The following is a 57,671-nucleotide window of genomic DNA, read 5'->3' on the forward strand; positions in this document are numbered from 1 at the left end:
GGCGAACAGCGGTTCCCGGGGGTCGCGGTCCCGGCGGTACTGCTCCTTCGCGTGTTCCACGTTCTGCCCGGTCAACGGGTTCTTCAGCTCGGCGGTGGCGACCGGGACGCCGTTGACGAACAGCGCCAAGTCGAGTGCCTTGCCTCGGTCCCGGTCGGAGTAGGCGAGCTGGCGGGTGACCGACAGCCGGTTCTGCTCGTACCGGACCAGGGCATCGTCGGCGAGCGTGTGCGCGGGGCGGAAGTAGGCGAGCCTGACCAGGTGCCCCCGGTCCCGCACGCCGTGCCGCAGCACATCGACCGCACCGCGCTTGTCGATCTCCTTGGCGACGTGGCGGGCGAACTGCCGCTGCGCCTCGTCGGGGTCGTCCCCGTAGTGCACCCTCAGCTGCTCCCACACGTCGATCTGCGTGGCCCCGATGAAGGTGAACAACTGGTCGGTGTCCAGGCCGAACTCCCGGTTGTAGCCATCGCGCAGCCCGCGATGCCACCCGGCCGCGATCAGCGACGCCTCGATGGCGTCCTCGAACGCATGCTCTGTGTGGACGGCCATGGGCACCTTTCCTCCGAAGTGGACACTGCTGTGGGCCGTCGGGTCAGACGAGCTGCCCGATGCCGGTTCTGCCGCGTTCATTCGGTGTTCCCTCTCGCCATGACTCAGCGCACGCCCGACCGCGCCGTCGTCACATCCAGTTGGCCGGTGACAGCGGCGGTGATCAACGCTTGGCGGCGCTCGGTCAAAAGGTCGAGGCGTCGTGAAAGGTCCGTCATCTGCCGTTCGGACAGCATCCGGTTGCGTTGGATTTCCGACACGATATCGTGCTGATCCGAAAGGCTGGGGGCGGGCACCCTGAGGCTGCGCACCAGGTCTTGGCTGATGTTCGGCTGACCGCCGCCGGAGGTGAGGTTCAGAATTTCGGGGCGATGCGCGACGAACCAGTTGAAGAGGAATTCCGTGCTCACTGCCGTGGGTTTGTACAGCACGCAACACGCCTGATTTACGCAGGCCCGGAACGTGAGAATGCCGACGCGCCCCACTGTTGCGCCGTACATGGCGACAGCGAGAGATCCGGCTTCGTACATGCGCAAGGACGAGTAGTCTGTCAGTGCGGCGTCGGTGACGGTCTTTCCGGCTTGCTTTACGGAGCCGTCCCGGAGGTCGCCGGTGTTGACCCACGGGTGGTCGCCGTCGAAGTACCTCGGATTGTCCGATTTCGGCGTTGTTCCGCTTCCGGTGTGGAAGACGCGGCCAAGGCGGTGGAGCTGCCAACCGTCCGCCATCGTGGGCATCCATTCCACGCCGGTTCGGGTGGTCTCCTTGGACCGGCCGACGGTGGTCCGGGTGCGCAGGTACTCGGTGAACCTGTAGCGGAGCAAATCGATCTGCCGAGACGTCAGCTTCAGCATTTTTTCGATGTGTGCGGTTTCGCCGTCGAGGAAGTCGGCGATGCGTCGCTGTTCGTCTGTCCCGGGGTGTGCCCACGGCGAGGAGAAGAAAGCGGCGGAGTCCAGGTTCTGAATCCCTGTCGTCTGCTTGATCGCGCTTTGGGTGAGCCCTTGGTTGTAGGCCGCGGCGAAGACGTAGGACAGGTAGCGGGGGTCGATCCCCGGGGCCGGGGTGATGCGTGCGCAGAAGTTCGTGCACACGGCCGGCTCGTCGAGGTCGAACAAAACTGCCGCGCCGACGGGCTGTTTGTCGCCTCCGCCGGATTTTTCCAGGACCAGATCTCCCGGCTTGAGCAGGTGTTGGCGCAGCGTTTGCGGGTCGATGCTGCGGCGAGGCAGGTTCTCCGGGTTCACCCGCTGCGACCTGCGGTCGAAATCGGCGGCCCGCACGCAGGCCACGTCGGACGTGTCACCGGCCGGGTCATCTCCCCATACGCCGTTTGTCGACCTGCCGATCAATGTCTTTATGCGGCCTCGCGTCCAGTGGGCCGGTGCCTCGTCCAGCCATGACGACGCCGAGTTCATTCCGCCACCTCGCCGAGCAGGCGCTGGATCCGGTCTTCGAGTTCCCTCAACTCCGCGTCGATCTCCTCCAACGGCCTGGGTGGCACGTACTTGTAGAAGTGCCGCGTGAACGGGATCTCGTAGCCCACCTTGGTCTTCGTGTGGTCCACCCAGGCGTCCGGCACGTGCGGCAGGACCTCGCGGGCCATGTACTCGTCGACGTCCTCGTCGAGCGGGACGTTCTCGTTGTCGCGCAGGTCCGGGTCGGGCAACGGGTCGCCCTTGCGGTCGGTCTGCAACTCGCCTTCCGGGTCGCTCACCGAGACCACGCCCCACACCGCCTTGTCCACGGTGGCAGGCAGTTTGCCCAGCGAGGCCAGCGTCTCCTTCAACGTTTTCGCGAAGTCCACTTTGCGGAACACCGCCGGCTCGTCGACCAGCCCGCGCAGCGCCTCGATCAGCTTCTCCCGACCTTCGTACTTCGCCAGCGGCTTGACCACCTCCAGCTCCGCCAGTGCTTCCCCGGTCACCTCGAACCGCAGCCTCAACGGCCGCTCCACGGTGATCCTCCGGTAGCCGAAGTCCCTCGGCGTGAAGACCTTCACCTTCTCGTGCATCGGGTGCCCGGCGTCCTCGGCGGCCGTCAGCGCCTCGCCGTACAGCTCGGTGAGCTTGGCGATGTCCTCGTTCGGCAGGTACTTGCGCTTGTCGCCCAACGACTTGCGCATCTTCGCCCAGTGCTCCCGCGCGTCGAGCAGGATCACCTTGCCCCGGTGCGCCTCGTCCTTCCGGTTGGTCAGAATCCAGAAGTACGTGGAGATGCCGGTGTTGTAGAAGAGCTGGTCCGGCAGCGCGACGACGGCCTCCAGCCAGTCGTTCTCCAGAATCCACTGCCGGATCTTCGACTCGCCCGACTCGGCGGCGCCGGTGAACAGCGGCGAGCCGTTGAAGACGATCGCGAGCCGCGAGCCGCCCTGTTCCGGCTTCTTCATGTGGTGGATCATGTGCTGGAGGAACAGCAGCGACCCGTCGTTGATGCGCGGCAGCCCGGCGCCGAACCGGCCGGCGAAGCCGATCTTCGCCTCGACCTCGACATCGTCCTTGACCTTCTTCCACTCCACGCCGAACGGCGGGTTGGCGAGCAGGTAGTCGAACGACTTGCCGTAGTGCTTGTCCTGGCTGAACGAGTTGCCGAGCTTGATGTTCGCCGCGTTCTCGCCCTTGATCATCATGTCGGACTTGCAGATGGCGTAGGACTCGGCGTTGAGCTCCTGGCCGTGCGGCACGACCTTGGCCTGCGGGTTGTGCTGCAGGATGAAGTCCTCGGCGGCGGTGAGCATGCCGCCCGTCCCGCACGCCGGGTCCAGCACGGTCTTCACCACACCGGGCGTCACCAGGTCCTGCTCGTCCGGCGCGAGGAGGAGGTTCACCATCAGCTTGATGACCTCGCGCGGCGTGAAGTGCTCACCGGCGGTCTCGTTCGAGATTTCCGAGAACCGCCGGATCAGCTCCTCGAACGCGTAACCCATCTGGTGGTTGTCCACCGCTTCCGGGCTGAGGTCGATCTCGGCGAACTTGGAGGCCACCTGGTAGGTAAGCCCGGCCCCGTCGAGACGACCCAGTTGGGCGGTGAAGTCGTACGCCTCGAAGATCTCCCGAGCGTTCTCGGAGAACGCCCCGACGTAGGACTTCAGGTTGCTCGCGACGTTGTCCTGGTCGCGCACCGCTGCCCGGAAGTCCAGCTTCGAGGTGTTGTAGAAGCTCAACCCGCCGGTGGCCCGCTTGAGCATGTCGAGGTTCTGCACACCCTGCTCGGCCAGCTTGGCCTTGCGCTCCAACACCTGGCTCTTGGTCGGCGCCAGCACGCAGTCGAGTCGGCGCAACACCGTGAACGGCAGGATCACCTTGCCGTACTCGGACTGCTTGTAGTCGCCGCGCAACAGGTCGGCCACCGACCAGATGAAGCCGGCCAGCCTCGTGTGCGTGCTGCTCACAAAATCTCCCTCAAGGGTTCGGCACAACGCTCATCATGTCGCGGGGGGAAGCAGGAGACGTTTCTACTCGGGTGGCTCCACGGCTCCGTGAGCGAGTCCTCGGTCAACTGGTGAGCCAGGTCCGTGGCCGGCGAGGCGGCGAGGCTCGGCCCCGACTCGAACGCCTCAAGCCGTTTCGGTCGGATAGTGACGTGGGTCACTGCGAAAGGGTCGTGAGTGTCACCGTGTGGCAGCCTGCGGTCACTGCACCAACCTTCCGGGTGGTGTGGTTCTGCTCGTCGAACTCGGCGCGGGCCACTGACGCAAGCGTCGGCTGCTCGCGGAACGGCCCACCGGCACAGGCCGACCCGCATCGAATCCGAGACCCGCTCACCCTGCGATGAGCGCCGATACGCCGACCGGGCCGAATCCTCTCGATCCACACCCGGCCGGTTGTCAGCCTGCCTAGACTTCCCGCCGAACGACACGCCGACACGATCGGGGGAGACAGTGGCCGGAGGCATTCTCGATCCGGACGGCGCCCACGAGCGGCTGGCCGCTTGGAAGGGCCGCATCGACAAGATCGCGGCCGACACCCAGGCGATGAGCAACCGGCTGGGGGAGCTGCGGATCACCGCGCGTGACCCGGGCGGGCTGGTCGAGGTCGTGGTGGACTCCACCGGCACGTTGGTCGACCTGCAACTCACCGACCGAATCCAGCGGGTCACCCCGCCGGTCGTCGCGCGCACCATCCTGGCCACGCTCACCGACGCGCGCAGTCAACTCGCCGACCGCTCGCAGGAGATCATCGCCGAGACGGTCGGCACCGAGTCGGCGGCGGCGCGGGCCATCTCGGACACCGTGGACCGGCAGTTCCGCTCCGGTCCGACGCCCCGACGCCCGCCCGCGTCCAACGACGACGAGGGCTACGAAGGCCACTCCTACCTAGAGGACCGGTGACCGTGAGCGGTGGATACGACGTCGACGTGGAGCAATTGCGCACCCACACCGGCAACATCGACGGCATCAGGGCGCGGTTCGAGTCGGTGAAGGCCGCCAGCGCGCACATCGCCCAGGACGACGAGGCGTACGGGCTGCTGTGCGGCTGGATGTCGGGCATCCTCGAAGGCCGCCACACCAAGCAGGACGAGCTGCTCGCCTACGTGGAGGAGAACCTCAACCTGGTGGTGCAGTCGCTGGTTTCCACCGTGGAGCACTACGAGGCGGTCGAAGACGGCAACACCAGCCTCATCCGCTCCGCCGGGGAGGGCCTGCGATGAACGACAACTCCCTGGTCGCACCGGTCCGGTCGTCCCACGAGGTGTGGACCGGCTCGGGTCTGGCCGACAGCATCGAGGGCCTGGTCGACGCCATCAAGACCGAGGGCTGGGTGGACGACGCGCTGGCCGGCGCGGGCCTCGCCGTCGAGGCCGCGGCCACCGTGATGGACCCGATCAGCGCCCTGCTGGCCAACGGCCTGGGCTGGGCCATGGAGTACTTCGAGCCGCTGCGCGAGGTGCTCGACGACTTGACCGGCAAGCCCGACGTCATCCGCTCGCACGCGGCCACCTGGAACAACATGGCCAAAGAGCTGCACGACATGGCCACCGACCTCCAGGAGCACCTGGCCGCGGACACCCCCGACTGGCGCGGCGCGGCCGCCGACGCCTACCAGGCGACGATGGCCAACAACGTGGAGGCGATCGGCGGCCTGGCCGCGATCTCCGCCGCGATGGCGGCGGCCACCGAAGGCGCGGGCGGCCTGGTCGAGATGACCCGCGAGATCGTCCGCGACCTGATCGCCGACCTCATCGCCCGCGTCATCGTGTGGGCGGCGGAGGCGATCTTCGTCGTGACCATCCCGGTGATCGCGTCCCAGATCATCGCCGCGGTGGTCAAGTGGGCCGGGCGGATCCTCGTCTACACCACCGCCCTGATCACCAGCCTCCAGAACCTCACCAAGCTCCTCAACGGGTAGGCGACCGTGAAGACACTGCTCGTCCTCATCGCCCTCGCCACCCGCTTAGCGCTGCACCGCAGGCCGGGCGGCGGCGGCACCCCCACCGTCCCCGGCGGACGCCGCCCGTCGCAGCAGCACGGCACGGTGGACGCCTCCGCCGGCGTGAGCAGCGCGCAGAACACGACCGGTGAGTTCGCCCAACGTGGGCGGCCCGCGGAGTCCGGTGGTGGCACCAATGGCGACGGCGGCGACGGCACCGGCCGCCCCGAGGGCGAGGGCGAGGACTCCGGGACCGGGTCGAGCCGGCCGGAGTGGCTCGACAACCTGCAAGAGGGCAACGAGTTCAACCGGCGGCGCGAGCCCTACTACGAGGACCAGGGCGGCGCGAACGAGGTCCACGTCGAACCGCGCACCGAGCACAACCAGTACCGGCGGGTCGACTCCTACGTGCCGGGCGAGGAAATCGTCAGCCGCAAGTACACGCAGTTGTCGGAAATCCAGGAGGGCACCGCGGTCGGCTATCTCCGGGAATTCGTCAACCACTACAACAGCGGCACGGTCATCGCCGACACGCCGACCAACCGTCGCGATCTCGGCGACGAACAGATCGGCCAGCCGATGAGCGGTGACCTGATCCTGGAGGTCCCCGTCCAACGCGGCGACCCGCCGGTGCCCAGAGCTATACTCGAAGAGGCCGAACGGCTGAACATCACCATCCGGGACGAAAACGGCAGGATCTATGAACTCCCCGAATAGCGAGACCGGGGCCGGCCGGGATTTCCCCAGGGGTTCCGGCGCGGCCGACTTCCGAATCGTTGAACCTGTCCGTCGTCGCGGAGGGCTGGTCGGCCGGTGAGCGCTACCGAATTGAGGGGCTACAGCTTCCGGTGGAACCACCGCCGCAACCGGCCCGGCACGGAGCTGTCCGAGGAGGAGGCCCGCGCCCGGGACGCCGCGGGCGAGGAGTACACGGCGGTCCTGCCGCCCCGGCCGGGCACCCGATCCCCGGTCCTGGTGACCCCGGTGTGGCAGACCGGCGTGGTCCTGGTGTCCTTCTTGGACGATCCGGGCCGCAAGATCGTCGAGTACGTCTTCACCAAGAAGGACGACTCCCGCATGTTCCTCAGCGGCGTCCACCTGTGGGAGTACCCCGACGACCAGCCGGGCCGGCGGCTGTCCGAGGCCTCCCGTCGCGAGGACATCCGCTACCACGAGGACGGCTACGTCCACCGGACGATCATCGACAAGAACGAGGGGTACCGGGAGACCGTCGAGTACACCGACGTCCCCGTGGCCACCAACTGGGAGCCCGTCCCGGCGTTCGGCGACTACGCCTCGATCGGCCGGTTCGAACGCGGCCGCAGCCCGCTGAACGGCGCCCCGCCTCCGCCGGTGTCGCCCGGCTGATGCACGACGCCTGAGAGGCCGCACGGCGCTGAAGGGTCCGATTCCGGACGAAAGCGGCATGGACTCGTGTCGAGGATCACCGCGGCCGTCGATCCGGAAGAAGATCCGCCTGCCGGGTGTTGGCTCCAGTCATGGAACAGGCCACTCTGCACAGTCCATCCACACCGGACCGTCCAGAGCAGTTGGCAGAGTCGCCGACCGGAGCCGCCAGGATTCGGATCATCCTCGTCCTGGGTGCGCTCATCGCTCTCGGTCCCTTCACGATCGACATGTACCTGCCCGCGTTGCCGGAGCTGGGCGCCGACCTCGGCGCGTCCGAGTCCGCGGTGCAACTGACGCTCACCGGCACGCTCGTCGGCCTCGGGCTGGGGCAACTGGTCATCGGCCCGCTCTCCGACGCGTTCGGCCGGCGGCTGCCGCTGATCGCCGGCACCGCCGTGCACATCGGCGCGTCCGTGTTGTGCCTGGTGGCGCCGAACGTGGCCGTCCTCGGCCTGCTGCGCACCCTGCAAGGGGTCGGCGCGGCCGCCGCGATGGTGGTGGCCATGGCCGTGGTCCGCGACTTGTTCACCGGCCGTGCCGCGGCGACGATCATGTCGCGGCTGATGCTGGTGATGGGTGCGGCGCCGATCCTCGCGCCGTCGGTCGGCGCGGCGGTGTTGGTGACCGGCTCATGGCGTGGTGTGTTCGCCGTGCTGGCGGTGCTCGGCGCGGCGTTGCTGCTGGTCGCGATCTTCCTGCTGAAGGAGACGCTGCCGCCGGAGCGGCGCCGGACGAGCTCGATCCGGCCGGTGCTGCGGACCTACAAGGCGCTGTTGGCCGACCGGCAGTTCGTGGTGCTGGTGCTGGTCGCCGCGCTCGGCATGTCGGCGCTGTTCTCGTACGTCTCGGGCTCGTCGTTCGTGTTGCAGGACACCTACGGGCTGGACCAGCAGGAGTTCGGGCTGGTGTTCGCGATCGGCGCGGTGGCGCTGATCGGGGCGTCGCAGATGAACGTGGTGCTGCTCAACCGCTGGTCGGAGCGGCAGATCGTGTTCGGCGCGCTGGGGGCCGCGTTGGCGTTCGGCGCGGTGCTGATCGCGTTCACGGCGTCCGGTTTCGGCGGGCTGCTCGGTTTCCTCGTGCCGTTGATGTTCCTGCTGGCCGCGGTGGGTCTCGTGCTGCCGAACGCGCCCGCGCTGGCGTTGTCCCGTCACGGTGAGGCGGCCGGCACCGCCGCCGCGCTGCTGGGTGCCGCGCAGTTCGGCATCGGTGCGCTGATCGCGCCGGTCGTCGGCGTGCTGGGCAACGACGGCCCGGCGATGGCGCTGACCATGACCGGCGGTGTGCTGGTCGCCTGGGTGGCGCTGGCGGCGACGATGGTTCGGCGACGGGTGCCGGCGCCCGCCTGAACTGCGGGTTGTGCCCGGGGCGACGCTGCCCAGCGCATCGGCTGACCGAGGCGCTGCGCGGTGTCACTCAGGGGCTGCGGTGCCGGATCTGTCCACTATGGACTGTTCTGCGGGATCGCACACGCCTCAGTCGCCGGGTAGCGGGTGCGCCAGTCGTCGGTGTCCGGGGCGTTGGAGCCGAACTCGGCGGTGGCGTCGTCGGCCAGTCGTTCGATGACGTCGCGCAGTTCGAGCTGTGCCAGCCACGTGGGATCGATGGCGTCCTCGCCGTAAAGGGCGCCGACGATGTTGCCGCACACAGCGCCGGTCGAGTCGCTGTCACCATCGTGGTTCACCGACACCAGCAGCGCCGCGTTCAGCGTGTCGGTCGTCAACGCCGCGTAGACCGCGATCGCCAACGCCGACTCGCCGACCGCGCCGTTGCCGAGCGTGGCGATCTTCTCCGGGCTCGGCGGGCCGTCCAACGCCACGGCGGCGTCGAGGGCGGCCGAGGTCTCGTCGTGGCCGTCCCAGTGGACGAGGTGGGTGCGGGCGGCGTCGAGGGCCGGTCGCAGCGGCACGCCGCGCAGCAGGTGGTGCACCAGCACGGCGAGCACACCGGCCGGGAGGTAGCCGCTCGGGTGGCCGTGGGTGATGGCGGCGGAGGCGGCGGCGACCTCGAACACCACCGCCGGGTCCGACGACCACAGCGCCACCGGGGCCGCCCGCATCACGCCGCCGCACCCCTTGGAGTCGTTGACCGGCTGCGCGATCGTGCCGGCGCGACCCGTGGTCCCGTAGTCCTGGAGGGTGAAGAAGCACGTCGCACCGGGCGCGCGCCGCTTGAACAGCCCGCGCACGCCGATCAGCCACCCATCGGGCGTCTCGGAGGTGTGGCGCGGGCCGCGGGCCTTCACCCACGACGTGCCTTGGGTGTGCAGCCAGCGCTGGTAGGCCATCCGCAGTGCGTGCACGACGTCGGCGTCGCCGAAGCGCCGCTGTCGGGCGTGGGCGCGGATGACCGCTTCCAGGGTGAACAGCGTCATCTGCGTGTCGTCGGTGATCCGCCCGACGCCGTCGTAGGCGGGGATCATGCCCGTCACGCCCAGAGGCCCGGCGAGTTCCCGGATCTGGTCCATCGGCTTGGCCTCGATCGGCGCGCCCAGCGCGTCCGCGACCGCGCCGGCCAGCACGCAGCCCCGCCAGCGCCGCGGGTCCACCCCGGACACCACCGGCCGGAGCGCGTCCGGATCGGCCGGTGCGGGCGCGCGCGTGATGAACTTCCGGCCGGTCTCGTCGATCCCGATGTGCAACTCCACCCGCAGCACGTCGCGCGGTGGCCGTCCCGCCGGCTGTGCGTCGGCGGCGTGCTGCCGGCGCACCAGGTCTGCCAGCACCGCGAGGTCGGCATCGGAGAGGAACTCGCCTGACATGGTCACGTCCTGGGGTATCTCGTCGTCCAGCCGCCCACGTGCTTACCGAACGGCGACGAGCGGTTGAAGTGGCGGAAGGCATCGGTGGCCAGGTTCTCCACCAGGTACCGCAGCTCCAGCCGCTCCAGCCACGCGGCCGGCAGGCCCGGGATGCCGACGCGGGCGCCGAGCAGCGCCCCCGCCAGCGCACCGGTGAACGCGCTGCGCCCGGAGTGGTTGACCGCGCGCAACAGCGCCGCGCCGCCCCGGTTCTCGTAACCGGCGACCGCCGAGAACGCCTGCCGCAGCACGGTCATCGTGTCGCGTCCGGCGCCCATCTCCTCGGGGTTGTAGGCGTCCAGCAGGCCGAACTTGGCGTAGTCCGGCAATGCGGACTCCACGTCCACGCCCGCCACCCGCACGTCGCGGCCCGCCGCCCACAGCGGCGTCGGGTTGACCCCGTTGGCCAGGACGAGCTGGAAGACGCCCGTCAGGTACTCGGCGGCGGCGAGGTCCTCATCGGGCTGGTTGGTCAGCCCGGCGATCACCCGCGCGGCCGTCCGCGCGCCCTGTGCGAGCCCGGTGCCGGGACCGCCTTCGGTGAGGGCGGCCGGCAGTGCGGCGAGCAGGGCCGCCGGACCGGAGCCCGTGCCCGCCCTGCCCAGGGCGAGGTCACGGATGGCGGCCAGCTCGTCGGCGTCGGGCAGCCGGTCGGCGTAGAGGTCGGCGACCCGCACCAGCCACCCGTCCACCTCTCGCGGAACCGTGTCGCCCTGGGTGTGCAGCCAGCGCAGCAGGCCACCCGCGGCGGAGTCGGCGAGCACCTCGTGGTCGGCGGGGTCACCACGGTGGCGGCTGCGGATCACGCCGTCGGTGAGGAACAGCAGGCGTTGGGTGAGCGGGCCGAGTTCGCCGGAGACCAGGTCGCGGATTCCGCGTGGACCGAAGCGGGCCCGGATCTCGTCGAGGCTGAGCGCGTCCACCGCCTGACCCAGCGCCTCGCCCAGCGCGAAACCGACGAACGCCCCCGTCACCCGCCGGTAGCCGTACCGGAAGCCCTTCGATGCCTCTACGCAGTACTTGCCGAACACGTCGACCTGCGGCGTGATCCGGCCGTCGTCGTCGTAGACCGGTTGGAGGCCGTTGCCCGCCAGGTCGGTAGGCCACCGCCCCGGATCACCGGTCTCGTGGACGAGCTGCTCCCAGGACTTCCCGACCACGGTCCGACGGCTCTCGTCGTCGGTCAGCTCGAAGCCGTTCATCCGGGCGTAGCGGGCCTCGTGCACGGGTGTCTGCGCGGGGGAGCGGAGACCCAGCCGTCCCGCCATCTCCCGCGCCAGGCGCGCGGGTTCCGCGCCGACCTCGAACCTCGACTCGACCACGTCGACGGGGGGACGCGACCGCGGGAACCGCCCCAACGCGCCCACCAGGTCGGCCGACGACACCTCGCGCACCGAGTCCGAGCTGTAGAAGGACAGCAGAGTCGGAGCGGGGAGACCGGCCACGAGGGTTGCGAGATCGACCCGCCGCCACTCGGTGGTGTCCGCGGGTAGCTGCTGCGTGGACGTGTACACCGGGTACGAGTACTCGGTCGGCGCAGCCCCCACCCCGTTGACGGCGACGAGGACGTCCGCCTGCGTCAGGCCGGTGAGCAGGCGGTCGTCGTCGAGCCACCCCACGGTGGCGAACAACAGCATCCACTCCAGCGGGTTGACCGGGGGGACGAAGCCCATGCGCAGCGGACCAGTGCGATAGCGGTGGTTGACGCGTGTCCTGCCGGTCCGCGTGCCGTCGGCTTCGACCCACTCCCAGCCGCCGATCGCCATCTCCGGCACACCGAGGTAGCCCAAGCCGGACTCGGCGACCTCGGGGTCGACGAGTTCCGCCCAGTGACCCTCACCCGGTGTCCGGGCGGGGACGCTCAGGTCACCGGGGCGGGGGCCCGCCTCGCGCAACTGCCCGTCCGGCTCGCGCACGATCAGCCGGGGCGGCGGGAAGATCTCCTTGCCCGCGTCGCCCCCGTCGAGGTACGCCACCGAGTTGTACGGCACCGACCAGCCCTCGGGAACGCGGCGCACCTTCTCGTGGTCCACCCGCAGACCCGACACCCGCGGCCCGTGGACCGCGCGCAGCCACTCCTCGACCCTGGCCACCGCCTCCGCGGTCTCCACCCGGCTCAGCCCTTTCCCATCGTCATCACGCCCGCCTGACGGTGAACGTCGGCGGCTCGCCCGCGGCTCGGCGGGCGGCTTCTTCTTCCCACATCTTGAACGTGCGTCGGCGGATCGATCGGATCAACGCCCGTTCCTCAGGGGTGAACGATTTGCGGCCTTCGCGCTCTTTCTGCTCGTACATGGCGTTGATCGTCTCGTAGAGCGCGAAAACCGGACCGTCACCGCGGAGTTGCCCACGTATCTCCTCGGTGGTCCAGATGAACTCCTCCCGGTCCAGGGAGGAGACCTCGCTCGTAGAGGTCGCCAGGAGGATTTCGGCGATGGGGCGGTTGTCCGGTTGGAACTCGCCGGTGTCGGTGTTGAGACGGTAGCCGACCCAGTCGCCCTCGGAATTGGTCTCGAGGACGTATGTCGACTTGTAGTACTCGTAGTACGACGGAGTTCTCACCATCACCGATCACCGTTCCGAACAGTTCCGTGTCCCTGGGCGAAAGCTTCGCCGAACAGGGCCTTTTCTCGAGAGAGGATCGCTCCGACCAGGGCCTGTTCCTCCGCGCTCATCGTACGGTTCTCTTCGTCGGCCAGAGTGGCGAAGTCCCTGCGCACCTCATACAATGCGTGCTCGAAGTCAGCGACGTCGTCGATCGACCTCAGGTGCAGGCGGAGTTCGGCCACGTGGAAGGTCCCGTCCTCGAGTTGCAGGCGGACGTTGAACTGGAGGTCGCGGTAGCCGCTGTCCTGTGGTTTCAGGAAGCGGTCCTTGAACTTCACGATGGTGACCTTGGAGCCATCAGCCTGGATCTTGTCCAACAACACCTCCAGACCCTTGTAAGCGTCGGCCATGGTGCCGTACTGGATCTTCGAGCCGACCAGGTCGGTGAGCTTGTCCGCGTGGTTCTCGTACTCCGCGATCTTGTCGGCTGCTCGAACCCTGCTCTTCTCGGTCTTGCGGGAGAACGCTTCGCCGCCCGTCGCCTTGGCGACCTCGTCGGCCAAAGTGTGCAACTGCTGCTGTTTGGTCGCCCAGTTCCGGTACAGGCCTTCGAGGTACTGCTGCCGGTACCCGGTGTCGTCCTTGTTCGCTCCGATGAAGTCGGGCTGCACGCGGTGCGACGCGGGACTGTCATCTGCGATGTCCTTGGCACGACCGGACAACTCCGCCTGTTCGGGAGTGAGGAGGGCGGGGCCCGGGGCCGGTTCGGCGTCGTACTGGTCCGCCAGGGCTTCCGGGCCGTGCTCGTGGTCGCGGACTTCCTGGACGCAGTCCTCCAGCACCTCGATCGCCTGCGGGTGCCTCAGCAGGTTGGCCAGGGTCTGGGGACGGGCCAGTAGCGAGTTCTCCAGGAACGGGACGTCGCGCAGGAGGGCGGCCATTTCGGGATGGCGCGGCAACAGGGCGGCGATGGCCTCGCCGATGTGCAACTTCTGCCCGTCCACGGTGATCCGGGAGTCCGGGTCGCGGCGGCTGATGGCGTCCGCTACCCGCATGGCGTCCTGGACGCGTGGCTCTTGGAGGTAGCGGCCGATCTCCTCACGGGTCGGTGGCGGGCGTTCGTCTCCTCGTTGCCCCGGCTCCGCCGCGCCGTAGCCGGAGTCGCTCGTGGTCGTCCTGTCCTGAGTGGACGTTTCGGTGTCCGTCCGCGCCGCGTGGCGTTCGGCGACCTCCGCGAGGTCGTAGGGGAGCAGGTCCAGCTTCACCGGCGGGTGGGGCAGGCTCATCAGGGAGTTGGTCTGCGGGTCCACGAACGCGACGCCCTCGCGGGTGTGCACGACTTCCGCCACGTGCCCGTACTCGACCCCGTCCGGCCCGAGGTACTTCACCGCGATCACCGCGCGCGAGTCCAACGGCCGGTCCCGCATCGCGCGGATGACGTCGTCGTAGTCGCCGTGCGACTGCCAGTCGCCGCCCAGCTGGTCCCGGACGTGGTCCAGGGTGCCCATGGACTCCATGTGCTCGGGCCGCAGTGGTCCGGCTTCGGTGTCGATGCCCGCCTGCCGCAGCGCGCTCGCCACGACACCGCGCGTGCAGTTGGTCTGGTAACCCTGCTCGTAGGCGTTCACGTCGTGGAAGCGCGGGTTGACCCCGGCCAGGTGCGGGTGTCGTTCGGCGACGTACTTGGCCGACTGGTTGGCGTTGGCGGTGTCGGCGTGGATCGCGGGTTCGGCGGGCGGGTTGGTGGCCCGGGACAGCGGTGACCAGTCGTGGTCACCGGCGGTGCCGACGGCGATCGGGTCGGCGTCGAGCATCGGGTCCGCGCCCGCGTAGCCGCCGAGCCGGTTCGTGATGACGCTGTCGTCCCGCGCGGCGGGGGTGGCGGGCTTCGGCGGTTCGGGAGTGTCGGACGAGCCACCGCCCAACCGCTCCTCGAACGACTGCTTGAGCAGGTTCTCGAAGACCGTCTTATTGGCGTTGTTGGCGGCACGCCGGTCGGCGATCTCCTGCTCCGCCGCGGCCCGGTCGAGGTAGCGGGGGTCGCCGGGCAGGACCTCCTCGACCCGGATGACCGTCTTCTGCTTGACGACGCCGTTGCGCTCGACCTCGATGGTCTCCTTGGCGTGGGTGTACCACTGGGTGGTCGGCTTGGAGACCGCTTCGCGCTCGGTGTCGTTCTGCGACAGCTCGTGGATGTCGCGGGCCGTCTTGGCGTGGATGTGGATCTCGACGTCCTCGCCGAACTTGGACACGAAGTCCGGCGACTCCTTGACCGAGGCGCTGACGATGGTCGGCTCGACGGTCGTGCGGCCCGGCACGTACTGGTCCGCGATGAGCTTGGCCAGGACCGGGTTGCCCTTGACGTCGATGCCGCGCACCAGCTCGGCTTCCATCGGGTCCAGCTCGTTGATCGCCGAGACGATCGCCCGCATCGGGAGCCGGGCGCGCTGGAACTCCGCGAGTTCGCCCTTGGGGCCCAGGCGCTGTGCGGTGTTGGCCGAGTCGAACAGGTCGTGGCCGGTGTAGGCGTGCAGCGCGACCGCGCCCTCGTCGGACAGACCCGACAACGATTCGGCGGCGTCCCGGCGGGCGAGCGCGTTGGTCCTGATCTCGGCGCGGCGGGCGTCGCCTTCGATCGCGGCGATGAGTGCGACGTTGTCGGCCGCGGTGGCCCGGTGGTCCGGGTCGAACAGGTAGTCCTCGCCGAGGTCGTCCCCGGCGCGGTCCGGCTCGGTGTCGACCACCTGGTCGGCCGATGACTCCGGGTGCGCTTGATCCGGCGTCGGTTCGAGGCCACGCGGCGCTTCCGGCTGCGCGGGCGGAGCCGGCGTCGGCTCCTGACGTGCTGCGGCCGGAGTGGGTTCGGGGGTGCGGGGTGCTTTGGGTGGGGTGGTTGGTTCGGGTGTGTGAGCCGCGTCCGGTTGCTTGGGTGGGCGTGGGTCGGCGGGTGCGGTCGGTTTGCGGGTGTCCGCTGCGGGTGGGGGCTGCCAGCGGGGTGCGTTCGGCGGCGGAGAGGCCGGTGGGGGTGCGGGCCGCCGTGGGGGTGGAGGGCCTTGCGGGTGCGGGCTGTTCGGCGCGTAGCCCTGTGGGGGCATCGGCGCGCGACCGGCGGGTGGGCGGTGCGCCGGCGGCGGACCCATCGGGCGTGCGGGTGGCGGCATCGGTGCCCGTGGCGGCGGCGGTGCGGGCGTGTAAGGCGGCGGTGTGGGACGGCCGGCCGGTGGCATGTCGGCGCGGGGTGGCGGCGAGCCGTGAGGGCCGCGCTGTGGTGGCGGGACCGGACCGCGTTGGGGCGGTGAGCCTTGCGGACCGCGTTGCGGCTGTGGCGGTGTGCCTTGAGGACCGCGCTGTGGCGGCCCCTGGTTGAAGGAGCGCGGGGGTGTGCCGCCGGGCTGGGGTCCGGCCATCGGCGGTGGAATGCTGCCGTGCTGCTGCGGTACGGGCGGGCCGTCGTGGCGTGGCGGAGGCGGGGTGTCGAACCGGGGTGCGAACTGCGCGCCCGTCGTTCCTGCGGCGAAGACGTTGCCGTGCGGCGGACCCTGCGGGCGTCCGGTGTCGGCGGGGTAGCCGCCCGGTTGTGGGCCGAAGCCGCCGGGGGGAGGGGACGCCATGCCGTACCCGCCGCCCGGTGCGGGCGCCCTCCCGTACCCGCCGGAGGACGATCCTTGGCCGGAGCCGGAGCCGGAGCCGGAGTTGGAACTGGTGCCGGTGCCGGTGCCGGAGTTGGAGCCGGAGTTGGAACTGGTGCTGGTGCCGGTGCTCGGCGCGGATGTGGCCTGGCCGGGAACGCCGGTCGGAGCGGGTCCGGGGTGGCCGGTGCCGGCTGCCGGTGACGGGGTGGCTTGGTTGCCGCCGGTCGGCGCGGGTGATCCCTGGCCGGGAGCGGGAGCGGATGAGGGCGTGGATTGGCCCGCGCTGCCCGGTGATGCGGCTGCGGCCGTGTGTTGGGTGGACGTGTGGCCCGCGGGTGTGCCGCCCCCGGATGGTGCCGCGCCACTGGACGGTGCCCCGCCGCTGGACGGTGCCGCGCCGCCGGGTGCCATCGCACCGGTGGAGCCCGCCCCGCCCGGAGGTACCCAGGCCTGCGAGGCCGGTGCGGACGCGGGGGACTGACCGGCTGCTTGAACACCGCCTGCCTGGCTGCCACCGGCTGCGCTTGCGCCGACCTGACCTGCGCCGACCTGACCTGCGCCGACCTGGCTGCCCGGCGCGGTGCTGTCCGTCCGGTCGGCCGCGATGCTCGGTGACAACCCCGAGACCCGCGTGGCCGTCTCGCGGCTCGGCGGGTCGTCCGAACCGCCGCCGGACCGGGGAGCACCCGGGTCGTACCTGCCGCCGGGGTCCGATGTGGACTGTCCGCCCGCACCCGGGTCCAGTGGCGTTGTGGCGGGCCTGTCCCGGTACGTGGCCGGTCCGGCCGGGGAGGCGTCGGCGTCGGCCCTGGTGTCCGGCGTCGCGACGTCCATGTCCCGGATCGCGCCGAGGGAGTCCGTCGCCCCTCCCACACCGCGGTCGACCGCACCGCCGGACGCACCCATCAGCACGTCCTTCGCCGACAGCTTGTCCAGGTCTCCGGTGACCGCTGCCTCGCCGACGGTGGTGACCGCGCCCTCCACCGCGCCGCGGGTCGCGCCGCGCACCGCGCCGTCGAGGACCTCGCCGCCCACGCTGTCGGACAGGCCCCTGGTGGCGCCCTTCGGCACGGCGTTCGACGCCGCGCCGACCACGCCCTCCACCGCGCCACCGACGGCGGCGTCCCCGGTCTTGCCCCAGTCCCACGACTTGCGGTCACCGGTGGCCACCTGGAGGCCCTGGATGCCGGCGTCGAGCGCCACGCCGGTGGCCACGTTCGTCGCGACCTCCCGCAGCACCCGGCGCAGCACCTGTTGCGCGACCTTCTTGAACCCCTGCTGCACGAGTTTCTGCAACAGCTGCCGGAAGATCATCTGCACGGTCATGCGCGTCGCGATCTGCGCGGGCACGATGCCCGCCGTCGACGCGCCGAACGTCACCGCCGCCGAAGCGATCATGGCCGCGATCGAGATGGCGAGCATGATCAGCGACGCGATGATCATGTACTTGGTGTACTCGACATCGAGCGCGGTCGCGTCGCACGAGTCGCCCAGCGCCTGGCACGCTTCGGCGAGCGACTTGAAGTACGCGTCATCGCCCTCGACGTACTTCTTCCACGCCTCCTCGAACGCCTCGGCGCCGTCCCCGGTCCACCCGTCGAGGACTCCCGTCGCGCCGTGCTCGGCGGTCGAGCTGACCTGCGGGATTGCCTCGGCGGCACGGTGCCAGGCGTCACGCAGCGCGCGGAGCTCGTCCTCGTCGCCTTCCGGCCAGCTCTCCCCGACGACGATGGGCAGCAGCCACTTGACCTCGTCGGGTATCTCCATCCCCACTGAGCGTTACCCCCGACATGCCTTGTGCGGCCCCGAACCGGTCTGCATCCCGGCTCAGATCCCGCGCGTGAAGGTGTCGGCGTTGGCGTCCTCGACGGCACGGTAGGTCGCCATCGCGTCCACCACGCTCCCGCGCATCCCGCGCAGCCCTTCGACCAGGGACGTGAACGCCCGCACCGCGCCCTCGGAACCGGGCACGTAGTCCTTGGCGAACTCCTGGCCGGACTCGTCGCCGCCCCAGCACGCGCCGGAGGCGGAGAGGGCGTCGGCGAGTGCCGTGCGTGCGGTCTCCAACTGGTCCGCCGCCGAAGCGAGTTCGGCCGCGGCGCCGGCCGCGGCCTCCGGGTCGATGCCGAAGCCACCCGCGTTCATCAGTAGCTCCCCTTGAGCCAGCTGTCGGGCAGTTCGTCCTCATCGGACGTCCTGCGCGGGCGTGCGGCGGGCGGAGGTGGTGGCGGCGGCGTTGTCCGTGCCTGCTCGGCCCGGTGGGCGAGTGCGCTCCGGTCCTCGAAGGAGTCCTCGTCGGGCGTGACCGGCGGCGGCACGGGCGCGTCGAACCGGGGGAGCAGCGCCGACAGCGACGGCGCGCCCTCGACCAGGTCGGACAGGTCCGGCAGTCCCTCGGTGAGCGGCGACATCAGGTCGTTCACCTGTCGTTTCACCTGGCTCGCACCCTCGCGCGCGAGGTGCAGCACGGACCTGGCCAGCGCCTCCGGCGTGGACCGCTCGAACGCGGACGGCGCGAACTCCAGCTGCGTGAGCACACCGCCGGAGTCGACCGCCGCCCGGACCAACCCGTCCTTGGACGTCAGCGAAGCCGTGGTCTGCGCGGCTGCCGTCTGCGCGTCGCGCAGCATCCCCGCCTGCCGGTTGAAGGTGTCCATCAGGCTGTTGACCTGTTCCTTCATGGCGGCGTTGCGCGCCTCAAGGCGCGCCCGGTCGTCACCCGACATCGCCAGGTCCCCCCTGATCGCACGTGGTGTGAATCCGCACCATATCGCCTCGCCCGACACGGCCGTGGGCGTTCCGGGGATTTCCGCAACTTGTGGTGTGAGGTTCGGTGAGTTGCCCGGCACCTACAATCGTGTTGTGGGCGGGCACGGGGGTGCGGTGGGGGATTTCCTGTTCGTTCCCTATTCCGCACACGGGCACGTGAACCCGATGCTGCCGGTCGTGGCGGAGCTGGTCGCCCGGGGTGGGCGGGTGCGGGTGTTGGTGGGTGCCGAGTTCGCGGCGGTGGTCGCCGGTGTGAGTGCCGAGCCGGTCGCGTTGCCGAAGGAATTCGAGGTCCAGGTTCCCGATTCGTATTCGCCGCTCAGTGCCGTGCGCGGTGCCGTTCGCGGTGTTCGGAAGGTCCTTGCCGGGCGGGCTGCCGCGCGGGTTGTGGCGACGCAGATCGCGGTGTCGCGGCCCAAGCTCGTCGTGGTGGATCCGATGGCGCCGTGGGCCGCGGCCGTCGCGCGCGAGCGGTGTGTTCCGCAGGTGTGGTTCAGCACGACCCGTGTCGTGGGCAATCCGCGCCGGACCCGTGGTCGGCCGTTGGTGGTCAACGCTCTGCCCGAGTTCCAGCCGGGCCCGGCCTCGGATGGGCAGCGGGTCGTGGTGCCGTTGGTCCGCCGGCGGGACAGCGTGCCGGACGTGACGCTGCCGTGGGGCGAGATGCGGCGGCGGCCGGTGCTGCTGGTGTCGCCGGGAACGGTGTTCTCGCGCGGGCCGCGTTTCTTCACGAGCGTGGTGCGGGCGTTCGGTGACACGGAGTGGCTTGTCGTGATGGCCACCGGACGGCTGGATCCGGCCGTGCTGGGAGCGTTGCCGCCGAACGTCATCGCTCGACACCGCGTGCCGCAGTTGGCGGTGTTGGCGCGCAGCGCGGTGTTCCTGACCCACGCGGGGATGAACTCGGTGCTGGAGTCGTTGGCCGCGGGGGTCCCGATGGTGCTGGCACCACGTTCGAGGGAGCAACGGGACAACGCCCGACGGCTGGCCCGACTCGGGCTGGGGGTGCACATCGGGCGGCGAGGGGTCACGCCGGGTGATCTCCGTGCGCTCGTGGAAGCGTTGGCCCACGATCAGGTGACACGCCGTCGGGTGGAAGACATCCGTGACCGGATCTCGTGGTCGAACGCGGCGGCGGAAGTGGCGGACATGTTGTTCCAGCACGCGGACTGCGGCACCGCGACGGCCGATCTTTCGGCCTGAGATCGGCACGACACGCCCGTTCACTTCTCGTCGTGGTGCGATCACGTTCGGCGTCGATCATCGGTATCGTCAGGCCCGGCAGCTACGCGCAGGGGGTGGGCCGGTGAGCATCGGTGCGTCGGGGGAGCGGCCTGTGCCGCAGTTGCTGCCACCGGACACGAGGGTGTTCGTCAACCGGACCGACGAAGTCGCCGAGCTCGTCGCCGCGGTGCGCGCCGCGTGGGACCAGGGGCACATCGGGCTGGTCGTGCTGACCGGGATGCCCGGCGTGGGCAAGACGACGTTGGCCGTGCGGCTGGGCTATCGGCTCGCCGACGACTTCCCGGACGGCAGGCTTTTCTACGACCTCCGCGGATCACGTGCCGAAGGGCCGGTGTCGCCCGCCGCCGTGCTGCGCTACTTCCTGATCCAGCTCGGCGTGGAGCAGGACCGGATTCCGGCCGAGGAGAGTGAGCTGGCGGCGTTCTTCCGGTCCGTGACGTCGGGCAGGCGCATCCTGGTCGTCCTCGACGACGCCGCGACGGCGGCCCAGGTCATCGCGCTGCTCCCGTCCTCGGCCAAGGCGGCGGTGGTGGTGACGAGCCGGCAGTGGCTGGAAGCGCCGGACCTGGCCGGTGTCCGTCAGCTCCTGGTCGAGCCGCTCCGTCCCGAGTTCGCGGTGGAGTTGATCCACCGGTCGGTCGGCGAGCACCGGGTGCGGTCCGAGCCGGCCGCCCTGGAGAGCCTGGTGAAGCTGTGCGCCGGGCTGCCGTTGGCGTTGGCGATCGCGTCGGCGTGGTTGGTGCCGCCACGGCGGACGCTGACGGCGATGGTGGACAAGATCCTCACCGGTCGGTCGCTGGACGCGCTCGGTTCCGACGCCTGGAAGTCGGCCGAAGCGGTGATGGACCTGTCCTACGGGCAACTCACGCCCGCGCAGGCCCGCGCGTATCGGCTGTTGTCGCTCCACCCGGGAGCGGAGTTCGGCCACCCGGCCGCCGCGGCCCTGCTCGGACTACCCGAACAGGCGGCGGTCGAGGTGCTCGAAGGGCTCGCCGACGCCAACCTGCTGTCGCCGAGCGCCGACGAGCGCTACCGGTTCCACCCCCTGGTCGCGCGGCACGCGCGGGACCGCGCGCTCGCCGACGCCTCTCCGGAGGACATGTGGGAGGCACGGACCAGAGTGGCCGACTGGTACGTGGATCGGGCGGTCGTGCTGGCCAAGGTGCTGTCCGACCGCTGGTGGGTCTCGGATCGGCTGCTCAACGCGAAGCCGGCGTTCAGCGGACCGGACGCGGTGCGGCGCGCGCTGGGTGAGCTCAACCTGGAAGACGCGAACCTTTCCGCCACGTTGGCCATGACCGAGGAGTGGGGACTCGACGAGCGGTTCCTGACGCTGTGCGAGGCGTTGTGGCCCTGGTACTACAACACCGACCGCGCCGACGACCTCATGGACACCCGACTGACCGGTCTCGCCGTCGCGCAGCGCAGCGGTGATCAGGAGTCGGAGATGCTGATGCTCAACCAGCTCGGCGCGGCCCACGAGATGCGCGGCGATCTCGACGCCGCGATCGGCCTGGTGGAGAAGTCGCTGGCGCTCGCCGAGTCGTTGCCCCACGTCTTCGGGCAGCAGAGCAATCTGGAGTGGCTCGGGTTGGCGTGGGAGCAGAAGAACGATCCGGCCGCGGGCATCGACTACCTGCGTCGGTCGCTCGCCCTGATCGACCGGGTGGGCAAGCCCGAACAACGCGAACGCGCGATCGCGCTGAACCGGATGCACCTCGGCCGGATGCTGTTCAAGAGCGGTGAGCATGCGCAGGCGATCGCGGAACTGCGGCCGGCGTTGACGTACTTCACCGATCGCGGCGACGTGGTGAACAGGGCGCGGACGCTGTATGTGTTGGGCTGCGCCCATCTTGGTGCTTCGGAGGCCGGTCAGGCCGCCGTTCTGCTCGAACGTGCGGTTGGGTTGTTCGGCGAGATCGGGTTCCGGTCCCAACAGGTTGCGGCCCTCGAAGCCCTTGCCTCGACCGAGGAACTCCTCGGCGACGTCGATGCGGCGGGCAGGCACCGGGCCGAGGCCCAACGGTTGCGCGACGAGCTGGAAAGCTGAGTCAGTCCACGTCGACCAGACGGGCGTGGACCGCCTCGCCGCCCACGATCACGACCCCGGCGAGCCCGCGCAGCGGCTCACCGGCCGACAGCCAGGCGTAGACCACCGAGGCGAACCGGGTGGGGTCGGTGCCGGTCAGCTCGATCGTGTGCCCCTCGCGTGTTCTCACCAGGGCGTGGGCTGATCCGATCACGGCCGCCAGCTGGCACCCGGGATGACGGTCCAGCGTCTCGGCCGCCCACTGCTGCGCCGGCTCGCCCGTCAACTCGTCCTCGACGGCGAACAGGATGTCCGCGGTCGCCCGCAGCGCACGGCCCGGGTGGTCCACGTGGCAGACCAGGTGCGAGCCGGTGATCTCCTGGCGGACGAGGTTGTGCGCCTGGACCTCGGCCGGATATCGGACCAGCGTCGCCCGTCGGTCCGCGATGTCCAGTTCGGTGCTGACGAGCGTGGCGGAGACCGGGGCGGCGGCGGTGCCGGTGGGCAGGCCCGTGACGGGAACCGGCCACAGCTTCGGCTCGTCCGGCGGTTCCGGCAGGTTCAGCACGCGGTAGAACAGCGAGCGCAGCAGCTGCGGCGACTCGTCGGGCACCGACGTCACCAACTCCGCGACCTCGGCGAACGTGTCCGGCCCGTGCCGGCTTATCACCGACTCGACCTGCTCCCGAAGCGAACGTCGCCGGTCCAGCCGTGGCGCCAGTCGTCCCAGGACCTCCACGGCCGAGCCCACCGCCACGTTGTCCTGCGGGAACGCCGCCAGCAGCGTCGGGCGTCCCAACGCGGCTCCGTAACAGGTCGTGGCACCGTTGTCGCCGATCACGCAGTCGGCCGCGATCAGCGCCGCCCGCCAACCCTCGGCGGGTGGCACCAGGACAAGTCCCGCGCGCAGGCAGTCGGCCAACCAGGTCCGCAGCTGCCATGGCCCGTGCCCCGCCCAGGTGTTCGGGTGCGCGATCGCCACGACGCGGTAGTCGTCGATCGGCAGCTCGGCGAGGAGTTGGCGCAACAGATCAGGCCACGAGCCCAGAACGGAGTGCGAGGACCAGGTCGACGACACCACGACGACCTTGCGGTGCTCGTCGGCGCCGAGCAGGTGGCGGTAGTGGCGTCGTCGCCGCAGGCTCGCCCGCATCCGGTCGAAGCACGGGTCTCCGGCGACGACCGCGGTGTGGACGGCCTCCGGTACCGAGGCTTCCATCCGGGCCAGCTGCTCGGGGTGGGACAGCACGAGCGCTTCGGCGATCGGCTGCCCGTCGTACAGCAACCACTGCGGCGACAAGCCGAACGTCTGCCGCCCTCCTGTTTTCCTGTTTTCCTGTTTTCCCGGAGAATATTTAGTGTATCCGATTCCGTGTGAAAGAATTACCAAAGGCGCGTTGAGTTCGGTCAGCCCGCCATGGTGACTGGCGGCGATCGCCAGGTCGAACCGCGTGGTCACCGCCTCGTTCCACGGCACCGTCACGATCCCGAGGTCGGCGAAGAACCCGGTCAGGTCCCGGTGGAACGGGTCGCTGCCGCTCCACGTGACCACCACCTGCACCCGGAAGTCGGAGTCGAACGCGCCGACGACGTCCAGGAGACGCGTGACGGTGGTGACGTTGTGCGCGACCAGGAGCACGGTCCGCTCGGATTCGACCGTGACCCACTGACCGGCGCGAATGCCGACCGGCACCTGGATCGGCGGCATGTCGACCACGAACCCTCCCTTTGTCCGGTACGCACGCTAACCCAGGCGGTGCCGACCTGGAGGCGTCCTGACGTCCGCGCGGGGGGTTGCTACCTTTCCTGCGTGTCGGTGACCCACATCCAGGTTGATCTTGCGGATATCGAGGACGCGGTCGGCAGGGCCACGTTCGGTCGAGGAACCGACTACGCGCGTCGGGGTGCGGTGTTGAGCGTGTCGTGGGACCACGCGGAGACAGCGCTGCACGGGACGGTGCGTGGCGGGGATGTCTACGAGTCGTCCGCGTACTTCGACTTCGTCGATGGGAACGTCGTCGAGTTCGCGCACGGTGAGTGCACTTGTCCCGTGGGGTTGAACTGCAAACACGTGGTGGCGGTGGTGGTCACGGCCACGCAGCGGCCACGTGGTCGTGAGAGGCCGCCGAAACCGACTTGGGACCAGCCGTTCCAGGAGCTGGTCGGAGACGGGCAGGATGTCGGCGCGGACACGCCGTTGGCGGTCGAGTTGACGCTGGCGCCGGGCGGGCAGTACAGCGGGACGGGCTTCGCCGTGCGGGCACGGATCGTGCGGGCGGGCAAGACCGGATGGGTCGCGAGCGGGTTGAGCTGGAACCAGCTCGGCGTGTACCACGTCAGGGACTACCGCGCGTCGCACGTGCGGCTGCTGCGTGAGCTGTACGCGCTGCACCTGGCGGGCACCAATCCCGGCTACCAGTCCTATTACGACACGAAATCGGTCGACCTCGCGTCGTTCGACTCGGCCAAGCTGTGGTCGTTGCTCGACGAGGCGCAGCAGATCGGTCTGAAGTTGGTGCACGCGCGCAAGTCGTGGGGAGAGGTGGCCGCTCCGGGTGTCGCGCGGATCGCGCTGGACGTCACCGGAAACGGGGCGGTCCGCACGGTCAGCCCGGTGATCGGCGTCGACGGGGTCTCGGCGGAGATCGAGCCGGTCTGCTTCGTCGGTTCGGGCGGCCACGGTCTGGTCTACGCGGATCGGGCCGAGACGGAGGCCGACGCCGACTGCCGTGGCTGGCACTTCCGGCTCGCCAGGTTCGCCACGCCCGTCCCACCCCCGCTGCAACGACTGGTGCTGGACAAGCGGCGGCTCACGGTTCCCGAGTCCGGGCGGACCCGGTTTCGGGACGAGTTCTACCCGCGCCTGCGCCGGCTGGCTCCGGTGATCTCCTCCGACGGCGCCTTCACACCCCCGGAGATCTCCGGCCCCACCCTGGTCGTGCGGGCGGAGTTCGGCGCGGGGCACGCGCTCGGCGTCGGCTGGGAATGGGCGTACGAAGTCGGGGACTCCCGGCTGCGCGTGCCGCTGGACGCGCCCGAATCGGAGGGCGGCTACCGCGATCACGATGCGGAGCGCGCCGTGCTGGCGTCGGTCGAGCAGATCGGACCTCGGCCGGACCAGGTCAGCCTGAATGGCATCGACACGATGCGGTTCGTCACCCAGACGTTGCCGCTGCTGGCAGGGCATCCCCGGGTGGTGGTCGAGACCAGCGGTGAGCAGGTCGACTACCGCGAGGCGAGCGACACGGTGTCGATCGGCGTGTCCACGGAGGAACTGGTCGGGGAAACGGACTGGTTCGACCTCGGCATCACGATCAGCGTCGAGGGCACACCGGTTCCGTTCGTCGAGGTGTTCTCGGCGCTGAGCCAAGGCGAGTCGCACATGCTGCTCGCCGACGGCGCGTACTTCTCCCTGCACAAGCCCGAACTGCGGGCGTTGGCCGGGCTGATCGAGGAAGCACGGGCACTCCAGGACGCGCCGGGCGGCCGGCTGCGGATCAGTCGTTTCCAGGCCGGTTTGTGGGAGGAGCTGGCCGGGCTCGGTGTGGTGGAACGCCAGGCGGAGGCGTGGCAACGCCAGGTCGAGGGACTGCTGTCCGGTGAGGCCCTCCGCGCGGCCGAGGTGCCGGCGACCCTCGACGCCCGGCTGCGTCCGTACCAGGTGGACGGTTTCGGCTGGCTCGCCTTCCTCTGGCAAGCCCGACTCGGCGGCATCCTCGCCGACGACATGGGACTCGGCAAGACGGTGCAGGCGCTGGCACTGATCTGCCACGCGAAAAAGGCCACCCCCGACGGGCCGCCGTTCCTCATCGTCGCGCCCACGAGCGTCGTGTCGAACTGGGCCACGGAGTCGGCACGCTTCGCACCGGGCCTGAACGTCGTCGTGGTGCCGGACACGGCGCGGCGGCGCGGTCGGACGCTGGACGAGCTCATCGGGGCGGCGGACGTGGTGGTCACCTCGTACACGGTGTTCCGGATCGACTTCGACGCGTACTCGGCGGCGTCGTGGTCGGGCTTGGTGCTGGACGAAGCCCAGTTCGCCAAGAACCACCAGTCGAAGATCCACCAGTGCGCGCGGATGCTCCCGGCTCCCTTCAAGTTGGCCATCACCGGTACGCCGATGGAGAACAACCTGATGGAGCTCTGGTCGCTGTTGTCGATCACCGCGCCGGGGCTGTTCCCGAGCCCGAACCGGTTCCGCGAGTACTACTCCCTCTCGATCGAGAAGCGCGCGGACGCCGAGCGGCTGGCGCAGTTGCGACGGCGGATCAAGCCACTGGTCAAGCGGCGCACCAAGGAGCAGGTGGTCGCGGACCTGCCCGCGAAGCAGGAGCAGGTGCTTGAGGTGGAACTGCACCCGCGGCACCGGAAGATCTACCAGACCCAGTTGCAGCGGGAACGGCAGAAAGTGCTGGGCCTGATCGACGACGTGAACAAGAACCGGTTCACGATCCTGCGTTCGCTGACGCTGCTGCGCCAGCTCAGCCTGCACGCGGGGCTGGTCGACGACGAGCACCACGACCTGCCGTGCGGCAAGATCGACACGTTGACCGGACAGCTGCACGACGTGATCGACGGAGGGCATCGGGCGCTGGTGTTCAGCCAGTTCACCGGGTTCCTGGACAAGGTGCGCGCCGCGCTCGACACGGCCGGGGTCGAGTACTGCTACCTCGACGGCAAGACCCGTGGCCGGGCCGCCGTGCTGAAGCGGTTCAAGGAAGGGACGGCGCCGGTCTTCCTGATCAGCCTCAAGGCGGGCGGGTTCGGGCTCAACCTGACCGAGGCGGACTACTGCTTCCTGCTCGACCCGTGGTGGAACCCGGCAACCGAAGCGCAGGCGGTGGACCGGACCCACCGCATCGGCCAGACCCGCAACGTCATGGTGTACCGCCTCGTCGCCAAGGACACCATCGAGGAGAAGGTGATGGCCCTGAAGGCGAAGAAGGCCGAGCTGTTCACCAGCGTCATGGACGACGGCAACGTCTTCGACACCAAACTCTCCGCGGACGACATCCGCGACCTGTTCGCACTGTCGTAAGTGGTTCCGCCCTGATTGGGCTGGGGTCGCCGTATTGAGGCGCAGGCCCTTATGCGAGCCCTGGTTGCTGATCGCCGACGCCCGTGACGGCCGTGGTCGGGAACCGGTGCACGACAGCGGCGGTTGCGTTGTCGGTGCTGCCGTGCGTCCTTGCGGCGGTGACTAGTGCGCTTGCGGCCTCCCGGATGGGCGCTTCGGCGAGGATCGTCTTGATCTGCACCAGGCCGAGCGGCTTGTGCACGCCGTCGGTGGTCAGCAGGAGTGTGCCGGGACCGGCACTGATGCGGGCGTGTCCGATATCGGACGCCTTGGCCGTGCGCACGGAGTCGGTCACGATGTGCTCCGCGCGGGGCGCCGGGATCACGCCGCGGGTGAGCCAGAACTGTGCGAGCGTGTGGTCGACGGTGACTTGGTGCAGTACGTGGCCGTTCCACCGGTAGGCGCGGCAGTCGCCGACCCACGCGATGTCCGCGACCTCCTCCGCGCTGTCCACGGGTGGGAGCACGGCGACGACGAGCACCGTATCGGCCCGCTTCTGGCTGAACTGCCGGAGCAGTTCCTCCTGGGCGCACAGCAGGCCGCCGCGCGCGCCGCGCTGGACTGCCGTGGTCACGGCGGTCGTCGCCGCGAGCCGCGCGGCGCGTGCGGCGAGGAGGTGGTCGCCTATGCCGTCGGCGACGGCGAACGCCATGCGCCCCGTTGCCGGGTCGGTATGCGTTGCGACGGCGTCGGCGTTGATATCGCGCGGTCCCCGGTCGCCGGCTGCGTCGAACGTGGTGTGCCCGTCCAAAGGCAGGTGCGTGGTGGTGAGCACAGCCGCTCCTCCTCGGTGGTCCGGCCGATCCCCGTCGATCAGCAGTCACCTGCTCAACGTCCGGGACCGGCCGTGGACTCCAAGAAAATGCTGTGAATACGTCGTTCCCTGCAGGTGACCCCGGTGGTCGTTCGTGTCCGCCGTCGACGTCGCCATTCAGGCAACGGTCAGTCGAGCACCCTGTGCAGGAACGCGGTGAGCTTGGCGGTGGTTCGTTCGACCTTCTCCTCCAGGGTGAGCGACTCGTGGAGCCGCCCGCCGGGGCCGGCGTCCTTCTTCCCGCGCAGGTAGAGCGAACAGGCCAGGTCGGCACAGATGTAGGCCCCCACGGAGTTGCCCTGCTGGCCGCTCCGGCCCGCTTTGCGCGCGGTCATCAGCGAGACGCCGTCGCCCGGATGGGTGGTCAGGCACAACGAGCACATGCCGCGCCGTGGCTGACCGGCTCGCGGTGACGCCAGTCGCAGCGCCACGCCCACCAAACCGTCACCGGATTCGGTGACCAGGTAGGCCCGCTGTGGCGATGCGGGATCGCGCCACCCGAGGAAGTCCAGGTCGTCCCACGGTCGCGTGGAGAGATCGGAAGGCAGGGCTAAGCGCTTCGCCTCGCCCTTGGTGCAGTTGATGAACGACGCGCGGATATCGCGCTCGGTCAGCGGTCCCATGAGCCCAAAGCTACGCCGGTTAGATAGATACAGCAAACTGTTAGGTGGTAGCCTAGGGCCTCTAGCTTTCAGGGAGGGCGACATGGCACGCGCGGGAGTGACGGCCGAACGCCTGGTCCGGGCGGCGGCGGACCTGGCCGACGAGGTCGGCTTCGATAACGTGACCGTCTCGGCACTCGCGCGCGGGTTCGGCGTCAAGGACGCGAGCCTGTACTCGCACATCAGGAACGCGCAGGACCTGAGGGAACGAGTGGCCGTCCTGGCCCTGGCGGAACTCGCCGACCGGGGTGCCACCGCCCTCGCCGGCCGTGCGGGCAAGGACGCCCTGGTCGCCTTCGCCAACGCCTACCGGGACTACGCGAAGGAGCACCCGGGCAGGTACGCCGCGATGCAGATCGACCTGACCCCGGAGATCGCGGCCGCGAGCGCGGCGGGCAGGCACTCGGAGATGACGCGGGCAATCCTGCGCGGCTACGACCTGTCCGAGCCCGACCAGACCGACGCGGTCAGACTCCTGCACAGCACTTTCCACGGGTACGCGACCCTGGAGGCAGCAGGCGGATTCCGCCACACGCCACGCGACACCGAGTCCTCGTGGTCCAGAACCCTGGACGCCCTCGACGTCCTCCTCAACCACTGGCCGCGCACCTGACAAACCGCAGTCGTCGCGGTGAGACCCGCCACTGGGGGAAGGGCCCGGTGTGGGGTGCACACCGGGCCGGACGGTCAGATGATCGGAACGCCGGAGAACGTCCGGCCGTTGAGCGGCTGGACCTGACGGGCGTTGCCCTCGGGGAACTCGGCCTTGAACCGGGCGAGCGTCGCGGACGTCGCGGTCAGCGGCGTCGTCAGGTACCAGGACACGCCCTCGGTGAAGGGGGCAGTGGTCAGGGAACCGTTGTAGTGCAAGGTGTAGTGGGTCGACGGCACCAACCGGTTCAGGTCGATGTCCGGCACCTCGACCGGCTCACCGCACTCCGGCGAAAGCGTGGCGAGGACCTCGTCGACGACCGACTTCGGGCCCGCCTCGATCGGCACGCCGATCACGAGCAGCTTGCCGTCGGCGCTGCGGTGCACCAGGTGCATCTCCAGCGGGAAGGCGTGGCCGGAGAAGCGGTGCTCCGACGGGGTGTGGAAGTGGAACTGCACGAGGTCGTAGCGGACCCCCGCGACGGTGACGTAGCCGGAGCCCGGGACGACCTCGGCCTCCTCCGTCTCCTCGTGGTTGCGCACGGTGCAGCCGCTCGCGCTCGCCGTGTCCTTGCGGATGTACTTCAGCTCCAGTTCGGTGTGCCCGTAGGTCACGTCCAACTTCGGCTGCGAGGGGTCCGACCGGATGGCGCCGGAGGTGACGTTGACAGGGCTCTGGGTCGACGTCTGCGACTGCGCGAAGGTACCCGTGCTGACGATCCCGGCCAGGACCAGCGTCACGAGCACCGGCAGGGTTTTCTTGAGTCTCACAGCCCATACTTTTCACCCATTCGAGTGAAAGGGGAAGAGTCCGTGAGCGCGCTCTCATCTCGATCGGTCGGTGACTTCCCCAATTGGGTCACGGTGTCGCAATTCGGACATTGCCGGGCCTTTACCTTTGATTGGGAAAGTGGGAAAACGGCGAGAGAAAGGTAAGCGGAAGGTAAGGCGTGGCCGGCTGCGGGTTAATCGCAGGCGGACGTCAGGGAACGGTCAAGGGCGGCGCGGTGGGGTGGGTCGAGGTTCCGGGTGTGGGAGACGAACAGCCGCGTGGCCAGGAGGCGGGCGGGGCAGGAGGGACGGGCGCGGGTGTGGTCGGTTGCCTTCAGTTGTTCCAGGAGTTGGCGGGTGATGCGGTCCAACTGGGGGCGGACCTCGGTGGCCAGGTCGGGGCGTTCGGTGGGGGCCAGTTCGGGGTGTGCGGTCCACAGGGCGTAGAGGTGGCGTTGGACCTGTTTGTTCGCTTCGATCTGGTCGCGGAACACCGCGACTGATTCGCTGGGATCGATGCCCATCTCGATCGACAGGGTTAGCACGGTGTCCAGCACGACCTGTTCGCGTGCGGGGTCGTCGATGGGGGCGGGGGTGCCGTACTTCGCTGCGGCGACTTTGTCGGCCAGCAGGACGCGTTCCGCCGAGAGTTCGGTCAACGGGACCAGGGATGCTCTCGGATGGTCGGTGGCGGTCGCACTGTGGATCGGGGCGACGGCAGTCACGAAGAGTGCCGCGAGAACCGTGACGGAAAACCTGCGTACCGACACGCGCATTGCCGGAATCGAGATCACCGGGCGAGACTACCGCCGCCCCCCGCGACGAGTCGGGTCACAACGCCGCGAGATCGAAGGCACGGCGAACGGCAGGCGCACCTGCGGGACACGCTGTCCTACCTGGTGCTCGGCGTGTGCTTGCAGAGCGTTCCTGTGCTGTTGCGCGGCGAGGAGTACCTGTACCGGTACTTCGACGACGCGGCGATCACCGCTCAGTTCCTGCCCAGCGGTGACGACGTGCTGGTCAGCGGACTGGAGGTGGAGCCGCTCGTGCTGCCGTTGCGGCCCTTGGCTGAGGTCCTCGACGCGCTCGCCGCGCCGTCCGCCGACCGGGAGGCGCTCGTGGCCAGGTCCCATGCGCTCCGGCGGGCGATGCGCAACGCCCTGGACCACGCTGTCCGGGAGCGTTTGAAGCGGGACCCTCGGGCGCCGGAGGCCGACCACGCCCCGTCCCCGGGCGGGTTCGGCCTCCGCGAGTAGACGGTGATCCGGGAGTGCGGCGGTGGACTGGATCTCGTCGCACGGGTCCTGCACGCCGAAGGGACAGACCTGGTGACGCGGCTGAAGGTGCTGCGGACCGTATTCGGTCTGTCCCTGGACGAGGCGCGGGCCGTGGACGGGAGTTAGCCCTGGTCAGGCATTGCGGACGAAGTCGATCTCGACCGACGCGAGGAACGGCTCCACCCTGACGCACTGCCAACCGATCGGCTCCACGGCACCGACGATCAGGTCGATCTCCTTGCGGATCTTCGTCATGGACACCCTCGCGCGGGCGTCGATGTCGAACCCGGCGCTGAACGTCGGATCACCCCGGCCGAAGGCGGTCCTGGCGTCCGAGACGAGCTTTTGCATGCGCCACGCGTGTATCAGTCCCATGTTCACCCTTCCTCGAAGTGATTCGGCCCGCGCGCGTCACGGGTGCTGGAGGCGGCCCATGATCAGGGGCACGAAGTGGTCCATGTCGGCCTGGAGGCAGGCCGTCTGGTTGTGCTTGCCCGTGCAGCCCGGCGCCCACGTGGACCCGTCGCCGTAGTCGAGGAAGTCGAACGGGATGCCGGCCGCCCGCAGGTGGTCGGCGGTGACCACGGCGGCCTTCCTGTCCCAGCTCTCCGCCACTGCCTGGATGGGGTCCACGGTCAGGTCGCCGCCGTTGCCGGAGTACATCGCCACGCCCAAGCCGCGCAGTGGCGTGACGTGCTGTGCGGCGCTCTGCGCGTTCCACACGCCGTCCAGCGGCCACATCGGCACGCCGAAGATCGAGTCGATCGGCACGGTGGGTCGGGCTCGACGTCGAACGTGTTCATCGGCCCGCCTCCGGTTGCGTGCTGAGCGTGACGACTTTGCAGCGCCGCGTCCTTGCCGAAGTTCTCTTCCCCTCTCTGGAGAAACACGAAGTCAGTCACCGGCGAGTGGGCGCTGATGGTGTCGAGGCGGTCGGCGAGTTCGCCCAGTCCCGCCCCGGCCAGTTCGGCGGCGTCGCCCTCCCAACCGGCCCGCAGAGCGGCCTGCTGGTCCCGCAGTTCGGTCGCCTGGCCGGCCAGTTCGGCGCTGTGTCGCCGCCACTCCTCCGCGACCGTGCCGACGTCGGCGACATCGGCTTCCCGCCAGAGCATGTCGTGCAGTTCTTCATGGGTGTACGCGTCCCAGTTCACGCCACCCATCGGCACCGGCGCGGCGAAGTGCTCCGCCCAGACGTCCCCCGGACCGCACGCCGCGTCCGTCGACTCCCCGAAAGTCACCCCGGTTCCCCCTTCCCCTCCTGGCCGGCCCGAGCCGGTCACCGAAGAGTGGGGGTCACCCGGTCAGGCAGACCAGGCCAGTCACAGGCCATTGCCGGCCTGCTGGTCCTACCAGGGGAAATGGATCACCGATCGGTGTTGGACCGGCTCAGGTGGTCTTCCAGCCGGGCGTGCCGGAACTGGTAAACAGCCCCCGCCCGGCGCAGCACGCCACGCCGGTAGGCGTCGTCCAGGAAGGCGGTCAGCGCCCACGGCAGCCGTCCGGTGAGCGGCAGCCACACGCGCGCGAACACCACCCAGTGCCCCCACGCCGTCAGGCTCAGCGCGTACCCGAGTCCGCCCCCGATACCGCCGATCAGCCCGATCAAGAGGCCGGACAGCGGATCCCAGAAGAACGAGAGCCCGAACACGGAACCAGCGGGCAGCGTCTGCAAGCCGAAGACCGCGAGCCACCCGGTGAGCGGCGCGACGAGCGCGAGCGCGGGTCCGAACACGAACACCTGGACCAGCCAGGACCGGCTGCCAGGCGGGCCCGGTCCGGCCGGTCTTGCGGGTGGTGCGGGGCAGGTAACCGGCCAGGTCGGCGGTGGTGAGGTCGGTCAGCTCGACACCGGCGGCGGCGGTCAGCACGTCGATGCCGGCCACCGCGGCGGCGTACTCGTCGGGACGGCTGGTCAGCAGCAGCGGCAGGCCGGTGCCGTTGAGCGCGTCGAGTGCGGCCAGGTGCAGGCCGGCGGCGATCTCGTCGAACCCGTCCAGGACCGGCAGCACGTGGCCGGACTCGACCAGCGCGGCGGCCAACGTCGAGCTGCCGGGCCCCGGCACGGCGAGGTCCGGGTGGTCGCGCACCACCTGTTCGGTGATCCAGTCCCGCAGGTCGGTGGTGGTGGGGTTCCACGAGCCGAGGCCGAAGATCACCGGCACCGGTTCGGTCGCGGCCCGGTTCTTCAGCATGTCCAGCACGAACCGCAGGGCCAGGATCGTCTTGCCGGAGCCGGCCCGGCCGAGCACCACCAGCCGGCCGGACGGGATGCGTCGGTAGACGTCCACGATCCGGTCGAGCTGACCGGTCAGGTCCAGCGGCGCGGCGGTGTCCCCGGCACGCACGCGGCGGATGTTGGCCCAGGAGTCGGTCAGCTCCGCGGCCACGGGGCGCCACCGGACGGGCAGCGGGAGCGGGTCGTGGACCTGGCGGTGTTCCTCCTCCCGCTGCCAGCGGGTGCGGACCGAGTACGCGAGCCGGCCGGCGGCTTCGACGAGCCGGTCGTCGACCGGCGAGGGCACCCGCTCGACGGGTTCCGGCTTGGCGTGACCGGCCGCGGCGCCGAACTGACCGGTCCCATCGTGACTCTCGGTGCGGGCGACATCCACGCTCCGAACCCTATCGAGGCCACCGGCCACACTTGGCCGGTTTGTGGCCGGTTCGTTCCAGCGCAGACCGTCCCGGTGTGGTGCTCATCGGAGACGGTCGGGGAGTGCGACGCGCTGAAGTAATGGTGCCAACGGGAACCAGCTTGTGCCGCGACAGCGGGAGGAAGCGGTCGTCTCTCCGGTTCACCCGATCCGGCATTTGCCGCTGTCAGGCCGCATCATTGCGGACCTTGACGCGGGTCGTCGCGGGACGATGAGCAGCGGTGGATACTCGGCGAGAGCCCGAAGCCGGGCAAGGGGCGCTTGGCCAGCAGGCCGTGGCAGTGGGAGCTGCACAGGTCTTGCAGGCCGGGCGGGATCTTCATGTCCACCTGGCGGTCGATCAGCGGCGCGAAGCGCAGCGCGAAGTCCTCCGGCGGAGCGACCTGGTGCGGCGGCCTCTGCCGGTGAACCTCACCCACACCCTGCGCTCGCCGGTACGGGGTCGCGAAGACGACCTGTCGTTCCTGCGCGACACCGTGGCAGCGGGCAGGCACGTCGTGGTGGCGGGCCCGAAGGGCATCGGCAAGACCCTGCTGCTCCAGCACGCCGCGAACACCGGGGCGTTATCCGGGGGAGTGGTCGCCGACGACGCGGGTCTGCTGTGGCTCGACGCGGCTCCCTGGGGCGCCACGGACATCCTCCGGGAGCTCGTGCACGCCTGCTACGAGGTCGATCCGGACACGGCGGTGCCGGACAGCCTTGCCCGGCAACTGCTCGGTGACGTCCGCGCGCTCGTCGTGCTCGACGGCGTCGACCTGCCTCTCGACGAAGCGCGCCGGGTGCTGTCGGCCATGCCTCGCGGCGTGTTCGTCCTGTCGACCCGGCGCGACGACCTGTGGGCGGTGGGCAAGCAGCGGTCGTTGGGCGGGCTGTCCTTCGACGACACGCTCGCGATGGTCCGCGACGAGCTCGGTGAGCCGCTCGACGTCGAGACGGTCGCAAACGACTGGGACGCGCGCGACGGCAATCCCCTCGACATCCTGGAGCGCGCCGTGGTGCGCGACTCCGCCCGCCGCTTGGGAACGGTGCCCGAAGGCCTGTCCGACGCCGAGGCGCTCGCGCAGGTCGTCCCCATCGTGCTCGACTCGCTCACCGATCGGGCCCGTGAGGCCTTGCGCCCGCTCGTCGCGTTGGGCGACGTGCGGTGGGGCGAGCAGTTGCTCTCCGCCGTGTGCGGTGTGCCCGAGGCCCATGGTGCGGACAAGCTGGCGCGCAAGCGCTTGGCGCACTGCGAGGGCGGCCGTTACCGGGTCGGCGCACTGGTGGCGGGGTTCGAGCCGCCGATCGCGGAATCCGAACTCGTCTCGCTGGTGGAGCGCATCACGGAGTGGGCGGCGCGGGCGCTGCCGGGTGTCATCGCCGGGGAGATCTGCGTCATCGAAACAGCGCTGAAGCGGACCTTGGACGCGGGGATGCACGACACCGCGCTGTCGCTGGCCCGCACGGCGTCCGCCGGGCTCGTGTGGTCACGGCACTGGGGCGCGTTGACGACCGTGCTCGGACTCGGGTTGCGTGCCGCGGTGGGCGCGGAGTCGGTGCACGACCAGATCTCCTTCCATTACACCCTGGCCGTGTGCAGGCTCAACGACGGCGACAACAAGCAAGCCGCCGAACTGGCGATCGCGGCCGTGAGCCTGAGCCGTGACGACAACGACGAGCACCTCGCGACTCGGGTGCGGGAGCTGAACGCGGAGGTCCAGCACCTCGCAGCCCGGCAGCCACTGTCCACTGTGGACGGTATCCTGGCCAGGGTCGCCGAGGTGGGCAGCACCGCGGCGGCCTCGGCGTCGGCCGGGGTGAAGGCCGTGCGCGACGCGTGCGTCAACGTCCTGACGGGCATGCCGGGAGGCCTCCAACTGGCACGGCTGGTGCAGGAGAACCCGGCGATCGTCCGGGGAGCCGTCTCGATGGTGGCGGTGGCGGGTCTCGTGCTGGCCACCATGTCGGCGTCGGGCAGCCACGACGAGGCCACCGCCATGCCGCCCACGTCCGGCGGCACGGTGCAAGGACTACCGGTGGACGCGCCGAACCGTTCCACCCAACCGACCACGACGGCCACCACCCCGCCGACCGGGCCCGCGCTCACCACGACACCGGGCCAAGCCTCGCCAACCGGTACCACGAGCACATCGGGTGGCGTGGCAGCGGACGGGCAGCAGCCGGGTGGAGGGAACACCGAAACCCCCGAAACGAACACCGGGTCCCGGCCGCAGATCGCCACCACGTGGGGTTTGGTCCGCGTCTGGAACGTCGACCGCCCGATCGGGAGCAGCCACGCGCTCTCCGGGCCGACCGTGCCGAACAACAACGAAGCGAACTGGACCTACGGCCCGTGGGAGATGACCTCGCCCGCCGCCGGTTACCCGACCACCACGCACGTCGCGGTCGGACAGCAGCGGGTCCGGCTGCCGGCGGTCGGCGCACCCGGCGGCAGCGTGAAGGTGACCACCCAGGACTACGCCGCCTGGGGAGGCAGCGTCGGCTACCGGCCCGGCGTGTTCTGCCAGCCGTCGCGCTGGTACCAGGACGGCGCCGACGAGGTGATCGACGTGGTGTGCTTCGACCACAGCGGGAACCCCGCCGACGTGCCGTTCTTCCTGCGTTACATCGCCGGATCGACCTCCGGCGCGCGCGGGTTCGTCTTCGACGACCAACCCACATCGGCCACCTTCACCCCCGACTGGACGCACGGGGTGAACGCGGGCGCGGTCACCAGGACCGGCGTCGGCCGCTACACCGCCGACCTCCCCGGTTCACAGGGCGGCGCCGTCGAGGTGACCGCGGTCGGCACGGCACCACGCCACTGCGCGGTGACGGGCAGGCGCGGGCAGCTCGTAGACGTGGCGTGCACGGCCCCGGGCGGCTCGGCGGCGGACTCCATGTTCACCGCGGCCTTCGCCGTCAACCAGAACATCCTCGACGACCCGCGCAAGCCCGTCGGCGACTACCTCGTCGCCGACGACTCACCGACGGCGAGCGCGCCGGTCATCCACACGCGGTGGGCCTCCGGCAACGCCCCGATGACGCTCGAACGGATCTCGACCGGCAAGTACAAGGCGCACTTCACCAACGGCTACATCCGCAGCACCATGCACGTGACCGCCGTCGGCTACGGCAACCACTGCAGCGTCATGCAGCTCAACGACTACAGCTACAAGGACGACACCTCGATCTGGATCGCCTGCTTCGACTCCGCGGGGACCCTGGTCAACAGCGGCTTCACCCTGCTCTACACCTCGGTGCGCATCTACTGAACCAAGGACACCGCTACAGCGCCGTTAACGATCGCGTTCGCGTTCGTGCAACAGCGCGGCCGGAATGGTGCACGGCGTGAAGAAGAGACTGTTCACCGCAGCGGCCGCCGCAGTGGCCGTGGCCACCGTGATCGGCTACGGCATGACGACCGTGGGCGCCGCCGCGGACTCCGACAGCGAGTCCGCCACCCGACCACCGGCCTGCGCGACGCCACCGCCGCCGACCACACCACCCACCAGACCACCCGCGAAACCGACGACGGTCACCACGATCGGGCAGGCGTACTACTGCATCCTCGCCAACTACTACAGCGGTCCGGTGTTGGACAACCGCACGCTGCTGCTGCCGGCGTTCGCCGCGCTCACCCGGGAACTGCAACGCCGCGGGCTCGATCTGCCCAACGCCACCATGCCCGCGCTCACCGGCCGGAAGGACGCCGACTGGGCCGCGTTCAGCCGCGTCTACCAGCAGATCACCGCCGCGCTGCCGGCGGATGCGGCGGTCCGGCAGGCGGTCGCCGAGGTCACGATGCGGGCATGGTGGGCAGCCTCGACGACAACCACGTGCAGTGGTTCGGGGAACCCGTCCGTCCACCATGCCGATCGGCATCGAGGTCTCCGCCGTCCACGGTCCCGGCCACGCCGATCCGGTGGCGACATCGCCGGTGTTCGTCATCCGCCCTGGCCGCTCGGCCCAACCCCGGTGGCGGCCTCGAACTGACCGTGAGGTTTCCGTCCTGCGCTGCTCGGGCTAGTCCCTAGTCCCTAGTCCCTAGCCCCTAGGTCCGCCGGACGCGGCGGCGGATTTCGAGCAGCAGGATGACGCCGCCGGTCAGCATGAGCAGGCCGATGATCAACGGTACGAGCGCCGTGCCGGTGTCCAGGCTTTCGTCCTCCGCGGTCAGCGCGACGACTGCCTTCAGTTTCGTCGTGGGCCAGTCGAACGTGTCCGGCGCCGTCGTCTGCGCGGGTGGCTCGGTCGTGGTCGTCGTCGTGGTCTGTGGTGGCGGTGCCACGGTCGTGGTCGTGGTGGTGATCTCGGCGGGCGGCTGCGTCGTGGTCGGCGCGATGACGTGTGGTGGCGGCGCGGTTGTGGTGGTGGTGGTGGTGGGTGAGCCGGTGCACAGCACGCCGTTGAGCTTGAACGACTTCGGCGCCGGGTTGGCGGTCGACCAGGTGCCGTTGAAGCCGAGCGTGACCGATGCGCCGGTGGCCACCGTGCCGTTGTAGCTCGCGTTGTGCACCCGCACCGTGCTGCCGGACTGGCTGAACATGCCGTTCCACGACTCGGCGGTGATCCTCTGCCCGGCGGTGAAACTCCACTCCAGCACCCAGCCCGACAGCGGGCGGCCGAGGTTGGCCATCGTGATGTTGGTCCCGAACCCACCCTGCCACTGGGCGGTGATCGTGTAGTCGACCTCGCAGGCCACCGTTGCGCCTGCCGCGTCCGCTGAGCCCGTCGACGTGCCGAGACCCGCCGCGACCAAGGTCGTGGCGACGACGAGGGCTGCCCGGACGATCCGAGCGAAGTGCATGAGAGCTCCTGGGGAAGTGCTGCGGCGGGTCGCGCTCAGACATGCATGCGGAACGCAATACGGCCCCACGCCGGGCACGGTTCATGTGATCTTCGTCACTACCGCCCTCAGGTCAGATCGCACGGCATGTCAGTGCCAGTGGCATCAGGGTCTTCACTCTGTCGATGGCCGGTGTTCGACTGGGGTCGTGGACGACAACGACCTGGACTGGCCGAGGTCCCACGCGGCGGGCACTTCCCGATGTACTCAAACCCGCCCGCCACGAGGGACCGGATCGCGGCCTTCCAAGCCAGGGGTCAGGCGTAGGGGTCGAACGGGATGCCGCTCGGCTTGGCCTTGGCCAGGTTGCTCTCGAAGGCGCCGTCCTTGATGGCCAGGCTCGCGCTGCCGAAGTCGGCGCGGACCAGGGTGTCGCGGACACCGGAGGGGAACCGGTCCCAGCTGACCAGGTCGGGGTACTGCCAGGCGCGGTAGTGGTTCTCCGGCTGTTCCGTCGCGCCCGCGAGGCGGAAGCAGTGCGTGCTCGCGCCGTCCTTGTGGTAGACGACCTTCGCGTGCGTGCCCTCCCACGCGACCTGGGAACGGGCCTGCGTGGAGTAGTTGCCGTGCGCGGAGGTAGACACGTACTGCGCCTGGTCGCCGCTGACCCAGACGACGACGTGCTCGATGTCGTGACGGTGCCCGCAGCAGTCGATGCCCGGCACGGCCTGGTCCTTCTCGAAGTACAGGTCGTACAGGTAGGCGCACCAGTTGTTGTTGCACTTGGACCGCGCGTACGAGTTGGTGTTGTCGAGGTCCCACTGGTCGCGGCACTGACCGTTGAGGGCGCCGGAGTTCTTCAGACCGCCGGCCACCACGCCGGACGGGGAGATCGCGGGCGTCGAGTAGCAGCCGTCGGTGTCGTAGTCGAACGCGGGCTGCCACCGGCCGTCGGCCTCGGTGAAGTTCGCCGGCAGTGCCTGCGGCGGGTCGGCCCACGCGGACCCCGGCACGAGCACCGCGATCAGGATGGCGCCGAGCAAGCCGTGCAGCAGCCGGGTGACACGCGTCTTGCGTGCGGTCTGCCGTACCCCGTTGGTCTGCCCGAGCCGGTCAGTTGTGTGCGCGTCCACGGCGTAAGCCCCTTCATCCGGGTGTCGGTGGGTTGGCGGCGGCCGAGGGGGAGCCGGCACACGAACCACCGGCGCAGCCCGAGGCTCCAGCACCCGTCGGGGCCCGGTCAACCCGCCGATGGTCGTGACAACGCCGTCCACCGCTATTCCCCCAGCCGGCGTTGTCCCGCGCCGCCGCCCGTTCGACCATTTCTACCAATACCGTTGATCGGCCATTGTGGACTCTTGGCGAACTTCGCCTTGACCGCCGGTGAGATCGTTGAGAACGTTCTGGTGCCTCCCGGCTTTCTGGGGGAACGACGCGGGCCACGACGTTTCCATATCGCTGAGAAACGAAAGTTTCGATACGCAAAGCCCGATCCCTCGTCCCGGTGGCGCGGCACCAGAGGTAAGCGCTGGGATCTGTTTCGGCTGACCGTTCTGTCCACTGTGGATCAAACGAGCAGCTTCGGCCCGCTGTACGCTGGGAAGCCGGGACGGTCACAGGTCGGACGGAAGGGGTTGGGTGTGCCGGGACTTCGGCGGTCGGCACTGGTCGGGGCGCTGTTGGTGGCGCTCGGGGCGTGCACTGGAGGGCCGACGGGGGACCCTGGGACTTCCGGGACGACATCGGTGACGTCCACGAACGTCAGTGCGCCGCCTGCCGAGCAGGTGTACGTGTCGTTGGGTGACTCGTACGCGACCGGTTACCGCCCGGCGGACGGCGGGGCACCTGCGGGCGCTACCAGGGACGGTTTTGCCTACCTCGTTGCCGAGCAGTCGGGTCTGCGGTTGATCAACCTCGCGTGCAGCGGCGCCACGTCCGCGCAGGTGCGGGCCGAGCCGGGGTGTGCACCTGGCAATCGGGGTCCTGACGCGCCCGATCCGGCGGGCCGGACCCAACTCGACGCGGCGGTGCAGGTGCTGCGTGAGCACCAGGGGCGGGTGGGTCTGGTGACGGTGGTGATCGGAGGCAACGACCTGGCGCCGTGCGCTCGGGCGTCGGATGCGTTGGCGTGCGCGTCCCGAGCGGTGGCCGACGTCCGGGCCAACCTGGCCGCCACCCTGCCTGCCCTGCGCGAAGCGGCCGGCGATGCCACGATCGTGGGCCTGACTTACCCGGACGTGTTCCTCGGTGCCTGGGTGTCGCCGGTGTTCCCGGACGGGCAGAACCTCGCGCGGCTGTCGGTGCCGCTGTTCCGGGACTTCTTCAACGCCGCACTCAAGGCCGAGTACGAGAAGATCGGGGCGAAGTTCGTCGACGTCACCGCCACGACCGGGGGCTACGGGCCGTTGACGGAGGTCACCCAGGACCCGACCTACGGCCCGATCCCGACGCCGGTGGCGAAGGTGTGCGCGCTGACGTACTTCTGCGGCCACACCGACGTGCACCCCACACCCGCCGGCCACGAGGCGATCGCCTCCGCCGTCCTGACCACCACAGGCCGCTGACCCCGGCAAACGGTGACGGACCCGAGGGCCCTAGTTGGTCTCCCCGCGGGCCTTGCGCCGCTGCTCCTCGGCGCGCTCGCGGCAGCGGCGCAGGAACTCGGCGTCGGACTCGGAGTCGACGGCGGCGAACCGGCCGGGGCGGTCGTACTCGGGGAACGCGGGCATGTTGCGCTCGTAGGCCTGCGGCCTGCCGGTCACCCGCACCGGCCTGCCCGCGACCAGCCAGATGATCGAGCCGACCAGCGGGAAGAACAGCACGATCAGCAGCCAGCTCAGCTTGGGCAGGTTCCGCGCGTCACCGTCGTCCGTGGTGATGACGTCGACCAGGCAGAACAGCCACAGACCGAGCGTGAGGACGCCGAAGAAGCCCCCGAAATACAGCACGTTCACAACCCCCCAAAAAGTCGTCGGCGCACGATAGCGCGGGGCGCACGTGCCCATGACGCGAACGGGGAAAGTCCGGTGAGAAACCCGGACCGCCGGATTGTGATGCAACGGACGTCGAGGTCGACCACTTTCGAGGAGTCTCCGGATCGAGCGCACGAATCCCGCATGGAATCTGCATGCGGTGGACCGTCCCCGCTACCCGGCTGCCCGGTCCGGTGTATCCCCCGGTGTGGCGAAGCGGGACCGAAGCCGTTTGGAAGTGGTGAACTCCAAGGTAACCCCGCTTGTCCTTTCTGGACCAATCGGGAGGCCGCCGTGTTCACCGACGAAAAGACCGGCGAGCGGATCGCCACCATTCCGGCGCCGGTCGACCCCAAGCCCGCGTGGAACGGTTCCGCCACCTGACTCGTCGTCACACCGGACGCGAAGTTCATGGCCGACCCGGTCGACGAGATCGACCTCGACGGGCAGCGGACCACCACCGCCCACTCGCCTCGGCCAGGCGTGCGTGAAGTTCCGAGTGAAGTCGCTCGACGCCTGAGGTATGACCGCCGGCGTGTACCCGGGTCATCGCACCCGATCACCGCAGCCCGCGCGGCCTCGCGTCAGGCACCGCTCCGGTGCCCTGTCGCCAGACCGCGCGGGCTCGTTCGCGCCGTCAGAGGTACTCCTGGGCGGCGTCGGTGAGCCAGTCGGCCAGGTAGGTCGCGAACGACCCCCGCACCATCAGGCGGTACACCGGGTCGTCCGAGGTCTGCCACAGCAGCACCTGCGACCGGGCCAGGGTGGTCTGGGCGCAGCGGCCCGCGCTGAACGCCCGTGGGTGCAGGTCGAGGGTGCAGCCCTTCTCCAGGACGTCCCTCGCGTTCGGTCCGCTCAGTTCGAGAGTGGTGCGGTTCGCCGACACGTCCACACCGCCGGGTAGGTCGAACGTGTCGCCGTCCGGGCCGACTACCAGCCACTCCTCGGGCCCCAGCCACAGCACCGACCGCTCGCCCCACGCGGCGACCTCGCCGGCAGGGGGCGTCGGGAAGGTCGGCGCGGCCTGCACGTTCACCGCCGTGAGGAACGGGACCTCCACCAGTCGCACGCCCCGGCCCGAGACCAGTGGGTGGTCGGCCAGTGGGCTGCGGCGCAAGGACTCAACCGTCACGGCGTGCTCCCTCCTTGTCGTAGAACACCGGCTCGGTCACCGTGGCCTCGACCAGCCGGTCACCCAGCGGCGCGAGGACGGTCTCGCCGATGCGGTCGCGTCCGCCCTTCACCAGGGCCAGGGCGAAGCCGCGCTCCAGCACGGCGCTGCGGTAGCTCGACGTGACGTGACCGAGCATCGGCACGGGCGGCGTCAACGGCGTGTCCGGGGCGATGAGCTGCGAGCCCTCGGGCAGCACCACGTCCGGCTCGACCGGCAGCAGGCCCACCAGGTGCTTGCGGTCCGGGCGGACCGAGTCCGGTCGGCGCAGCGAACGCCTGCCCACGAAATCCTTCTGCTTCGACACGATCCACGACATGCCCAGGTCGTGCGGCGTCACCGTGCCGTCGGTGTCCTGACCGACGATGGGGAACCCCTTCTCGGCCCGCAGCACGTGCATCGTCTCCGTGCCGTACGGCGTGATGTCGAAGTCCGCGCCCGCCGCCAGCACCGCCTGCCAGACCGCCAACCCGTACCACGACGCGACGTTGACCTCGTAGGCCAGCTCGCCGGAGAACGAGATCCGCGCGATCCGGGCCGGGATTCCGTTGTGCAGCACCGTGTCCCGGAACGTCATGAACCCGAACGCCTCGGGCGACACGTCCAACGACGGCGCCAGAAGGCCGATCACCGCACGCGACTTCGGCCCCACGACCGCCACGGTGGACCACTGCTCGGTGACCGAGGTGAACTTCACGTCGAGCGAGGGCCACTCGGTCTGCGCCCACTCCTCGAACCAGTCCAGCACCCGAGCCGCGCCACCGGTCGTGGTCGTGACGTAGTACCGGTCCTCGGCCAGCCGCATGGTCACGCCGTCGTCGAACACCATCCCGTCGGCCGTGCACATGAGCCCGTACCGCGCCGATCCGACCGGGAGCTTCTTGAACGCGTTGGTGTACATGCGGTTGAGGAACTCGCCCGCGTCCGCGCCGACCACTTCGATCTTGCCGAGCGTGGACGCGTCCTGCACACCGACCCCCGTGCGCGCCGCGTGGCACTCGCGCAGCACGGCGGCGTCCATGTCCTCGCCCGCCTGCGGGTAGTACCGGGGCCGCTTCCACTGCCCGACGTCCTCGAACACCGCGCCCGCCGTGACGTGCCAAGGCTGGATCGGTGTCGTGCGCACGGGGTCGTGCAGCGCGCCGCGGTTGCGCCCGGCCATCACCGCGAACGTCACCGGCGCGTACGGCGCGCGGAACGTCGTCGTGCCCAGCTCGCCGGGGGAGCCCATGCCCAACGCGGAGGCGATCACGCCCAACGCCACCACGTTCGACGTCCGGCCCTGGTCCGCACCGGTGCCGATGGTGGTGTACCGCTTGACGTGCTCGGGCGACTGCATCCCGGCGCCGGTGGCACGCAGCACGTCCGCCACGGTCGCATCCCGTTGCAGGTCCACGAAACACCGCGACGGCTCGTCAGGGGCCTGCCACACCGGACGCGGCGCGGTGGCCTTCCTGCCCCCGACCAACGGCAGTTCCGGGGTCGAACCCGGGTACCCGACCAGTTCGGCGGCCTCGGCACCGGCCGTCACACCCTCGGCCAGGCAGTCGGCCAGGTCGAACACGCCGTTCGCCGAGCCGACCACGCGGTTCGCCTGCGCCGCGCCATCGGGGACGAACGCGGCGAGCGACTCGTCCCACCGCAGCGTGCCGCGCGACTGGCTGAACAGGTGCACCACCGGACTCCACCCACCGGACACCGCCAGCAGATCGCAGCTCAGGGAACCATCCTCGGTGGACACCCCGGTGATCCGCGATGAACCCGAGGCCCGTCGCACCACCTGATCGGCCGACACCCGGATACCCAGCGACGCCGCGCGCCTGGCCAGGTCGGCCGGCGGCACCGCACGGGTGTCGAGGATCGCGGCCACGTGCGCGCCCGCCGCGGCCAGGTCGAACGCCGTCGCGTAGGCGCTGTCGTTGGTGGTCAGCACGACCACCTCACGCCCAGGCAGCACGGCGTACCGGTTGACGTACGTCCGCACGGCCGAAGCCGACATGATGCCGGGGAGATCGTTGTCGCCGAACACGATCGGCCGCTCGTGCGCCCCGGTGGCCAGCACGACCCGCCGCGCCCGCACGTGCCACAGCCGCCGCTTCTGCGCCACCAGCACGTAGTTGCTGTCGTAGTAGCCGAAAGCCGTCGCCCGCGACAACACCCGGACCTCGGGCCGAGCGGCCAACTCCGCGCTAGCCGAGGCCACCCACGTCGACGGCGAAGCCTCGGACAGCAGGCTGCCGCCCAGCTCCGGCTGGGCGTCCACCAACACCACCCGCGCCCCACCCGAGGACGCGGCCAACGCCGCCGCCAGCCCGGCCGGTCCGGCGCCGACCACCAGGACGTCGGTGTGCACGTACTTCTTGTCGTGCACCAGCTCAGGCCCCGGTTCCAGCCGCCCGACCCCGCTCAACGTCGTCGCCGACAGCCCGTCGACCAGCTCCACCGTGGTCGCCGTCAACGACGGTTCGCCGTCGACCTGCACCAGGGCGTTGGGCTCCTCGATCCCGGCGGTCACGATCCCGCGCGGCCGCCGCAGGTACATCGAGGGCGCCACGGTCAGCACGCCGTTGGCGATCATCGCCGAGGCCAGTGTGTCACCCGCGAACCCGGTGTACTCGACGTCGTCGAGGGTGAACCGCAGCGGCGCGGACCGGTCGACGCGCCCACCTCTGGGCAGTCTCATCGCCCCTCCTCGACGAACTCGCTGATGAACTCGCTGGTGACGGTGTTCCGGACGGTGTTGAACCACCGGCGGCAGCCCGCCGAGTGCACCCACCGCTCGGCGAACACGCCCTTGGGGTTGTCCCGGAAGAACAAGTACTCGGCCCATTCCTCGTCGGTCATGGCCTCCGGGTCCGGGGGATAGGCGACGTGCGCCTGACCGCCGTAGTGGAACTCGGTCTCCTCGCGCTCACCGCACCAGGGGCATCTGATCAGCAGCATCGACAGACTCCTTCAGTGCGACGTCAGTGCGCGACGGCGGCGGCGCCGTGCTCGTCGATGAGCGCTCCGGTGGTGAAGCGCTCCAGGCTGAACGGCTCGTTCAACGGGTGCGGCTCACCGGTCGCGATGGTGTGCGCGAACACCCAGCCGACGCCCGGTGTCGCCTTGAAACCGCCGGTGCCCCAGCCGCAGTTGACGAACAGGTTCTCCAGCGGGGTGAGGCCGACGATCGGCGACGCGTCCGGTGTCGTGTCCACGATCCCGCCCCACGTCCGGATCAGGTGGGCGTTCGCGAAGATCGGGAACAGCTCCAGCGCGGCGGCCATCTGGTCCTCGATGACGTGCACCGAGCCCCGCTGCCCGTAGGAGTTGTAGGTGTCGATGCCCGCGCCCATGACCAACTCGCCCTTGTGCGCCTGGCTCACGTACACGTGCACGTGGTTGGACATCACCACGGTGGGGTGGATCGGTTCGAGCAGTTCGGACACCAGCGCCTGCAACGGGTGGCTCTGCACCGGCAGCCGCAGGCCCACGGTGTCGGCCAGCACGCTGGAGTGCCCGGCCGCGGCGAGCCCGACGCGGCCCGCGTGGATCGGCCCGCGGTTGGTCTGCACGCCCACGATCCGGTCGCCGTCCCGCAGGAACCCGGTCACCTCGCAGTGCTGGATCAGGTCGATCCCGTACTCGTCCGCGCGCCGGGCGAACGCCCAGGCCACGTGGTCGTGCTTGGCGATGCCCGCGCGCGGCTGCCAGGTGCCGCCGAGCACGGGGTAGCGGGTGTCGGGGGAGGTGTTGACGATCGGGCAGACCTTCGCGACCTCCTCCGGCGTCAGCCACTCGCCGTCCACCCCGTTGAGCTTGTTGGCGTTGACGCGCCGGACCGAGTCACGGACGTCCTGGAGCGTGTGCGCGAGGTTGAGTACGCCGCGCTGGCTGAACAGGATGTCGTAGTCCAGGTCCTCGGACAGCGTCTCCCACAGCTTCAACGCGTGCTCGTAGATCGCCGCGCTCTCGTCCCACAGGTAGTTGGACCGGATGATCGTGGTGTTGCGGGCCATGTTGCCGCCCGCCAGCCACCCCTTCTCCAGCACGGCGACGTTGGTGATGCCGTGGTTGCGCGCCAGGTAGTACGCGGTGGCCAACCCGTGTCCGCCCGCGCCGACGATGACGACGTCGTAGGACGGCTTCGGGTCCGGGTTGCGCCACAGGTGTTCGGGGTGTTCGGACCTGGTCATCGTCACCCTCGCAGCCGCGTCATCTTGGGGTCGAACAGGGGCTCCTCGGCGACGGTCGCCGGGATTCGCCGGTCGAAGTAGCCGATGTGCAGCGTGCGGCCGGGCTCGGCCAGGTCGGCGGGCAGCCAGGCGTAGGCGATGCCGGAGCCGACGGTGTAGCCGTAGGCCGCGCTGGTGACGTATCCGACGGGTGTGTCGCCGTCGTAGACGGGCTCCTTGCCGAGCACGTGCCCGTCCAGCGTGAGGCAGGTCAGCTTTTTCGTCGCTTGCCGGGCTTGTCGGTCGGCGAGGGCTTGTTTGCCGATGAACTCCGGCTTGGCCGCCTTCACCGCGAACCCGAGCCCCGCCTCGTGCGGGTCGTGCTCGTAGGTCATGTCCGTGCCGAACGACCGGTAGCCCTTCTCCAACCGCAGGCTCGTGAACGCCCCGCGCCCGGCCGCGATCACGCCGTGCTCCTGTCCCGCCGCCCACAGCGTGTCCCACAGCTTCAGGCCCATGTCGGCGGTCGTGTACAGCTCCCAGCCCAGTTCACCCACATAGGACAGTCGCAGGGCGGTCACCGGGACGTTGCCGATGAAACCGCGCGCGCCGCGGAAGTACTTCAACGCGGTCAGGTCCAGATCCGTCAACGGCTGCACCAGATCGCGGGCGCGTGGCCCCCACACGCCGATGCAGCACGTGCCGGCGGTGATGTCGCGGACCTGCACGGTGCCGTCTCCGGGCAGGTGTCGGTGCAGCCAGTCGAGGTCCAGCGCGCCGTTCGCGCCGACCTGGAAGACGTCCCTGGCCAGCCGCGCCACCGTCACGTCACTGCGGATGCCGCCGTCGTGGTCGAGCAGCAGGCAGTAGGTGACCGAGCCGACGGACTTGTCCACGTCACCGGTGACCAGGCGTTGCAGGAACGCCGCCGCGCCGGGCCCGGTGACCTCCAGCCGCTTGAGCGCGGTCATGTCGAACATCGCCACGGCCTCGCGTGTCACCTGCGCCTCGGCGGCGACGATCGGGGACCAGTACCGCGCCGCCCACTCGTCCGGCTCGGGGATGTCCCGGCCGTCGACCAGACCCGCGTTCGCCTCGTACCACTGGGGGCGCTCCCAGCCGTTGGCCTCCAGGAAAACCCCGCCCAGCTCCTGCTGCCGGACGTGGAACGGACTGGCGCGCAGCGGCCGTGGCTGCTCCATGGGCTGCAACGGGTGCTTGATGTCGTAGACCTCGACGAAGTTCTGACAACCCCGTTCCACGACGTACTTCGGCGCGACCTGGTGCGCCTCGAACCGGTTCACGTCGCACTCGTGCAGGTCGAACGACGAGCAGTGACCGTCGACCAGCCACTCGGCCATTGCCCGGCCGACACCGGCGGAGTGCGTGACCCAGACCGCTTCGGCGACCCAGAACCCCTTCACTTCGGGGGAAGGACCGAGCAGCGGCATGTCGTCGGTGGTGAAGGAGAACAGGCCGTTGATGCCCTCTTCGATCTTCGCCTCACGGGTGGCCGGCAGCAGCGCGTGCGTCTGCCGCCACGCCTCGGCGAAGTCCTCTTCGGTGAACGGCTGCACGGACGGCATCACGTCCGCCGCGTCCACGCCGAGGATGTCGTCCACGGAGACCGGCATCGGCCGGTGGCCGTAGTAGCCGACACCGATCGCGTCGTACCGCTCCCGGTAGTACAGATCGGCTTCCTGGTGCCGCAGGATCGGTCGCAGCGCCTCGGACGTCTGGCCGGCCAGCGGCGCGACCTGCCCGGTCCAGGCGAGCTGGTGGGCCAGCGGGACCAGCGGCAGCGTCATGCCGACCATCCGGGCGATCTTCGAGCCCCAGATCCCGGCGCAGCACACCACGATGTCGGCGGCCAGCTCCCCTTGGCCGGTGACCACGCCGGTGACCCGGTCACCCTCGACCAGGACGTCCAGCACCTCGGTCCGGTCAAGCACCTTGACCCCACGCGACCGTGCCCGACTGATCTGCGCGTCCACCGCCCGAACCGCCTTGGCCAGGCCGTCGGTCGGCACGTGCAGACCGCCCAATACCTGGTCGCGGTCGAGCATCGGGATCAACTCCAGGCACCGATCCGCGTCCACAACGGCCGCGTCGATGCCCCAGGACGTCGCCCAGCCGTGCCTGCGGTGCAGTTCGGTCAGCCGTTCGGGCGTGGTGGCCACCTCCAGCCCGCCGACCTGGAGGAAACACGGCTCCCCGTCGACGGACAGGGTCCCGAGCTTGTCGACGGTGTAGCGCGCCATCTCGGCCATGGCCTTGCTCGGATTGGTCTGGAACACCAGCCCCGGCGCGTGCGACGACGACCCGCCCGGCGCGGGCAGCGGCCCCTGATCCACCACGGTGATGTCGTCCCAACCCCGAGCGGACAACTCGTCAACCAGCGCCGCCCCAACGACACCCGCTCCGACCACCACGACACGGGGTCCGACCATGCCAGCCTCCAAGGTGCACCATTCGCAACAGCATGCGGGCTACGCAACAGAAGCGTTGCCGCTGGGCAGGGCTGTGTCAAGCCCCGGGACAGACTGCTTACGTCCTGCTTACGTCACCCGATACCGGACCCATCGCCGAGCCGCGTTCGTGGCGAGGGTGTCTGCGAACCTATAGACGGGTGACGGCGTCCGTGTGACGCCTGAAGTGCTGGGGCCCAAGCAGACCGGTCGGGCCGACGCGGATCACTGGCTCGGGCTGGGTGCGGACCTCATCAGCTTCGGCCGCGCCTTCATCGCCAACCCCGACCTCGTCGAGCGACTGCGCAACGCGCTCCCGAGCGCGCCCGTCGAGGAGGCCACCTACTACCAGGGCGGTGACACGGGTTACCTGACCTACTCGACGTATCAGTACACGGCCTGACCACGCAGTGAGGGGTCTCCCGCACGCGCGGAAGACCCCTCACTGCGTTTCTCCAAGACAGCCCACTCAGGACTTGGGCAGCCAGGCCTTCACCTTGTCGGGGTTGGCCTCGGCCCACTTCTTCGCGGCCGCGTCCGGGGTCATCTTGTCCTCGGCGATGTACTTCGCCACGACGTTCTGGTCGTCGTTGGTCCACTGGAAGTTCTTCACCAGTTGGAACGCCGGGCCGTTGGCGTCGGCGAACTTCTTGCTGACGATCTTGTCCAGGTCGTAGTCCGGGTAGTCGCAGGCGATCTTCTCCGGATCGGCGTCGCACCCGGCGGTGTAGGCCGGCAGCTTGACCTTGACCAGTTCGATCTCGGCGAACAGCCACTGCGGCGCGTAGAAGTAGCCGATGACGGGCGTGCGGTTCTTCTCCGCCTGTCGGAACGCCTGGATCAGCGCGGTCTCGCTGCCGCCGTAGACGACCTTGTAGTTCAGGTTGAGGTTCTTGACCAGGGACTCGTCGTTGGTGACGAACGACGGGTCACCGTCGAGGAGCTGGCCCTTGTCCCCGGACTCGGAGGTCTTGAACAGGTCGGCGTACTTGTTCAGGTTGTTCCAGTCGGTGATGTCGGGGTGCTCCGCGGCCAGCCACGGCGGCACGTACCAGCCGATCTGGCCGGTCACGCCGGTCGAGCCGGCCGACACCGCGGTCTTCTGCTCCTCGATGTACTTCGCCTTCAGGTCGTCGTGACCCCAGTTCTCCACCACCGCGTCGACCTCACCGGTGCCGAAGCCCTGCCAGGCCACCTCTTCCTTCAGGTCCTTCTTGGTGACCTTGCAGCCCAGCTCCGTCTCCGCCACGTACGCCAACACCGCCGCGTTGGCCTCATAACCCACCCAGGGGTTGATGGCGATCTTGAACTCGCCGCAGTCCCCCGCGGTGCTCGCCGACGACGTGTCGCCGATCTTGGCCCCACCGCACGCGGACAGCGTCAACGCCGCCACGACCGCGCTGATCCACACTTTTTGGCGAGCGGCGCGAACCCACTTGTGCCGTGTCACTTGGCCTCCAACTCGTTCGAAAATCACTGGGAACGCTTCGCCGCCGCCTGGGTGAGGCGGTCGAGCATCACGCCGAGCAGGACGATCGCGACACCGGCCGCGAGGCCCTTGCCGTACAGCTGTGCCTGGGAGAAGCCCGCCACGACGTCGTAGCCCAGGGCGCCCGCACCCACGAGCCCGCCGACCACCACCATCGACAGCACGTAGATCAGCCCCTGGTTGGTGGCCAGGGTCAGGGCGCGCCGGGCCATCGGCAGCTGCACCTTGGTGATGAGCTGCCACGTGCTCGACCCGGCCGCCGTCGCCGCCTCGACCGTGGTGGCCGAGACCGCCCGGATGCCGTCGGCCACGACCTTGATCGCCACCGGCGCGGCGAACACGACCGCCGCGACGATCGCGGTGAACCGGCTCGCGCCGAACAACGCCAGGAACGGCACCAGGTAGACGAACGCGGGCATCGTCTGGCCCGCGTCCAGACCGGGCCGCAACACCCGGTCCACCAACGTGCTGCGGCCCATCCACACGCCCACGACCACCCCGAGCACCATCACGATCGCCGTGGCGACCAGCGTGGACGCCAGCGTCGCCATCGCGTCCGACCACAACCCCGTGCCGACCAGCAGCAGCAGGCACGCCGCCGACACCAGAGCCGTGCGCACCGAGCCGATCAGCGCCGACACCGCCACCACCAGCGCCGCGAACAGCCACCACGGCGACTCGGTCAGCAGCATCTGCAACGGGTCGATCAGCACGAGCGTGACGAAGTCCTTGACGCCGCCGGTGACCGACGACAGGTTCGTCTGCACCCAGTCCGTCACCGCCGCCGCGGCCTGCGCGATCGCCGGGCCCACCGACACGTCGGGCGGGAACTCCGCCGCCCAGAAGTAGGTGGTGGAGAACCAGACCGCGACCAGGGTCAGCACGCCGCCGACGAGCAGGACGACCCGGCGCACCAGCGCGGAGGTGCGCCGGGTGTCCAGACGCGCGCGCTCCGCGCGTGCCCCGGCCACGGTGGTGACCCGGTCCAGGACGATGGCCATCACGACGATCGCCAGACCCGCGTTGAACGCCGTGCCGACGTCCAAAGTCTGCAACGCCTTCACGACCGTCTTGCCCAGGCCCGGCGCGTCGATCAGCGCGGCGATGGTGACCATCGCCAGCGCCGCCATGATGGTCTGGTTGATCCCCAGCACGATGGTCCGCTTGGCGGCCGGCAGCAGCACCTTGAACAGCGTCTGCTTCGTCGTCGCGCCAAGGGACTCGCTGGCCTCGACGGTGTCGTGCGGCGCGGAGCGGATGCCGTGCGCGGTGAACCGGATCGCCGGGGGAGCGGCGTAGATGAGGGTGGCGATCGTGGCGGAGGCCGGGCCGATGAGGAAGATCAGGGTCAACGGCGCCAGGTAGACGAACGTCGGCATGGTCTGCATGAAGTCCAGCACCGGCGTGATCAGCCGGTTGAACCGGTCCGACAGCCCGGCCCAGATGCCCAGCGGCAGGCTGAACAGCAGCGCGATCACCACCGCCGACAGGGTCAGCGCCAGCGTGTCCATGCTCTCCTGCCACAGCCCTTGCAGGCCCAGGAACGCGAAACCCGCAGCGGCCCCGAGTGCCACCCGCCAGTTGGCCACGGCGAACGAGACGTAACCGACGATCGCGACCACGCCGAGCCAGCCGATCAGCGGCACCGGGCGCCCGAACGCCGGTTGCGCGATCACGGCCTGGACGAACGTCACGAACTCGTCGACGACCAGCCGGATCTCGTTGAAGAAGTACAGGAACAGCGGGTTGGTGTTGCGACTGGCGCCCAGCGAGTCGTTCAACTCGTTGACGGCGTGGTGCAACGGGGTGAGCTGGGCCGCGCCGAGCGACAGCGTGTGCAGCCCGCGCAGCACCACCCACAGCACCAGGAACGCCGCCAGCGTCGCGATCAGCAGCACACCGCGGCTCGGCCGCCGCAGCAGGACGCGGGGGAGTGCGATGGCCGCCATCACTCACCCGCAACCGTGGCGAGGATCTCCTCGTGGCCCACGACACCGAGCAGCTCGCCGTCCTGAACGACCTTCACCGGCCGGTCGGCCGCGAGCACCGCCCGCACCGCCTCGCGGACCACCACGTGCGGCGCGAGTTCCGGACCGTCCAGCACGTCGTCCGGCCGCACCGGCCGCATGATCCACTTGAGCGTGAGCACGTCGGCGCGCGGCACGTCCCGGACGAAGTCGCGCACGTAGTCGTCGGCGGGCGCGCCGACCAGGTCCTCGCAGGTGCCCAACTGGACGGCCTGGCCGTCGCGCATGATCAGGATGCGGTCGCCCAGCTTCAATGCCTCGGACAGGTCGTGGGTGATGAACACCATCGTCTTGCCGACGTCGTGGTGCAGCCGGAGGACCTCGTTCTGCATGTCGCGCCGGATCATCGGGTCCAGCGCGGAGAACGGCTCGTCGAACAGCAGCACGTCCGGGTCGCCGGCGAGCGCGCGGGCCAAGCCGACCCGCTGCTGCATGCCGCCGGAGAGCTGGTCGGGGTAGGAGCGCTCGCACCCGTTGAGCCCGACCAGGTCGATGACCTCCTGCGCGCGCTCGATCCGGTCGGCCTTGCGCACGCCCCGGATCTCCAGGCCGTAGCTGACGTTGTCGATCACCCGGCGGTGCGGCAGCAGGCCGAAGTGCTGGAACACCATGGAGAACTTCTCGCGGCGCAGCTCGCGCAGCCGTCGCGGGTCGGCGCCGAGGATGTCCTCGCCCTCGAACACGATCTGGCCCGCAGTGGGCTCGATGAGCCGGGTCAGGCAGCGGACCAGGGTGGACTTGCCCGATCCGGACAGTCCCATCACCACGAACACCTCGCCGGGCGCGACCTCGAAGTCGATCCCGCGCACCGCGGCGACGCACCCGGTCGTGTCCATCAACTCCCGTCGGGACAGGGCGGACAGCTCCGGTGAGCCGGGCACGCGTTCGGCCTTGGGGCCGAAGACCTTCCACAGTCCGCGTACGGAGATCACGGGTTCGGTCTTCACGGTCGTCGTGGGCTCGGCCAGCTCTGGCGGTGCGGCCACGGTTCACCCTCTTCCGGTGTGCTTCCGTGTTGCGTATCGTGAACTGCGCTTCTTTAGATGGAACAGAATTGACTGCGCGAGTACCGAGCGTCAAGGGCACGCGTGTTTCGAACCGGTTAGCAATGCGCCGAACGGGTCTTCCGGACTGGGCCGAACCGGTCACCGACCAGCCCGGAACCGGTCACGGCAACCGGTCACGAGTGTTCCGGGAGGCCGTGCCAGCCCAGTCTTCGCGAGATGTGCCCGGCGGCCTCGACCACCTTCGCGGCCACGTCGGGGATGCGCCGGGCCGGGATGCGGAACGTCGGCCCGGACGCGCTGACCGACCCGACCACCTCGCCGCCCGGACCCACGATCGGCGCGGCGACAGCGGTCAGGCCGATCTCCAGCTCGTCCACCGCGACCGCGTACCCGTCCCGCGCGGCGGCCTGGACCTCGGCCTTCAGCGCGGCGACGTCGGTGGTGGTGCGGTCGGTGAAGCGGTGCAGCGGCTCGGCGGTCAGCTCGGCGAACCGCTGCTCGGACACGTGCGCCAACAGCGCCTTGCCGTTGGACGTGGCGTGCAGCGGCACGCGCTGGCCGACCCAGTTGTTCGGTCTGAGCGAGGTGTTGCCGGCGGCCTGGTCCAGGTAGAGCGCCTCGTGCCCGGACAGGACGGTGATGTTCACCGTCTCGCCCAGCTCCTCGGCCAGTCGCCGGATGATCGGTCGGCCCCGCTGCACGACGTCCAGGCGCGCCGTGGTGGCGCCGGCGAGCTGGAGCACCCCGATGCCCAACCGGTACTTGCCCCGGTCGGTGTTCTGCTCCACCAGTTCGTGCAGTTCGAGGGTGGTGACGAGGCGGAAGGCCGTGGACTTGTGCACGTCGAGTCTGGCCGCGATCTCGGTGACGCCGAGTTCGCCGTGCCGGGCGAGCAGGGAGAGCACCGTCAGAGCGCGGTCGACCGACTGGATCGTGCTGCTCGCACTCGGCTCGTCGTTGCCCATAGCGCACTAGTGTGCACTATCTGAACCTTGGGCGTGCCGGTAGAAAGGTGTCTCCGCAGGTGAGAGCGGTGTGTTCCCCAGGATCAGGTCGGCCGCCTTCTCCGCCACCATCATCACCGGCGCGTAGATGTTGCCGTTGGTGACGTAGGGCAGCACCGAGGCGTCCACCGCCCGCAGGCCCTCGACGCCGTGCACCCGCATCGACGTCGGATCGACCACGGCCATCTCGTCCACGCCCATCTTCGCGGTGCACGACGGGTGGTAGGCCGTCTCGCCGTCGCGGGCCACCCAGTCCAGGATCTCCGCGTCGGTCCGGACGTCCGGACCCGGCGACAGCTCACCGCCGCTGAACTCCGCGAACGCCGGCTGGGCCAGGATCTCGCGCGCCACGCGGATCGCCTCGACCCACTCGCGCCGGTCCTGGTCGGTGGACAGGTAGTTGAACTTGAGCGCCGGGTGCCGCTTCGGATCGGCCGACTTGATCTTCACCGTGCCGCGGGCGTCGGAGTACATCGGTCCGATGTGGACCTGGTAGCCGTGCTCGGCGCCGACCGGCGTGCCGTCGTACCGGACCGCGATGGGCAGGAAGTGGAACATCAGATTCGGGTAGGCGACCTGGTCGTTACCCCGCACGAACCCGCCGGCCTCGAAGTGGTTCGTCGCCGCCGGTCCGCTCTTGTCGAGCAGCCACCGGAGCCCGATCCCCGGCCGGTTGTGCAGCTTCAGGGAGGGGTTGAACGAGACGGGCTGCGTGCAGGCGTGCTGGACGTAGACCTCCAGGTGGTCCTGGAGGTTCTCGCCGACGCCCGGCAGTTCGTGCACGACGTCGATGCCCAGCGGGCGCAGCTCGTCGGGGTTGCCGATGCCGGACAGCTGGAGCAGCTGCGGCGTGTTGATCGCGCCGCCGCTGAGGATGACCTCGCCCGAGTAGGTCTTGCGGGTTCCCCGGCCGGGCCGGCTGTACTCGACGCCGACGGCGCGCTTGCCCTCGAACAGCACGCGGTGCACCAGGGAGAAGCACTGGACGGTCAGGTTGGGGCGGTTCTTGACCGGGTGCAGGTAGGCACGCGCGGCCGACCACCGCCGGCCGTTGCGGATGTTGCGGTCGAACCGGGCGAAGCCCTCCTGCCGGTAGCCGTTGACGTCCTGGGTGAGCGGGTGCCCGGCCTGCTGGACGGCTTCGAAGAACGCCTGGAACAGCGGGTTCGTCGCCGGGCCTCGTTCGAGCGTGAGCGGGCCGCTGTCACCGCGCCACTCGTCGCCGCCGGCCAGGCAGTTCTCCATCCGCTTGAAGTAGGGCAGGCAGTGCGCGTAGTCCCAAGTGGACATACCGGGGTCGGCGGCCCAGCGCTGGTAGTCCATCGGGTTGCCGCGCTGGAAGATCATCCCGTTGATCGAACTGGAGCCGCCCAGCACCTTGCCGCGGCCCTGTGTGATGCGGCGGCCGTTCATGAACGGCTCGGGTTCGGAGACGTACTTCCAGTCGTAGAAACGGTTGCCGATGACCATGGTCAGCGCGGCGGGCATGTGGATGAACACGTCCCAGATCCAGTCCGGACGGCCCGCTTCGAGCACCAGCACCTTGACGGACGGGTCCGCGGACAGCCGGTTGGCCAGCGAGCAGCCCGCCGACCCGCCCCCGACGATGATGTAGTCGTATCGCTGGTCCATGCAGCGGTCCTCCCGAGCGGTTGTTGCGCAAGGATCAACACGTCTCGTATCGCGAACCAGGTGAAGGCTAGCTGCGGGCCTGCTCGGCCTCAAGGGTTGACGGTGTGATGCGCGCGGGTCAGACTGTTGCACATCGCGACCAGTGTGCCGGATAGCGCAACAGCGGAGGTCGTATGCCGAACACCGACTTCGTGCTCACACTGACCTGCCCCGACCAGCTGGGCATCGTGCACGGCGTCTCCGGGTTCCTGGTCGAGCACGGCTGCGACATCGTCGACAGCAGGCAGTTCGACTCGCGCCTGAGCGAGCGCTTCTACATGCGCGTGCACTTCGCCGTGCGCCGGGAGCCGGTCACGTTCGACGAGCTGCGGCAGTCGTTCGCGAAGGTCGCCGCCGCCTACGACATGGACTGGCGGATGCACGACATCGAGACCCGGCCCAAGGTGCTGCTGATGGTGTCGAAATCCGGCCACTGCCTCAACGACCTGCTCTACCGGTGGCAGACCGGCCAGCTGAAGATCGACATCCCGCTGATCGTGTCCAACCACCCCGACTTCGAGCCGCTGGCCCGCTCCTACGGCATCCCGTTCGCGCACATCCCGGTGACCAAGGACACCAAGCCCGCCGCCGAGGCGCGGCTGCTGGACCTGGTCGCCGAGCACGACGTCGAACTGGTCGTGCTGGCCCGCTACATGCAGGTGCTCTCCGACCAGCTGTGCC

At 69.7% G+C, this 57,671-nt stretch carries 49 protein-coding genes (2 of these 49 running past the window's edge); 17 read left to right on the forward strand and 32 right to left on the reverse strand.

What is annotated here, in order from left to right; translation table 11 throughout:
• The 3 genes from ALI22I_RS17925 to ALI22I_RS17935 form a co-directional block, all read right to left on the reverse strand.
• Positions 1 to 552, reverse strand: partial view of a type I restriction endonuclease subunit R gene (locus tag ALI22I_RS17925; RefSeq protein ID WP_077006647.1) — the 5' portion only. Its footprint begins 2,499 nt before the window's first position; the window shows 552 of its 3,051 coding nt (coding positions 1-552); its start codon is at positions 550 to 552; the stop codon falls past the left edge of the window.
• 104 nt (positions 553 to 656) lie between these two features.
• Entirely contained in the window at positions 657 to 1,970 is a 1,314-nt protein-coding gene (locus ALI22I_RS17930) for a restriction endonuclease subunit S (RefSeq protein ID WP_083751806.1), read from the reverse strand.
• Entirely contained in the window at positions 1,967 to 3,943 is a 1,977-nt protein-coding gene (locus tag ALI22I_RS17935; RefSeq protein ID WP_077006649.1) for a type I restriction-modification system subunit M, read from the reverse strand. Before ALI22I_RS17935 ends, ALI22I_RS17930 begins: the two co-directional genes overlap by 4 nt.
• Positions 3,944 to 4,432: 489 nt before the next feature.
• Here ALI22I_RS17935 and ALI22I_RS17940 point away from each other — a divergent pair, with 489 nt between their 5' ends.
• From ALI22I_RS17940 to ALI22I_RS17965, 6 genes are all read left to right on the forward strand, one after another.
• The gene (locus tag ALI22I_RS17940; RefSeq protein ID WP_077006650.1) at positions 4,433 to 4,882 is read left to right on the forward strand and encodes a YbaB/EbfC family nucleoid-associated protein; all 450 of its coding nucleotides are present in this window, start codon (positions 4,433 to 4,435) and stop codon (positions 4,880 to 4,882) included.
• Positions 4,883 to 4,884: 2 nt separating this feature from the next.
• Positions 4,885 to 5,202: a hypothetical protein gene (locus ALI22I_RS17945; RefSeq protein WP_077006730.1), complete on the forward strand. Its 318-nt coding sequence runs from the start codon at positions 4,885 to 4,887 to the stop codon at positions 5,200 to 5,202.
• Positions 5,199 to 5,900, forward strand: coding sequence for a WXG100 family type VII secretion target (locus ALI22I_RS17950; RefSeq protein WP_077006651.1), 702 nt, complete (start codon positions 5,199 to 5,201; stop codon positions 5,898 to 5,900). Before ALI22I_RS17945 ends, ALI22I_RS17950 begins: the two co-directional genes overlap by 4 nt.
• Before the next feature lie 6 nt (positions 5,901 to 5,906).
• Positions 5,907 to 6,638 (forward strand): hypothetical protein, encoded by a 732-nt coding sequence (locus ALI22I_RS17955; RefSeq protein WP_077006652.1) that lies wholly within the window; start codon positions 5,907 to 5,909, stop codon positions 6,636 to 6,638.
• A gap of 96 nt (positions 6,639 to 6,734) precedes the next feature.
• Positions 6,735 to 7,289: a hypothetical protein gene (locus ALI22I_RS17960; protein WP_143532269.1), complete on the forward strand. Its 555-nt coding sequence runs from the start codon at positions 6,735 to 6,737 to the stop codon at positions 7,287 to 7,289.
• 182 nt (positions 7,290 to 7,471) lie between these two features.
• On the forward strand, positions 7,472 to 8,680 hold the full coding sequence (locus ALI22I_RS17965; protein ID WP_238598425.1) for a multidrug effflux MFS transporter: 1,209 nt from the start codon (positions 7,472 to 7,474) through the stop codon (positions 8,678 to 8,680).
• Positions 8,681 to 8,775: 95 nt separating this feature from the next.
• Here ALI22I_RS17965 and ALI22I_RS17970 read toward each other — a convergent pair whose 3' ends face one another.
• Genes ALI22I_RS17970 through ALI22I_RS18000 form a run of 6 tightly spaced genes read right to left on the reverse strand, consistent with a single transcriptional unit; the run spans position 8,776 to position 19,036 of the window.
• Positions 8,776 to 10,092 carry an ADP-ribosylglycohydrolase family protein gene (locus ALI22I_RS17970; RefSeq protein WP_143532270.1) on the reverse strand — a complete coding sequence of 439 codons (1,317 nt, stop codon included), beginning with the start codon at positions 10,090 to 10,092 and terminating at the stop codon, positions 8,776 to 8,778.
• Between the two features lie 2 nt (positions 10,093 to 10,094).
• Entirely contained in the window at positions 10,095 to 12,242 is a 2,148-nt protein-coding gene (locus tag ALI22I_RS17975; protein WP_077006655.1) for a YrhB domain-containing protein, read from the reverse strand.
• A 25-nt stretch (positions 12,243 to 12,267) separates the two neighbouring features.
• Positions 12,268 to 12,696, reverse strand: coding sequence for a hypothetical protein (locus tag ALI22I_RS17980; RefSeq protein WP_143532271.1), 429 nt, complete (start codon positions 12,694 to 12,696; stop codon positions 12,268 to 12,270).
• The gene (locus ALI22I_RS49330) at positions 12,696 to 18,077 is read right to left on the reverse strand and encodes a WXG100-like domain-containing protein (RefSeq protein ID WP_143532272.1); all 5,382 of its coding nucleotides are present in this window, start codon (positions 18,075 to 18,077) and stop codon (positions 12,696 to 12,698) included. The genes ALI22I_RS17980 and ALI22I_RS49330 overlap by 1 nt, the downstream gene beginning before the upstream one ends.
• Positions 18,078 to 18,137: 60 nt before the next feature.
• Positions 18,138 to 18,455 carry a WXG100 family type VII secretion target gene (locus ALI22I_RS17995; protein WP_077006659.1) on the reverse strand — a complete coding sequence of 106 codons (318 nt, stop codon included), beginning with the start codon at positions 18,453 to 18,455 and terminating at the stop codon, positions 18,138 to 18,140.
• Positions 18,455 to 19,036, reverse strand: coding sequence for a YbaB/EbfC family nucleoid-associated protein (locus tag ALI22I_RS18000; protein WP_338013498.1), 582 nt, complete (start codon positions 19,034 to 19,036; stop codon positions 18,455 to 18,457). The genes ALI22I_RS17995 and ALI22I_RS18000 overlap by 1 nt, the downstream gene beginning before the upstream one ends.
• A 136-nt stretch (positions 19,037 to 19,172) precedes the next feature.
• Between ALI22I_RS18000 and ALI22I_RS18005 the strand changes: the two genes are divergently transcribed.
• Positions 19,173 to 20,282: a nucleotide disphospho-sugar-binding domain-containing protein gene (locus ALI22I_RS18005; protein ID WP_077006660.1), complete on the forward strand. Its 1,110-nt coding sequence runs from the start codon at positions 19,173 to 19,175 to the stop codon at positions 20,280 to 20,282.
• A 103-nt stretch (positions 20,283 to 20,385) separates the two neighbouring features.
• Complete coding sequence (locus tag ALI22I_RS18010) at positions 20,386 to 22,374, forward strand: NB-ARC domain-containing protein (protein WP_143532273.1); 1,989 nt, start codon at positions 20,386 to 20,388, stop codon at positions 22,372 to 22,374.
• Between the two features lies 1 nt (position 22,375).
• On the opposite strand, the gene ALI22I_RS18015 is transcribed toward ALI22I_RS18010, so the two are convergent.
• Complete coding sequence (locus ALI22I_RS18015) at positions 22,376 to 24,070, reverse strand: hypothetical protein (protein WP_238598426.1); 1,695 nt, start codon at positions 24,068 to 24,070, stop codon at positions 22,376 to 22,378.
• A 93-nt stretch (positions 24,071 to 24,163) separates the two neighbouring features.
• On the opposite strand from ALI22I_RS18015, the gene ALI22I_RS18020 reads away from it, so the two are divergent.
• A complete protein-coding gene (locus ALI22I_RS18020) occupies positions 24,164 to 27,391 on the forward strand; it encodes a DEAD/DEAH box helicase (RefSeq protein ID WP_077006662.1) in 3,228 nt (1,075 codons plus the stop codon).
• 49 nt (positions 27,392 to 27,440) lie between these two features.
• Here ALI22I_RS18020 and ALI22I_RS18025 read toward each other — a convergent pair whose 3' ends face one another.
• Positions 27,441 to 28,205: a PP2C family protein-serine/threonine phosphatase gene (locus ALI22I_RS18025; protein WP_238598427.1), complete on the reverse strand. Its 765-nt coding sequence runs from the start codon at positions 28,203 to 28,205 to the stop codon at positions 27,441 to 27,443.
• Positions 28,206 to 28,372: 167 nt separating this feature from the next.
• Positions 28,373 to 28,867, reverse strand: a complete 495-nt coding sequence (locus ALI22I_RS18030; RefSeq protein WP_077006663.1) for an FBP domain-containing protein — start codon at positions 28,865 to 28,867, stop codon at positions 28,373 to 28,375.
• Between the two features lie 82 nt (positions 28,868 to 28,949).
• On the opposite strand from ALI22I_RS18030, the gene ALI22I_RS18035 reads away from it, so the two are divergent.
• On the forward strand, positions 28,950 to 29,519 hold the full coding sequence (locus ALI22I_RS18035) for a TetR/AcrR family transcriptional regulator (RefSeq protein WP_077006664.1): 570 nt from the start codon (positions 28,950 to 28,952) through the stop codon (positions 29,517 to 29,519).
• Between the two features lie 74 nt (positions 29,520 to 29,593).
• Here the strand turns inward: ALI22I_RS18035 and ALI22I_RS18040 are convergent, their stop codons facing one another.
• A complete protein-coding gene (locus tag ALI22I_RS18040; protein ID WP_077006665.1) occupies positions 29,594 to 30,328 on the reverse strand; it encodes a carbonic anhydrase family protein in 735 nt (244 codons plus the stop codon).
• A gap of 194 nt (positions 30,329 to 30,522) precedes the next feature.
• Positions 30,523 to 31,104, reverse strand: a complete 582-nt coding sequence (locus ALI22I_RS18045; RefSeq protein WP_077006666.1) for a chorismate mutase — start codon at positions 31,102 to 31,104, stop codon at positions 30,523 to 30,525.
• 138 nt (positions 31,105 to 31,242) lie between these two features.
• Between ALI22I_RS18045 and ALI22I_RS18050 the strand changes: the two genes are divergently transcribed.
• Together ALI22I_RS18050 and ALI22I_RS50940 are read left to right on the forward strand one after the other, a co-directional pair.
• Complete coding sequence (locus tag ALI22I_RS18050; RefSeq protein ID WP_143532274.1) at positions 31,243 to 31,584, forward strand: hypothetical protein; 342 nt, start codon at positions 31,243 to 31,245, stop codon at positions 31,582 to 31,584.
• A gap of 3 nt (positions 31,585 to 31,587) precedes the next feature.
• Positions 31,588 to 31,731 carry a hypothetical protein gene (locus tag ALI22I_RS50940; RefSeq protein ID WP_179118268.1) on the forward strand — a complete coding sequence of 48 codons (144 nt, stop codon included), beginning with the start codon at positions 31,588 to 31,590 and terminating at the stop codon, positions 31,729 to 31,731.
• Positions 31,732 to 31,737: 6 nt separating this feature from the next.
• Here ALI22I_RS50940 and ALI22I_RS18055 read toward each other — a convergent pair whose 3' ends face one another.
• From ALI22I_RS18055 to ALI22I_RS18070, 5 genes are all read right to left on the reverse strand, one after another.
• Positions 31,738 to 31,980 carry a hypothetical protein gene (locus tag ALI22I_RS18055; protein WP_077006668.1) on the reverse strand — a complete coding sequence of 81 codons (243 nt, stop codon included), beginning with the start codon at positions 31,978 to 31,980 and terminating at the stop codon, positions 31,738 to 31,740.
• A gap of 36 nt (positions 31,981 to 32,016) precedes the next feature.
• Positions 32,017 to 32,274 (reverse strand): hypothetical protein, encoded by a 258-nt coding sequence (locus ALI22I_RS18060; protein ID WP_179118269.1) that lies wholly within the window; start codon positions 32,272 to 32,274, stop codon positions 32,017 to 32,019.
• Positions 32,241 to 32,843, reverse strand: coding sequence for a WXG100 family type VII secretion target (locus tag ALI22I_RS50945; protein WP_179118270.1), 603 nt, complete (start codon positions 32,841 to 32,843; stop codon positions 32,241 to 32,243). Before ALI22I_RS50945 ends, ALI22I_RS18060 begins: the two co-directional genes overlap by 34 nt.
• Before the next feature lie 108 nt (positions 32,844 to 32,951).
• Positions 32,952 to 34,214, reverse strand: a complete 1,263-nt coding sequence (locus tag ALI22I_RS18065; protein ID WP_077006669.1) for an NACHT domain-containing protein — start codon at positions 34,212 to 34,214, stop codon at positions 32,952 to 32,954.
• Positions 34,215 to 34,432: 218 nt separating this feature from the next.
• A complete protein-coding gene (locus tag ALI22I_RS18070; RefSeq protein ID WP_077006670.1) occupies positions 34,433 to 34,675 on the reverse strand; it encodes a hypothetical protein in 243 nt (80 codons plus the stop codon).
• Here ALI22I_RS18070 and ALI22I_RS18075 point away from each other — a divergent pair.
• Together ALI22I_RS18075 and ALI22I_RS18080 are read left to right on the forward strand one after the other, a co-directional pair.
• Complete coding sequence (locus ALI22I_RS18075) at positions 34,661 to 37,510, forward strand: ATP-binding protein (protein ID WP_077006671.1); 2,850 nt, start codon at positions 34,661 to 34,663, stop codon at positions 37,508 to 37,510. The genes ALI22I_RS18070 and ALI22I_RS18075 overlap by 15 nt on opposite strands.
• 76 nt (positions 37,511 to 37,586) lie before the next feature.
• Entirely contained in the window at positions 37,587 to 38,231 is a 645-nt protein-coding gene (locus ALI22I_RS18080) for a hypothetical protein (RefSeq protein WP_143532275.1), read from the forward strand.
• Positions 38,232 to 38,289: 58 nt separating this feature from the next.
• Here the strand turns inward: ALI22I_RS18080 and ALI22I_RS18085 are convergent, their stop codons facing one another.
• The gene (locus ALI22I_RS18085) at positions 38,290 to 39,045 is read right to left on the reverse strand and encodes a cellulose-binding domain-containing protein (RefSeq protein WP_077006673.1); all 756 of its coding nucleotides are present in this window, start codon (positions 39,043 to 39,045) and stop codon (positions 38,290 to 38,292) included.
• Positions 39,046 to 39,341: 296 nt separating this feature from the next.
• Entirely contained in the window at positions 39,342 to 40,079 is a 738-nt protein-coding gene (locus ALI22I_RS18090; RefSeq protein ID WP_077006735.1) for an NPP1 family protein, read from the reverse strand.
• A 690-nt stretch (positions 40,080 to 40,769) separates the two neighbouring features.
• On the opposite strand from ALI22I_RS18090, the gene ALI22I_RS50950 reads away from it, so the two are divergent.
• Positions 40,770 to 41,588, forward strand: coding sequence for a GDSL-type esterase/lipase family protein (locus ALI22I_RS50950; protein ID WP_077006674.1), 819 nt, complete (start codon positions 40,770 to 40,772; stop codon positions 41,586 to 41,588).
• Positions 41,589 to 41,618: 30 nt separating this feature from the next.
• Here the strand turns inward: ALI22I_RS50950 and ALI22I_RS18100 are convergent, their stop codons facing one another.
• The 6 genes from ALI22I_RS18100 to ALI22I_RS18125 all read right to left on the reverse strand — a co-directional run bounded on the left by ALI22I_RS18100 (position 41,619) and on the right by ALI22I_RS18125 (position 49,774).
• Positions 41,619 to 41,972, reverse strand: a complete 354-nt coding sequence (locus tag ALI22I_RS18100) for a PLD nuclease N-terminal domain-containing protein (protein WP_077006736.1) — start codon at positions 41,970 to 41,972, stop codon at positions 41,619 to 41,621.
• A gap of 661 nt (positions 41,973 to 42,633) precedes the next feature.
• Positions 42,634 to 43,128, reverse strand: coding sequence for a sarcosine oxidase subunit gamma (locus ALI22I_RS18105; RefSeq protein WP_077006675.1), 495 nt, complete (start codon positions 43,126 to 43,128; stop codon positions 42,634 to 42,636).
• Positions 43,118 to 45,850 carry a 2Fe-2S iron-sulfur cluster-binding protein gene (locus ALI22I_RS18110; protein WP_077006676.1) on the reverse strand — a complete coding sequence of 911 codons (2,733 nt, stop codon included), beginning with the start codon at positions 45,848 to 45,850 and terminating at the stop codon, positions 43,118 to 43,120. Before ALI22I_RS18110 ends, ALI22I_RS18105 begins: the two co-directional genes overlap by 11 nt.
• The gene (locus ALI22I_RS18115) at positions 45,847 to 46,110 is read right to left on the reverse strand and encodes a sarcosine oxidase subunit delta (RefSeq protein ID WP_077006677.1); all 264 of its coding nucleotides are present in this window, start codon (positions 46,108 to 46,110) and stop codon (positions 45,847 to 45,849) included. Before ALI22I_RS18115 ends, ALI22I_RS18110 begins: the two co-directional genes overlap by 4 nt.
• 23 nt (positions 46,111 to 46,133) lie before the next feature.
• Positions 46,134 to 47,345: a sarcosine oxidase subunit beta family protein gene (locus tag ALI22I_RS18120; protein WP_077006678.1), complete on the reverse strand. Its 1,212-nt coding sequence runs from the start codon at positions 47,343 to 47,345 to the stop codon at positions 46,134 to 46,136.
• A 2-nt stretch (positions 47,346 to 47,347) separates the two neighbouring features.
• Positions 47,348 to 49,774, reverse strand: a complete 2,427-nt coding sequence (locus tag ALI22I_RS18125) for a GcvT family protein (RefSeq protein ID WP_077006679.1) — start codon at positions 49,772 to 49,774, stop codon at positions 47,348 to 47,350.
• Positions 49,775 to 49,967: 193 nt separating this feature from the next.
• Between ALI22I_RS18125 and ALI22I_RS18130 the strand changes: the two genes are divergently transcribed.
• A complete protein-coding gene (locus tag ALI22I_RS18130) occupies positions 49,968 to 50,195 on the forward strand; it encodes a hypothetical protein (RefSeq protein ID WP_238598428.1) in 228 nt (75 codons plus the stop codon).
• Positions 50,196 to 50,261: 66 nt separating this feature from the next.
• Here the strand turns inward: ALI22I_RS18130 and ALI22I_RS18135 are convergent, their stop codons facing one another.
• The 5 genes from ALI22I_RS18135 to betA all read right to left on the reverse strand — a co-directional run bounded on the left by ALI22I_RS18135 (position 50,262) and on the right by betA (position 56,951).
• Positions 50,262 to 51,242, reverse strand: a complete 981-nt coding sequence (locus ALI22I_RS18135; RefSeq protein WP_077006680.1) for an ABC transporter substrate-binding protein — start codon at positions 51,240 to 51,242, stop codon at positions 50,262 to 50,264.
• A 23-nt stretch (positions 51,243 to 51,265) separates the two neighbouring features.
• A complete protein-coding gene (locus tag ALI22I_RS18140) occupies positions 51,266 to 53,230 on the reverse strand; it encodes an ABC transporter permease subunit (RefSeq protein ID WP_077006681.1) in 1,965 nt (654 codons plus the stop codon).
• The gene (locus tag ALI22I_RS18145; protein ID WP_077006682.1) at positions 53,230 to 54,294 is read right to left on the reverse strand and encodes a quaternary amine ABC transporter ATP-binding protein; all 1,065 of its coding nucleotides are present in this window, start codon (positions 54,292 to 54,294) and stop codon (positions 53,230 to 53,232) included. The genes ALI22I_RS18140 and ALI22I_RS18145 overlap by 1 nt, the downstream gene beginning before the upstream one ends.
• Positions 54,295 to 54,488: 194 nt before the next feature.
• Complete coding sequence (locus ALI22I_RS18150; RefSeq protein ID WP_077006683.1) at positions 54,489 to 55,280, reverse strand: IclR family transcriptional regulator; 792 nt, start codon at positions 55,278 to 55,280, stop codon at positions 54,489 to 54,491.
• A gap of 6 nt (positions 55,281 to 55,286) precedes the next feature.
• On the reverse strand, positions 55,287 to 56,951 hold the full coding sequence (betA, locus tag ALI22I_RS18155; RefSeq protein WP_077006684.1) for a choline dehydrogenase: 1,665 nt from the start codon (positions 56,949 to 56,951) through the stop codon (positions 55,287 to 55,289).
• A gap of 173 nt (positions 56,952 to 57,124) precedes the next feature.
• Here betA and purU point away from each other — a divergent pair, with 173 nt between their 5' ends.
• Positions 57,125 to 57,671, forward strand: partial view of a formyltetrahydrofolate deformylase gene (purU, locus tag ALI22I_RS18160; protein WP_077006685.1) — the 5' portion only. 311 nt of this gene lie beyond the right edge of the window; only the first 547 of its 858 coding nucleotides appear in the window; its start codon is at positions 57,125 to 57,127; its stop codon lies off the right edge, out of view.

Origin of the sequence: Saccharothrix sp. ALI-22-I, assembly GCF_001984175.1 — a bacterium.
In the GTDB taxonomy this organism is placed as follows: domain Bacteria; phylum Actinomycetota; class Actinomycetes; order Mycobacteriales; family Pseudonocardiaceae; genus Actinosynnema.

Bases quoted from the DNA above. Each gene is read 5' to 3' on its own strand.
- ALI22I_RS17970 (WP_143532270.1), bottom strand. From the start codon at position 10,092: ATGTCAGGCGAGTTCCTCTCCGATGCCGACCTCGCGGTGCTGGCAGAC.
- ALI22I_RS18110 (WP_077006676.1), bottom strand. From the start codon at position 45,850: ATGAGACTGCCCAGAGGTGGGCGCGTCGACCGGTCCGCGCCGCTGCGG.
- ALI22I_RS17950 (WP_077006651.1), top strand. From the start codon at position 5,199: ATGAACGACAACTCCCTGGTCGCACCGGTCCGGTCGTCCCACGAGGTG.
- ALI22I_RS18035 (WP_077006664.1), top strand. From the start codon at position 28,950: ATGGCACGCGCGGGAGTGACGGCCGAACGCCTGGTCCGGGCGGCGGCG.
- ALI22I_RS18000 (WP_338013498.1), bottom strand. From the start codon at position 19,036: ATGTCGGGTGACGACCGGGCGCGCCTTGAGGCGCGCAACGCCGCCATG.
- ALI22I_RS17930 (WP_083751806.1), bottom strand. From the start codon at position 1,970: ATGAACTCGGCGTCGTCATGGCTGGACGAGGCACCGGCCCACTGGACG.
- ALI22I_RS18125 (WP_077006679.1), bottom strand. From the start codon at position 49,774: ATGGTCGGACCCCGTGTCGTGGTGGTCGGAGCGGGTGTCGTTGGGGCG.
- ALI22I_RS18085 (WP_077006673.1), bottom strand. From the start codon at position 39,045: ATGCACTTCGCTCGGATCGTCCGGGCAGCCCTCGTCGTCGCCACGACC.
- ALI22I_RS17995 (WP_077006659.1), bottom strand. From the start codon at position 18,455: ATGAACGCGGGTGGCTTCGGCATCGACCCGGAGGCCGCGGCCGGCGCC.
- ALI22I_RS18120 (WP_077006678.1), bottom strand. From the start codon at position 47,345: ATGACCAGGTCCGAACACCCCGAACACCTGTGGCGCAACCCGGACCCG.
- ALI22I_RS18140 (WP_077006681.1), bottom strand. From the start codon at position 53,230: ATGGCGGCCATCGCACTCCCCCGCGTCCTGCTGCGGCGGCCGAGCCGC.
- ALI22I_RS17980 (WP_143532271.1), bottom strand. From the start codon at position 12,696: ATGGTGAGAACTCCGTCGTACTACGAGTACTACAAGTCGACATACGTC.
- ALI22I_RS18055 (WP_077006668.1), bottom strand. From the start codon at position 31,980: ATGGGACTGATACACGCGTGGCGCATGCAAAAGCTCGTCTCGGACGCC.
- ALI22I_RS18150 (WP_077006683.1), bottom strand. From the start codon at position 55,280: ATGGGCAACGACGAGCCGAGTGCGAGCAGCACGATCCAGTCGGTCGAC.
- ALI22I_RS18030 (WP_077006663.1), bottom strand. From the start codon at position 28,867: ATGGGACCGCTGACCGAGCGCGATATCCGCGCGTCGTTCATCAACTGC.
- ALI22I_RS49330 (WP_143532272.1), bottom strand. From the start codon at position 18,077: ATGGAGATACCCGACGAGGTCAAGTGGCTGCTGCCCATCGTCGTCGGG.
- betA (WP_077006684.1), bottom strand. From the start codon at position 56,951: ATGGACCAGCGATACGACTACATCATCGTCGGGGGCGGGTCGGCGGGC.
- ALI22I_RS18045 (WP_077006666.1), bottom strand. From the start codon at position 31,104: ATGCGCGTGTCGGTACGCAGGTTTTCCGTCACGGTTCTCGCGGCACTC.
- ALI22I_RS18115 (WP_077006677.1), bottom strand. From the start codon at position 46,110: ATGCTGCTGATCAGATGCCCCTGGTGCGGTGAGCGCGAGGAGACCGAG.